At 65.1% G+C, this 57441-nt stretch carries 50 protein-coding genes and 1 riboswitch (2 of these 51 running past the window's edge); of the genes, 19 read left to right on the top strand and 31 right to left on the bottom strand.

Annotated features, from left to right (window positions below; genetic code table 11):
• Both HIM68_RS12270 and HIM68_RS12265 read right to left on the bottom strand, forming a co-directional pair.
• Positions 1-1533: the 5' portion of an MFS transporter gene (locus tag HIM68_RS12270; RefSeq protein WP_172172545.1), read on the bottom strand. The gene continues 3 nt to the left of window position 1, outside the view; only the first 1533 of its 1536 coding nucleotides appear in the window; its start codon is at positions 1531-1533; the stop codon falls past the left edge of the window.
• Between the two features lie 399 nt (positions 1534-1932).
• Complete coding sequence (locus HIM68_RS12265) at positions 1933-2835, bottom strand: LysR family transcriptional regulator (RefSeq protein ID WP_139906688.1); 903 nt, start codon at positions 2833-2835, stop codon at positions 1933-1935.
• A gap of 89 nt (positions 2836-2924) precedes the next feature.
• Here HIM68_RS12265 and HIM68_RS12260 point away from each other — a divergent pair, with 89 nt between their 5' ends.
• The 8 genes from HIM68_RS12260 to HIM68_RS12225 all read left to right on the top strand — a co-directional run bounded on the left by HIM68_RS12260 (position 2925) and on the right by HIM68_RS12225 (position 14886).
• Entirely contained in the window at positions 2925-4748 is a 1824-nt protein-coding gene (locus HIM68_RS12260; RefSeq protein WP_253903929.1) for an acyl-CoA dehydrogenase family protein, read from the top strand.
• Complete coding sequence (locus HIM68_RS12255; protein ID WP_172172543.1) at positions 4745-5941, top strand: CoA transferase; 1197 nt, start codon at positions 4745-4747, stop codon at positions 5939-5941. Before HIM68_RS12260 ends, HIM68_RS12255 begins: the two co-directional genes overlap by 4 nt.
• 279 nt (positions 5942-6220) lie before the next feature.
• Complete coding sequence (hutU, locus tag HIM68_RS12250) at positions 6221-7942, top strand: urocanate hydratase (protein ID WP_139469446.1); 1722 nt, start codon at positions 6221-6223, stop codon at positions 7940-7942.
• 258 nt (positions 7943-8200) lie between these two features.
• On the top strand, positions 8201-9472 hold the full coding sequence (gene hutI, locus HIM68_RS12245) for an imidazolonepropionase (RefSeq protein WP_172172541.1): 1272 nt from the start codon (positions 8201-8203) through the stop codon (positions 9470-9472).
• Positions 9473-9587: 115 nt separating this feature from the next.
• Entirely contained in the window at positions 9588-11264 is a 1677-nt protein-coding gene (gene hutH / locus HIM68_RS12240) for a histidine ammonia-lyase (RefSeq protein ID WP_172172539.1), read from the top strand.
• Between the two features lie 152 nt (positions 11265-11416).
• Entirely contained in the window at positions 11417-12685 is a 1269-nt protein-coding gene (locus tag HIM68_RS12235) for an allantoate amidohydrolase (RefSeq protein ID WP_172172537.1), read from the top strand.
• Entirely contained in the window at positions 12682-14139 is a 1458-nt protein-coding gene (locus tag HIM68_RS12230) for an amidohydrolase family protein (protein WP_172172535.1), read from the top strand. Before HIM68_RS12235 ends, HIM68_RS12230 begins: the two co-directional genes overlap by 4 nt.
• 3 nt (positions 14140-14142) lie before the next feature.
• Positions 14143-14886: an IclR family transcriptional regulator gene (locus HIM68_RS12225; protein WP_139469441.1), complete on the top strand. Its 744-nt coding sequence runs from the start codon at positions 14143-14145 to the stop codon at positions 14884-14886.
• 143 nt (positions 14887-15029) lie between these two features.
• On the opposite strand, the gene HIM68_RS12220 is transcribed toward HIM68_RS12225, so the two are convergent.
• The 3 genes from HIM68_RS12220 to HIM68_RS12210 all read right to left on the bottom strand — a co-directional run bounded on the left by HIM68_RS12220 (position 15030) and on the right by HIM68_RS12210 (position 19029).
• Positions 15030-16802 carry a BCCT family transporter gene (locus HIM68_RS12220; RefSeq protein ID WP_253903928.1) on the bottom strand — a complete coding sequence of 591 codons (1773 nt, stop codon included), beginning with the start codon at positions 16800-16802 and terminating at the stop codon, positions 15030-15032.
• Positions 16803-17088: 286 nt separating this feature from the next.
• The gene (locus HIM68_RS12215; protein ID WP_139906695.1) at positions 17089-17469 is read right to left on the bottom strand and encodes a VOC family protein; all 381 of its coding nucleotides are present in this window, start codon (positions 17467-17469) and stop codon (positions 17089-17091) included.
• A gap of 387 nt (positions 17470-17856) precedes the next feature.
• Positions 17857-19029, bottom strand: a complete 1173-nt coding sequence (locus tag HIM68_RS12210) for a methyltransferase domain-containing protein (protein ID WP_172172533.1) — start codon at positions 19027-19029, stop codon at positions 17857-17859.
• A gap of 116 nt (positions 19030-19145) precedes the next feature.
• On the opposite strand from HIM68_RS12210, the gene HIM68_RS12205 reads away from it, so the two are divergent.
• From HIM68_RS12205 to HIM68_RS12195, 3 genes are all read left to right on the top strand, one after another.
• A complete protein-coding gene (locus HIM68_RS12205; RefSeq protein WP_172172531.1) occupies positions 19146-20729 on the top strand; it encodes an amidohydrolase family protein in 1584 nt (527 codons plus the stop codon).
• On the top strand, positions 20729-21439 hold the full coding sequence (locus HIM68_RS12200; protein ID WP_172172529.1) for a sulfite exporter TauE/SafE family protein: 711 nt from the start codon (positions 20729-20731) through the stop codon (positions 21437-21439). The genes HIM68_RS12205 and HIM68_RS12200 overlap by 1 nt, the downstream gene beginning before the upstream one ends.
• Positions 21440-21619: 180 nt before the next feature.
• Positions 21620-22831 (top strand): LacI family DNA-binding transcriptional regulator, encoded by a 1212-nt coding sequence (locus HIM68_RS12195; RefSeq protein WP_172172527.1) that lies wholly within the window; start codon positions 21620-21622, stop codon positions 22829-22831.
• Between the two features lie 58 nt (positions 22832-22889).
• Here the strand turns inward: HIM68_RS12195 and HIM68_RS12190 are convergent, their stop codons facing one another.
• The 5 genes from HIM68_RS12190 to HIM68_RS12170 form a co-directional block, all read right to left on the bottom strand.
• Positions 22890-24356 (bottom strand): uracil-xanthine permease family protein, encoded by a 1467-nt coding sequence (locus tag HIM68_RS12190; RefSeq protein WP_172172525.1) that lies wholly within the window; start codon positions 24354-24356, stop codon positions 22890-22892.
• 205 nt (positions 24357-24561) lie between these two features.
• Positions 24562-25074: a hypothetical protein gene (locus HIM68_RS12185; protein WP_172172523.1), complete on the bottom strand. Its 513-nt coding sequence runs from the start codon at positions 25072-25074 to the stop codon at positions 24562-24564.
• 166 nt (positions 25075-25240) lie between these two features.
• A complete protein-coding gene (locus HIM68_RS12180; protein WP_172172521.1) occupies positions 25241-26056 on the bottom strand; it encodes a class I SAM-dependent methyltransferase in 816 nt (271 codons plus the stop codon).
• A 188-nt stretch (positions 26057-26244) separates the two neighbouring features.
• On the bottom strand, positions 26245-26604 hold the full coding sequence (locus HIM68_RS12175; protein WP_172172519.1) for a DoxX family protein: 360 nt from the start codon (positions 26602-26604) through the stop codon (positions 26245-26247).
• Between the two features lie 10 nt (positions 26605-26614).
• Complete coding sequence (locus HIM68_RS12170; protein WP_172172517.1) at positions 26615-27328, bottom strand: TetR/AcrR family transcriptional regulator; 714 nt, start codon at positions 27326-27328, stop codon at positions 26615-26617.
• Between the two features lie 85 nt (positions 27329-27413).
• Between HIM68_RS12170 and HIM68_RS12165 the strand changes: the two genes are divergently transcribed.
• On the top strand, positions 27414-28685 hold the full coding sequence (locus tag HIM68_RS12165) for an Nramp family divalent metal transporter (protein ID WP_253903927.1): 1272 nt from the start codon (positions 27414-27416) through the stop codon (positions 28683-28685).
• On the opposite strand, the gene HIM68_RS12160 is transcribed toward HIM68_RS12165, so the two are convergent.
• From HIM68_RS12160 to HIM68_RS12120, 9 genes are all read right to left on the bottom strand, one after another.
• The gene (locus HIM68_RS12160) at positions 28654-29598 is read right to left on the bottom strand and encodes a metal ABC transporter permease (RefSeq protein WP_172172513.1); all 945 of its coding nucleotides are present in this window, start codon (positions 29596-29598) and stop codon (positions 28654-28656) included. The genes HIM68_RS12165 and HIM68_RS12160 overlap by 32 nt on opposite strands.
• Entirely contained in the window at positions 29595-30434 is an 840-nt protein-coding gene (locus HIM68_RS12155) for a metal ABC transporter ATP-binding protein (protein WP_172172815.1), read from the bottom strand. The genes HIM68_RS12160 and HIM68_RS12155 overlap by 4 nt, the downstream gene beginning before the upstream one ends.
• Positions 30435-30454: 20 nt before the next feature.
• Entirely contained in the window at positions 30455-31378 is a 924-nt protein-coding gene (locus HIM68_RS12150) for a metal ABC transporter substrate-binding protein (protein ID WP_172172813.1), read from the bottom strand.
• A gap of 304 nt (positions 31379-31682) precedes the next feature.
• Positions 31683-32741, bottom strand: a complete 1059-nt coding sequence (locus tag HIM68_RS12145; protein WP_172172511.1) for a hypothetical protein — start codon at positions 32739-32741, stop codon at positions 31683-31685.
• 33 nt (positions 32742-32774) lie between these two features.
• Positions 32775-34367, bottom strand: coding sequence for a lipase maturation factor family protein (locus tag HIM68_RS12140; protein WP_172172509.1), 1593 nt, complete (start codon positions 34365-34367; stop codon positions 32775-32777).
• 3 nt (positions 34368-34370) lie between these two features.
• Complete coding sequence (locus tag HIM68_RS12135) at positions 34371-35315, bottom strand: hypothetical protein (RefSeq protein WP_172172507.1); 945 nt, start codon at positions 35313-35315, stop codon at positions 34371-34373.
• Positions 35316-35412: 97 nt separating this feature from the next.
• Positions 35413-36459, bottom strand: coding sequence for a hypothetical protein (locus tag HIM68_RS12130; RefSeq protein ID WP_172172505.1), 1047 nt, complete (start codon positions 36457-36459; stop codon positions 35413-35415).
• Between the two features lie 145 nt (positions 36460-36604).
• Positions 36605-38863 carry a choline BCCT transporter BetT gene (betT, locus tag HIM68_RS12125; protein ID WP_172172503.1) on the bottom strand — a complete coding sequence of 753 codons (2259 nt, stop codon included), beginning with the start codon at positions 38861-38863 and terminating at the stop codon, positions 36605-36607.
• A gap of 180 nt (positions 38864-39043) precedes the next feature.
• Positions 39044-39589, bottom strand: coding sequence for a hypothetical protein (locus HIM68_RS12120; protein ID WP_172172501.1), 546 nt, complete (start codon positions 39587-39589; stop codon positions 39044-39046).
• A 132-nt stretch (positions 39590-39721) separates the two neighbouring features.
• Between HIM68_RS12120 and HIM68_RS12115 the strand changes: the two genes are divergently transcribed.
• Positions 39722-40393, top strand: coding sequence for a metal-dependent transcriptional regulator (locus HIM68_RS12115; RefSeq protein ID WP_172172499.1), 672 nt, complete (start codon positions 39722-39724; stop codon positions 40391-40393).
• Between the two features lie 66 nt (positions 40394-40459).
• Here HIM68_RS12115 and HIM68_RS12110 read toward each other — a convergent pair whose 3' ends face one another.
• The 7 genes from HIM68_RS12110 to HIM68_RS12080 all read right to left on the bottom strand — a co-directional run bounded on the left by HIM68_RS12110 (position 40460) and on the right by HIM68_RS12080 (position 47715).
• Positions 40460-40954, bottom strand: coding sequence for a hypothetical protein (locus tag HIM68_RS12110; protein ID WP_172172497.1), 495 nt, complete (start codon positions 40952-40954; stop codon positions 40460-40462).
• A 43-nt stretch (positions 40955-40997) separates the two neighbouring features.
• Positions 40998-41108, bottom strand: a riboswitch (SAM riboswitch).
• 73 nt (positions 41109-41181) lie between these two features.
• The gene (locus HIM68_RS12105; protein WP_172172495.1) at positions 41182-41391 is read right to left on the bottom strand and encodes a hypothetical protein; all 210 of its coding nucleotides are present in this window, start codon (positions 41389-41391) and stop codon (positions 41182-41184) included.
• Positions 41392-41593: 202 nt separating this feature from the next.
• Positions 41594-42694, bottom strand: a complete 1101-nt coding sequence (erm, locus tag HIM68_RS12100; protein ID WP_172172493.1) for a 23S ribosomal RNA methyltransferase Erm — start codon at positions 42692-42694, stop codon at positions 41594-41596.
• Positions 42695-43162: 468 nt separating this feature from the next.
• Positions 43163-44665, bottom strand: a complete 1503-nt coding sequence (locus tag HIM68_RS12095; protein WP_172172491.1) for an inorganic phosphate transporter — start codon at positions 44663-44665, stop codon at positions 43163-43165.
• A 380-nt stretch (positions 44666-45045) separates the two neighbouring features.
• Positions 45046-45645 carry an HdeD family acid-resistance protein gene (locus HIM68_RS12090; RefSeq protein WP_172172489.1) on the bottom strand — a complete coding sequence of 200 codons (600 nt, stop codon included), beginning with the start codon at positions 45643-45645 and terminating at the stop codon, positions 45046-45048.
• A gap of 99 nt (positions 45646-45744) precedes the next feature.
• Positions 45745-46791, bottom strand: coding sequence for a slipin family protein (locus HIM68_RS12085; RefSeq protein ID WP_172172487.1), 1047 nt, complete (start codon positions 46789-46791; stop codon positions 45745-45747).
• A 96-nt stretch (positions 46792-46887) separates the two neighbouring features.
• Positions 46888-47715: an IclR family transcriptional regulator gene (locus tag HIM68_RS12080; protein WP_172172485.1), complete on the bottom strand. Its 828-nt coding sequence runs from the start codon at positions 47713-47715 to the stop codon at positions 46888-46890.
• Between the two features lie 140 nt (positions 47716-47855).
• On the opposite strand from HIM68_RS12080, the gene HIM68_RS12075 reads away from it, so the two are divergent.
• From HIM68_RS12075 to HIM68_RS12060, 4 genes are all read left to right on the top strand, one after another.
• On the top strand, positions 47856-49211 hold the full coding sequence (locus tag HIM68_RS12075; RefSeq protein WP_172172483.1) for an MFS transporter: 1356 nt from the start codon (positions 47856-47858) through the stop codon (positions 49209-49211).
• A gap of 97 nt (positions 49212-49308) precedes the next feature.
• Entirely contained in the window at positions 49309-50199 is an 891-nt protein-coding gene (locus tag HIM68_RS12070; RefSeq protein WP_139906716.1) for a DUF6282 family protein, read from the top strand.
• 11 nt (positions 50200-50210) lie between these two features.
• The gene (locus tag HIM68_RS12065) at positions 50211-51098 is read left to right on the top strand and encodes a hypothetical protein (RefSeq protein ID WP_172172481.1); all 888 of its coding nucleotides are present in this window, start codon (positions 50211-50213) and stop codon (positions 51096-51098) included.
• Entirely contained in the window at positions 51095-51838 is a 744-nt protein-coding gene (locus tag HIM68_RS12060; RefSeq protein WP_172172479.1) for an HpcH/HpaI aldolase/citrate lyase family protein, read from the top strand. Before HIM68_RS12065 ends, HIM68_RS12060 begins: the two co-directional genes overlap by 4 nt.
• Before the next feature lie 11 nt (positions 51839-51849).
• Here the strand turns inward: HIM68_RS12060 and HIM68_RS12055 are convergent, their stop codons facing one another.
• Both HIM68_RS12055 and HIM68_RS12050 read right to left on the bottom strand, forming a co-directional pair.
• On the bottom strand, positions 51850-52632 hold the full coding sequence (locus HIM68_RS12055; protein WP_172172477.1) for a glutamate racemase: 783 nt from the start codon (positions 52630-52632) through the stop codon (positions 51850-51852).
• Positions 52629-53276, bottom strand: coding sequence for an HAD domain-containing protein (locus tag HIM68_RS12050; protein WP_172172475.1), 648 nt, complete (start codon positions 53274-53276; stop codon positions 52629-52631). Before HIM68_RS12050 ends, HIM68_RS12055 begins: the two co-directional genes overlap by 4 nt.
• Before the next feature lie 134 nt (positions 53277-53410).
• On the opposite strand from HIM68_RS12050, the gene HIM68_RS19365 reads away from it, so the two are divergent.
• Complete coding sequence (locus tag HIM68_RS19365) at positions 53411-54160, top strand: helix-turn-helix domain-containing protein (protein ID WP_172172473.1); 750 nt, start codon at positions 53411-53413, stop codon at positions 54158-54160.
• A gap of 103 nt (positions 54161-54263) precedes the next feature.
• On the opposite strand, the gene HIM68_RS12040 is transcribed toward HIM68_RS19365, so the two are convergent.
• On the bottom strand, positions 54264-54671 hold the full coding sequence (locus HIM68_RS12040; protein WP_172172471.1) for a VOC family protein: 408 nt from the start codon (positions 54669-54671) through the stop codon (positions 54264-54266).
• Between the two features lie 90 nt (positions 54672-54761).
• Positions 54762-55157: a thioesterase family protein gene (locus tag HIM68_RS12035; RefSeq protein WP_062860664.1), complete on the bottom strand. Its 396-nt coding sequence runs from the start codon at positions 55155-55157 to the stop codon at positions 54762-54764.
• Between the two features lie 174 nt (positions 55158-55331).
• On the opposite strand from HIM68_RS12035, the gene HIM68_RS12030 reads away from it, so the two are divergent.
• Positions 55332-55694, top strand: a complete 363-nt coding sequence (locus HIM68_RS12030) for a response regulator transcription factor (protein WP_172172469.1) — start codon at positions 55332-55334, stop codon at positions 55692-55694.
• 61 nt (positions 55695-55755) lie between these two features.
• On the opposite strand, the gene HIM68_RS12025 is transcribed toward HIM68_RS12030, so the two are convergent.
• Positions 55756-57441: the 3' portion of a glycosyltransferase gene (locus HIM68_RS12025; protein WP_367647521.1), read on the bottom strand. The gene runs 171 nt beyond the window's last position; 1686 of the gene's 1857 nt are visible here — the last part of the coding sequence; its start codon lies off the right edge, out of view — the gene reads right to left on this strand; its stop codon occupies positions 55756-55758.

Below are 57441 nucleotides of genomic sequence, written 5' to 3'. Positions count from 1 at the left end.
GGGAGTGACGGGAGCGCGCGCCGGTGCGGGTTCGGAACCCGCTCCTGTGGCGTCGGCCGCCGACACGGAATGGCTCGTGCCGACCGCGTCCGCGGAGTCGGCGGCCGGAGCGGAACCGGCGGCCGGCTTGGAACCGGTCGCACCAGGCGCGCCCGTCGGGTCGGCGTCGCGCTCGGCCTTCTCGGCGGCGAGAGCTGCGGCGAACTCCTCCTCGTCGGCGGCCTCGGCCCTCGAGTTCTCGCTGGCCGTCCAGCCGGTCTTGTTGAGCAGGATGAGCGTGCAGACGAGGGAGACGAGCGCATAGCCGGCGCTGAGGATCGCCACCGGAACGATGGATCCCGAGCTCGTGTACATCCACTGTGCGGCCGCAGCGGTGCCGCCTCCGACGGTCATCGAACACAGCTGGTAGGCCAGCGAGATGCCCGTGTACCGGACCCGCGTGGGGAACGCCCGGGCGATGATGCCGCCGATGCCGGCGTAGAACAGCGAGTGCGGAACAGTCGCAGCGGCCATGGCTGCCAGCGCGATGCCGGGATGGCCCAATTCGATCGCGAAGAACATGAGCGGCATGAGGACGAACTCCGGCAGGATGATCCAGAAGATCGCCTTGCGCATGTCCTTGACCCGGTCGAGGATGATCGCGCCGAAGGGCTGGACGATGAACTGCACGACGAGCGCGAGCGTGACGACGGCGAGGAACGTCGACGAGCTGTACGCCCAAGAGTGAGAGGTGTCCGTGGCCCAGGCCGTGGCGAACGTCGTCTTGAGGTAGGTGACCTGGATGAGCGGCAGCGCACCAGCGCCGAGGAGGATGAGCACCCAGTGCTTCCTGATCGCCTCGAAGGCGGGAACCTTGGCGACGGCGTCCTTCTTCTTCACGACCTTCATGTTCTCCGGCTCTTCGAGCTTGAGGCGGATGACGAGGCCGATGACGATGAGGAAGATCGAGGCGAGGAACGCGATCCTCCAGCCGTAGAGGAGGAACTGCGGAGTCGGCAGCAGCGCGAGGAGGAAGAACATGCCCGAGGAGATGAGATTTCCTGCCGGTGATCCCTGCTGGGCGAAGGCCGAGTAGAGGACTCCCTTGCCCTTCGGGGCGTTCTCGCTGGCGATGAGCACGGATCCGCCCCATTCGCCGCCGACCGCGATGCCCTGCAGGATGCGCAGGCAGGTGAGGATGATCGGAGCGGCGATGCCGATGGTCGCATATCCGGGCAGCAGTCCGACGAGGAACGATGCCGCGCCCATCAGCACGAGGGTGACGACGAGGGTCTTCTTCCGGCCGTACTTGTCACCGAAGTGACCGAAGATGATGCCGCCGAGCGGACGAGCGAGGAAGCCCGCCCACAGCGTGACGAAGGAGAGCAGAGTGCCGACGCCGGCAGGCAGGGTGTCGGGGAAGAAGACATGCCCGAAGACCAGCGCCGAGGCGGTTCCGTAGATGTAGAAGTCGTACCACTCGATGGTGGTTCCGATGAATGATGCGATTCCGGCTTTGCGAGCGCGTTTCGCGGTGTTGACCGAATCAGACATGCGATTCCTCTCAGGTGGAGCGTCATTGCGCCGACCGATGCCAGGCGTCGCTGACGTGGCATGGGTGCTCGTTCACCGTAAGTTGCCCTAGTGGGCCGCGCAAACACTTTTTGGTTATGTCGTCATAACCTAGAGTGATGCTATAGCTGAGTTCCCTTATGTTCTGCGGCTTACCGGGCCGTAAGACGCGAGGAGAGAATTTCTGCTGATACTGGCACAGGTAGTCGAGTAACGGATTGTTGCGCGATGTGTATCAGAGTGCGGCCATGCCGTCGCCGAGGCGGCTGTGCCCACGCGTGAAGCGAAGCGGATGCGCTCGCTCGCCGTTGCGGTGCAGGGCGGGGTGGGGCCGCCCGGTTCCAGCCGGGCCGGAGTGTCCGTGCGGCGGGGCTCGGTTCCTCAGTCGGCGACCGGGTCGGCGAGTGATTCCGAGGCGATGACGAGGTCGAGGGCGAGGTCGCCGATGAGTGTCGACTGATCCTCCCGGCGGACGGTGATCCATGCCTGCGGGGCATTCGGCCGAGTGCCGACCCGAGTGAAGATCAGTCGCTCATCGCCGTGGTAGCTGCGGGCCACCGGTGAGGGGACAAGCGAGACGCCGAGTCCGTGGGCGACCATCTCGACGGCGGCCGACCAGCTGGCTGTCCGATGGTGGATCTGCGGTTCGAAGCCGTGCGTGCGGCAGATGCCGACGACGGTATCGTGGTAGATCGGGGACGCGCTCTTGCGGAAGATGACGAACGGGGAATCGACCGCCTCGGCGATGGTGGTGATCGGTGAGCCGGCCGGAGCACACAGCCAGAACGATTCCCGGGCAGCCGGAGTGCAGACGACGCCGGGATGTTGGAGGGGCATGTGTCCGCAGGCGATGTCGATGTCGTGGCCGAGCAGCATGTCCGACTGCGCCGCCGAGGTGGCCTCCTCGGTGGTGACAAGGATGTCCGGGTGCGCTGCGGAGAAGTCCGTGATCGTCTGCGGCAGGCCGCGATGGAGGAAGGTGGCCACTGTGCCGATCGAGATCGACGTCGGCGCCCCCGTGTTCACGGCCGCCGCATATTCGTTGAAACGGTGGGCGGCTCCGACGGCGGACTTCGCATAGGGCAGCAGCGCCTCTCCGGCGGCGGTCAGCTTCGTCACGGGACTGCGGTGGAACAGCGGTTTGCCGACGAAGTCCTCGAGTCTCTTGAGTTCGGCGCTCAGCGCCGGCTGTGAGATGTTCACCGCGTCGGCGGCGAGCTGGAACTTGCCGTGCTCTGCCAAGGCGATGAAGTACTGGAGGCGCTTGAGACTCGGTTCAGCCATAACCGAAGATTATCAGGGATAAGAGAAATGTCTTTGTCAGCCCCAGGTTCTCGGGCATACGGTCGAAGAAACCATCAAAGGAGATTATCTTGCGTGAGACTGCTTCGTCGCCCGATACGACCATGACCCCCGTGCCGGACAGCTACGGCATCGACCGCTTCGCCGACGACCGGTCGCTGAAGGACCTCCTGCCGCTCTACCTAGACGAGAAGCTGCTCGCGCACCTCCGGCCAGTGTTCGAGGACCTCGGGCCCCGCCTCGGCGGAGAGCTCGACGACCTCGCTCACGATGCCGACGTCAACCCTCCGGTGCTCAAGCACCGCACCCGCAACGGCGCCGATCAGCAGTCGATCGAGATCCATCCGGCCTACCGGCGCCTGCAGGAAGTCGCCTTCGGCGAACTCGGACTGGCCGCAATGAGCCACCGGCCCGGTGTCCTCGATTGGGACGAACCGATGCCGCCGATCGTCAAATACCTCCTCGTCTACCTGTTCACGCAGGCGGAATTCGGGCTGCTGTGCCCGGTGAACATGACCGACTCGCTCACCCGCACCCTGCGCAAGTACGGTTCACCCGAACTCGTCGAGCGCTTCATCGGCGGACTGACGAGCACCGATGTCGACACCCTGACCCAGGGCGCGATGTTCATGACCGAACAGGACGCCGGCTCCGACGTCGGTCGTGCGACGACCACGGCCGTCGACAACGGCGACGGCACCTGGGCGCTGACCGGTGAGAAGTGGTTCTGCTCGAACGCCGACGCCGAACTCGCCATGGTCCTCGCTCGCCCCGAGGGTGCACAGCCCGGAATCAAAGGCATCGGACTCTTCCTCTTACCGCGCACTCTTGAGGACGGTTCGCCGAACTCCATGCGCATCGTACGCCTCAAGGACAAGCTCGGCACCCGGTCGATGCCCAGCGGCGAGATGAGCCTGCAGGGAGCGACGGCCTACCTCGTCGGCGATATCGGACGCGGATTCGTGCAGATGGCCGATATGGTCAACTCCTCTCGCCTGTCCAACGCCGTGCGCGCGGCCGGCCTCATGCGGCGGGCCTTCGGCGAGTCGAAGTTCATCTGCCGCAATCGCGAAGCCTTCGGTTCGACGTTGAGCAAGCTGCCCCTGCAGCGTCGCCAGCTCGCGAAGATCATGACGACCACGGAACAGGCGCTGTCGATCTCCCTGCACACGGCGGACGTCTTCGCCCGGGCCGATGCCGGTGATTCCGAAGCCGCCTCGGTGCTGCGCATCCTCACCCCGCTCATCAAGTTCCGCGCCACCCGCGACGCCCGCAAGGTCACCGCGGACGCGATGGAGATCCGCGGCGGAGTCGGCTACATCGAGGAATACGGCGACGCCCGCGTCTTCCGCGATTCCCAGCTCGGATCGATCTGGGAGGGCACCTCGAACATCGTCGCCCTCGACGTCATCCGCGCCGCCCACCGGGCGGGCACACTCAAACCGCTGTTCCTGCACCTGGAGACGCTCATCGCCGAGGCGGCCGACCTCTCGGCCGCGTTCCGCAGCCAGATCCAATCGCTGAGCTCGACGCTGCTGCACGCGCTCGAGTCCACGCCCGAAGGTGTTGAGCAGGCACGGGTGCGTCAGCTCGCGACCGCGACCTACAACCTCGTGTGCGCGTCCATCATGGCCTCGGAAGGCGCGCGGATCGGAGACAGCCGCGGCGACTGGTCGCGCATCGTCATCGCCGCACTGGTACTGCGCCACAAGCTGATGCCGCAGAACCCGCTCGTCCCGGTCGTCGAAGACGATGCCGTACTGGACGCCCTCATCGACGGTGCCGGCATGGGCCGGGACGAAGCGTTCGCGGCTGTCGAGGAGATCCTCGGCGAGGGTGGAGCAGCTCAGTCCGCCGAGGATGGAACTGCGCGTTCCGGAGGGAGCGGGCAGTGAGCGCGGGAGCACTCTCCGGGATCACGGTCGTCGATCTCTCGCGCATCCTCGGCGGGCCCTATTGCACGCAGATCCTGGCCGATCACGGTGCCGAGGTCATCAAGGTCGAACCGCCGGCCGGCGACGATACGCGCAGCTGGGGGCCGCCGTTCGTGGCGCCCGAGGTGTCGAGCTACTTCGCCGGGATCAACCGGAACAAGCGGATGATCACCCTCGACCTGCGCACCGAGGAGGGACAGGAGGCGCTGCACGGGCTGCTGGCCGGGGCCGATGTGCTCGTCGAGAATTTCAAGACCGGGACCCTGGCGAAGTGGGGGCTTGACCCGGTGTCGGAGATTCCGGACCGCTACCCGCACCTCGTGCACGCGTCCATCACCGGTTTCGGCGATGACGGTCCGCTGGGCGGACGGCCCGGATACGACGCGATCATCCAGGCAATGTCGGGTCTGATGTCGGTCAACGGGGACGAGTCGACCGGGCCGATGCGCATCGGCATGCCCGCCGTCGACATGGTCACCGGGCTGAACGCGGCCATCGGCGTGCTCATGGCGCTGCAGGAACGGGTGACCAGCGGGCGCGGTCAGCGGGTCGAGACGACGCTGTTCGACTGCGGGATCTCCGTCATGCATCCGCACCTGCCGAACTTCTTCGGCGGTGGAGCCGTGCCGAAGCTGTCGGGCAACGACCATCCGAACATCGCCCCGTATTCGGCGTTCGCGACCGGGGCCGGGCAGGTATTCATCACCGCCGGAAACGACGGACAGTTCGCCAAGCTCGTCGACCACCTCGGTGCTCCGGGGCTCGCCGAGGACCCGCGGTTCGTCGACAATGCCGCGCGTCTGGGAAACAGGGATGCGCTGCGGGTCGAACTCGAAGCTCTCATGGTTTCGACCTCGGCGGAGAAGCTGTCCGAGGAGCTCATGAGCATCGGCGTGCCCGCCGGTCCGATCCTCGACGCCGCCGAGGTGGTCGAGCATCCGCATACCGCGCACCGGGAGATGGTCGTGGAGATGGGCGACGGCTACCGCGGAGTGGCCTCGCCGATCAAGCTCGCCCGGACTCCGGCCAGCTACCGGATCTCGCCGGTGCAGCCGGTTGCGGAGGTCGCCGGCGGGGACGATGGCGAAGGGCAGTATGGCGCGGAGGTCGACGGTCGGGTGTACGCGGCTGTCGAGGAGTCGGCGAGGATCTGAACGAAACTGCCGGGGCTGCCTCGGTGGGAAATCTGTGTGGGTGGCGCGTGGAACCGACCAGTGCTGCGCGAGTCTCGGGGAGCGGCGAACCCGGCATCGATTCATCTATGTCCGAAATGTCGGACGGAACTTGATGCGGGCCACTTCCGCATTCTGCTCCAGTCGTCAGAATGGATGGTGTAGTCAGAGCCGACAGCGCAGGGGAGCCCACACCTCGGCGCGACGGCGAAGCGGCAGCCAAGCATCCGCCTCGTCGGACACAGCGACAAGGAGAATCCCATGACCACCAAGCCGTCGTTCACTCAGCACGACCCGTCCCGCGTCATCCGTGCCGACCGCGGAACCGAGATCACCGCGAAGTCCTGGCAGACCGAAGCACCCAAGCGCATGCTCATGAACAACCTCGACCCCGAGGTCGCCGAACGTCCCGAGGACCTCGTCGTCTACGGCGGCACCGGTCGCGCCGCCCGCTCCTGGGAAGCCTACGATGCGATCGTGCGCACCCTCGACGACCTCGAGGACGACGAGACCCTGCTCATCCAGTCGGGCAAGCCCGTCGGTGTCATGCGCACCCACGAATGGGCCCCGCGCGTGCTCATTGCCAACTCCAACCTCGTCGGAGACTGGGCCAACTGGGAGCACTTCCGCGAGCTCGAAGCCGAAGGCCTCATGATGTACGGCCAGATGACCGCCGGGTCCTGGATCTACATCGCCACCCAGGGCATCCTCCAGGGCACCTACGAGACCTTCGGCGCCATCGCCCGCAAGCGCTTCGACGGCACCCTCGCCGGAACCCTGACCATCACCGCCGGCTGCGGCGGAATGGGCGGAGCCCAGCCGCTGTCCGTGACCCTCAACGGCGGCGCCTGCCTCATCATCGACGTCGACAAGACCCGCCTCGATCGCCGCAAGGGCAAGCGCTACCTCGACGAGGTCGAAACCGACCTCGACACCGCACTGGCCAAGGTCATCGAAGCGAAGAAGAACAAGCAGGCCCTGTCCGTCGGACTCGTCGGCAACGCCGCCGAGATCCTCCCGCTCATCCTCGATCGCCCCGAGGCTGCTGAAGTCGACATCGTCACCGACCAGACCTCGGCTCACGACCCGCTGTCCTACCTGCCGGTGGGCGTGAGCGTCGACGACTGGCACGAAGAGGCCGAGCAGGATGCGGAGAAGTTCACCATTCGCGCCGAGGAGTCCATGGCCAAGCATGTGAAGGCCATGGTCGAATTCCAGGACCGCGGCGCCGAGGTCTTCGATTACGGCAACTCGATCCGCGACGAAGCCCGCAAGGCCGGCTATGACCGTGCCTTCGAATTCCCCGGTTTCGTCCCCGCCTATATCCGCCCCCTCTTCTGCGAAGGCCTCGGACCCTTCCGCTGGGTCGCGCTGTCCGGCGACCCGAAGGACATCGAGGTCACCGATCAGGCGCTCAAGGAGCTCTTCCCCGAGAATGAACACCTCCACACCTGGCTCGACGCCGCCAATGAATACGTCGAGTTCGAAGGCTTGCCGGCACGCATCTGCTGGCTCGGCTACAAGGAACGCCACCAGGCCGGTCTGCTGTTCAACCAGCTCGTCGCGGAAGGCAAGATCTCGGCCCCGATCGTCATCGGCCGTGACCACCTCGACTCCGGTTCCGTCGCCAGCCCCTACCGCGAAACCGAATCCATGCTCGACGGTACGGACGCCGTTGCCGACTGGCCGCTGCTCAACGCCCTGGTCAACACCTCCTCGGGTGCGACCTGGGTGTCGATCCACCACGGCGGCGGCGTCGGCATCGGCCGCTCCATCCACGCCGGACAGGTCTCCGTGGCCGACGGCACCGAGCTGGCCGCTCAGAAACTGGCACGCTTGCTCACGAACGACCCGGGCATGGGCGTCATCCGCCACGTCGACGCCGGTTACGATCGCGCCTCCGAGGTGGCCGAAGAGCGCGGTCAGCGCGTGCCGATGATCCCCGAGCTCGACAAGCGCGACGAGGAATCCGCCGCACAGTAAGCAGTAAGCGACGTTGCGTCGACGGCGCGGTCGCTGAATAGCTCAGAAAAAGGTGAGTAGCCCGGTTTCAAACTTGGGCTACTCACCTTTTTCTGGGCCGCGGGGAGTTCCCGACCGAGCCGGCGGGCGGGTTCACCAGACCCCCATCACTCGGCCGTCCGAAATATCGGACAAATATCTGCGGGAGAGGTTCTGCCCCGCCACCGAGCGGTCCATACTGAGAGGGAATCATTCTCGATCGGAAAGGCCCGACTCGCCATGCAGCTCATCACCGGCATCAGCGAACTCGTCGTCAACGACCTCGACACCCTCGGCGAGCTGGGCATCATCACCGATGCCGCGCTGCTCATCGACGACGGTCGGATCATCTGGTCGGGACCGTCCGCTGAGGCGGACACGGCGGTGTCGAGCCGCCTCGGTGAGAGCGTCGGAAAAGGCCTGAACGACGATGACATCGCAAACGGGGAAGTCACCTCGGCGAATGACCTCGGCGGACTCGAGACGATCGACCTCGGTGGCAAAGCCGTCATTCCCGGCTTCGTCGACAGCCACAACCACCTCATCTTCGCCGGTGATCGGTCCGAGGAATTCGCGGCCCGGATGGCCGGACAGAAGTACTCGGCCGGGGGCATCGCCACCACCGTGGCCGCCACCCGCGCAGCGACGGAATCCGAACTCGAGGCCAACCTCGTCCACTTGCTCGAGCAGGCGAAGCGGCAGGGAACGACGACGTTCGAGATCAAGTCCGGCTACGGGCTGACCGTGCCCGACGAGATCCAGGCCCTCGACATCATCAACCGGCACACCGAAGAATCGACCCTCATCGCCGCGCACGTCGTCCCGCCGGAGTTCAAAGACGAGCCGGAACGCTACGTCGACCTCGTTATCGACGAGATCATCCCGGCGGCCGAAGGTAAGGCGAAGTGGATCGACGTGTTCTGCGAAACCGGTGCCTTCACCGAGGTCCAGACCCGGCGGATCATCGAAGCCGGCAAGGCCGTCGGGATGAAACCGCGGCTGCACGCCAATCAGCTCACCGAGGGCGGGGCGCTCAAACTCGGCGCGGAACTCGGTTGCGTGTCCGTCGACCATGCGACGTTCGCCTCCGATGAGGACCTCGCCGTCCTCGCCGAGGCGGGCACCGTCGTCACCCTGCTGCCGAGCATCGAATTCTCCACCCGCCAGCCCTACCCCGACGCCCGCCGCTACGTCGACGCGGGAGTATCGCTGGCGATCGCCAGCGACTGCAATCCCGGGTCAGGGTTCTCCAACAGCATGCCGTTCGTCATCGCCATCGGCGTCCGGGACATGCACTTCACCGTCGAACAAGCGGTGTGGGCAGCGACAGCCGGCGGGGCCAACGCCCTGCAACGCACCGACGTCGGCCACCTCGGAGTGGGGGCCCGCGCCGACCTGGCCATCCTCGACGCACCCAGCTACCGCCACCTGGCCTACCGGCCCGGTGTGCAGCTGGTCGAACGCGTCTACTCCGGCGGTGAGCTCATCGTCGACAATCGACCCCGCGACTGAACCACCTACCCATCAGCACGGTGCGTCGACGGCGAGGAACCACCTCGGCGTCGACGTATGAGAACTTCACCCACGACTCAGACATCACACTGACGCACTCACAGAAAGGCACACGATGACCACATTCATCGATCTCGACCCCGATACGCTGACCTTCGCCGAGGTGGTCGACGTCGCCCGTCGCGGAGCGTTGGTCTCCCTGTCCGATGCCACCCTGGCCCGGGTGAACAAGTACCGCGAGGCCATCGACGCCCTCGCTCAGGCGGAGAAGCCCGTCTACGGAGTCTCGACCGGATTCGGTGCGCTCGCCCAGCGTCACATCCCCGCGGAACTGCGCACCCAACTGCAGAAATCCCTCATCCGCTCCCACGCCGCCGGCGTCGGCGAACCCGTCGAACGCGAGGTCGTGCGCGCCCTCATGCTGCTGCGCGCCCGCACCCTGGCCACCGGTCGGGCCGGCGTCCGCGCCGAAGTCCTCCAGACCTACGTCGACCTGCTCAACGCCGGAATCACCCCGGTCGTCCATGAGTACGGCTCACTCGGCTGCTCCGGTGACCTCGCACCACTGTCGGCATGCGCCCTCGTCGTCATGGGTGAAGGCGTGGCCGAGGGGCCAGACGGAGTGGCCGGGCCCGCCGATGAGATTCTCGCGAAGGCCGGAATCACCCCGGTCACCCTGGCCGAGAAGGAAGGCCTCGCGCTGGTCAACGGCACCGACGGCATGCTCGGCATGCTCATCATGGCCCTGACCGACCTGGAGAACCTGCTCACCGCCGTCGATGTGTCCGCGGCCATGAGCATCGAAGGACTCTTCGGCACCGACGCCGTCTTCGCCCCTGAACTCCATTACGCGCTGCGCCCGCACGACGGTCAGGCCGCCTCGGCTGCGAACATGCTCGCCTCGCTCGCCGATTCCGGCATCACTGCCAGCCACCGCGACTCCACCCACCTCGTCCAGGACGCGTACTCGATGCGCTGCGCCCCGCAGGTCAACGGCGCCGCCCGCGACGCCGTCGCCTTCGCCACCCAGGTGGCCGAACGCGAACTGCGGGCCGCCATCGACAACCCCGTCGTGCTCACCAATGGAATGGTGTCCTCGAACGGCAACTTCCACGGTGCACCGCTGGCCCATGCCTTGGACTTCCTGGCCATCGTCGCCGCCGACGTCGCCTCGATGTCCGAACGCCGCACCGACCGGATGATGGATGTCGCCCGCAACCAGAACCTCACCCCGTTCCTCGCCGATGACGCCGGTGTCGACTCCGGCCTGATGATCGCCCACTACACGCAGGCGGCCATGGTCTCCGAGGCCAAACGCGGCGCGACTCCGGCCTCGGTCGACTCAATCCCGTCCTCGGCGATGCAGGAAGATCATGTGTCCATGGGCTGGTCGGCCGCACGCAAGCTGCGCAAGGTCGTCGACAACCTCGCCTCCGTCGTCGGCATCGAACTCTATGCCGCATCCCGTGCCTGCGATATGCGCGACGCCGCACCGGCACCGGTGACCGGAGCCGTGATCGCGGCGATCCGTGAGACGGTGCCGGGGCCCGGACCCGACCGGTTCCTCTCGCCCGAACTCGCCGAGACCATTGCGAAGGTCAAGGACGGCTCGCTCGTCGCCGCCGCCGAGTCGGTCGCACCGCTGACCCACACCGTCACCGCTGCTGCCGGAACCTGGCAACCGGAAGACGGCGGACCGGCCGTCAACGATCCCGAGTTCACTGCGCTGGGCAACCTCGAAGCCGCCGCCGAGGCTTCGGGCACCTCCGCAGCCACCACCCACCAGGACTGACGCCGGGCCGGGGCGGAACCTGCGTGTGGTCCGTCCCGCCCCGCGGCTCGTCCGCACCGGACCCGACCGTCGGGCCTCTGATGCCAGGGCCGGCCGACCACGGCTCCGACACATCACCGGACCCGACCGATTTCGAACGGAGTGAACTGACAATGAGCGATGTCGTCTCGCTGCTGAGCCAGATCGAGGACAACGGCCGCGACACCCGCGGGCCGGGCTACCAGCGGCCCGGATTCTCGGCCACCGAACGGGAGCTGCGTGAGTGGTTCCTCGCCGAGGCGGACCGCCGCGGCCTCGACACGGAGATCGACGCCAACGGAATCACGTGGGCATGGGCCACCCCGCAGGGTGCGAACGCCGTCGTCACCGGTTCCCACCTCGACTCCGTGCCCGGCGGCGGCGAGTTCGACGGCCCCCTCGGCGTCGCCTCGGCGCTGGCGGCCTTCGACGTGCTCAAGGCTTCCGGCGCACTCGACCAGTCCACCCGGCCCTTCGCTCTGGCAGTGTTCCCCGAAGAGGAAGGCTCACGCTTCGGTGTCGCCTGCCTCGGCTCGCGGCTGCTCACCGGCGCCATCGACGTTGACCGCGCGCTCGGCCTCAAGGACGCCGCCGGTGACACCTTCGCCGACGTCGCCCGTGGCTATGGCCTCGACCCGGATCGGATCGGGCGTGACCAGTCTCGGCTGGCCGGAATCGGTTCCTTCATCGAACTCCATGTCGAACAGGGCGTCGGTCTGATCAACACCGATCAGGCCGTCGCCATCGGCTCCTCGATCATCGGTCACGGGCGCTGGCACTTCGCCTTCTCCGGTCAGGGCAACCACGCCGGCACGACTCCGATGAGTCATCGCGCCGACCCGGTGGTCGCGGCCTCCCGCGTGATCGGGGATATCCCGACCCTAGCGGCCGCCACTGACGCGAGCGCCGTGGCGACCGTGGGCCGTACCCTCATCCACCCGGGCGGGACGAACGTCATCGCCTCGTCCATGAGCTTCTGGCTCGACATCCGCCACTCTGACGATGCCGTCGTCAAACAGGTGCTCGAAGCGATCAGCCGACGTGCGAAGGACCACGGCGCCGATTCCGGTGTCGAGGTGACCATCTCGCAGGAGTCCTACTCGCCGACGACCCACTTCACCGCCGACCTCAACTCGCGCCTGACCTCGGTGCTGCCGGACGCTCCGCTGCTGCCCTCGGGCGCCGGACACGATGCCGGAATCCTCGCACCCCATGTGCCGGCGGCGATGCTCTACGTCCGCAACCCGACCGGCGTCTCGCACGCTCCCGAAGAGGCCTGCGAGGTCGACGACCAGAGGGCCGGAGTCGACGCGCTCGTCAACGTGCTCGCCCGCGAACTCGGCATCGAACACGCCATTGCTGACGGCAGTGCCGGAGGTCCGACGAACGGAGGTGCACGATGAGCACCCGTTACTGGTGCGAATCCGCCTGGGTCGACGGAGCCGTCGCCCACGGGGTGCTGCTGAGTGCCGATGACACCGGAACGCTCACCGCGGTCGAGACCGGAATCGACGCCGCCCCCTCCGACGCCGAGGCGGTGCACGGGTTTGTCCTGCCCGGTGGAGTCAACGCGCACTCGCATGCCTTCCACCGGATGCTGCGCGGACGCACCCACGGCGACGGCGGCACCTTCTGGACCTGGCGCGAAGTCATGTACTCCGTCGCCGCGAAACTCGACCCCCAGTCGTACGAGACCGTGGCACGCTCTGTCTTCGCAGAGATGCTCGCCGGCGGCTACACCTCGGTGGGGGAGTTCCACTACGTCCACCACGCTCAGGACGGAACGCCCTACGGCGCCGATCGTCCCCGCGGGGACGCGGCGGATCCGGTCGCCGAGGCGGACGAACACACCGAACGTCCCCGCGGGGACGCGAGCGACGCGAATGACGATGCCGAACTCCGTGCCCACGCGATGGAACGAGCGCTGGCACGGGCGGCCGCCTCGGCGGGGATCCGCATCCGACTGCTCGACACCTGCTACCTCACCGGCGCCATCGACTCCGAACTCTCGGCCGAACAGGCCCGTTTCGGCGACGGCACGATCGACGGGTACATGGACCGGCACACCGGCCTGATCGACACCTTTGCCGACGAATTCCCCGTCAAGGCTCCAGGTGAGAGCTTCGTTCACGTGGGTGCGGCGATCCATTCGATCCGCGCGGTCCCAGCCGCAAACCTGCCTCGCTTCGCCGAACTGTCCGGCCCCGTGCACGTGCACCTGTCCGAGCAGCCGGCCGAAAATGACGCCTCACAAGCGGCTTACGGAGCCAGCCCGACCGAGGTGCTCGCCCGCTCGGGCGTCGTCGACGACCGGCTCTCGGCCGTCCACGCCACTCACCTGAGCGAGGAGGACATCGCGATCCTCGGCGGGTCCCGATCGACGATCGTCATGTGCCCCTGCACCGAGGCGGACCTCGCCGACGGCATCGGACCGGCCCGTGAACTCGCCGACGCCGGAGCGGTGATCTCCCTCGGCTCCGACCAACACGTCGTCCTCGACGCCCTGCGCGAGACCCAGGGGCTCGAGGCGGGGGAGCGGCTGCGGTCGGGTCAGCGTGGACGGTTCTCCCCGGCCGAACTCATCACGGCACTCACCGAAGGCGGGGCGCGCAGCCTCGACCTTCCCGTCGGCGCGCTCGAGGTCGGGAAGGCGTGCGACTTCGTGGCTCTGCGCACCGACAGCATGCGCACCATGGGATCACTGGACGAGCAGATCATCCTCACGGCCACCTCGGCGGACGTGCATCTGACCGTCAGCGGCGGCCAAGTCCGCGTGCGCGACGGAGTGCACACCGAACTCGGCGAAATCGCCGAGCTCTACTCTCGGGCCTTCGCGGTCTTGGAGATGGAGGGCTGAGTCGTGGCTGAGGTTCCGGCACTGCGGCGGGCGATCGCGATCCTGCGGCATATGGCCTCGTCGAATCGGTCGATCACGGCCGGTGCCCTGGTCAGGTCGCTGGAGATTCCGCGGTCGAGTGCGTATGACATCCTCGCCGTGCTCGAGGAGCTCGGGCTCGTGGCGCGCACCGAATCCGGGTATGTGCTCGGAGCCGGTGTGCACGAGCTCGGGGCGTCCTACCTGCGGACGAATCCCCTGCAGCGGTTGGCGCAGCCGATCGTCCGTCAGCTCGCCGAGGATACCGCTACGACCGCGCAGCTGGCGGTCATCCGCGGCTGGGAGACGGAGTACGTGCTCAAGGAGCAGTCGCTCAAATCCGTCGCGGTCATCACCGCCACCGGTGTGCGCATGCCGAGCTACCTCACGGCGACCGGCCGGGCGATCCTCGCCCAGCTGCCGAAGTCCGAGGTGCTGGCGATGCTGCAGTCCGAAACCGAGTTCGTCACGCGCACAGGCAAGGGCCCGACCTCGGTGAAGGCGCTCAACGCCGTGCTCGCCCAGGAACGACGGACCGGCAGCGCGATCGAACACGGCGAAGTCACGCCGGGGATCTCGACGCTCGCGGCACCGGTGTTCGATGTGCTGGGTCGCCCGATCGCGGCAATCGGCCTCTCCTTCGTCACCGAGACCCTGCCCGAGGACACCGGTCCTGTGGTCGACCGGGTCAAGGCTGCCGCCGCCGAGGTGACCGCCAAGCTGCGGTGACGGTGCTCAGTTCTGGTCACGCCACCTCCTTGGGCTGCCGGAGCTGACAATCCTCGCCGACCGCTCGCGTTGCCGTCGCTGTACTGAGTTATGCGGTGAGCGGTGGACGGTAACGTGAGCGGTCGGTGTGATCGGATCGAGCGTCAGAGTCCGAGCACTCGTCGCTCGCGCGCGACCTCCTCGACGATCTGGTGATCGCTGCGCAGTTCCTTTATCAGGGCGATGCCGAGGACGACCACGATGACGGTGAACGGCACCGCCGAGAGCATCGCCGCCTGCTGCAGGGCCTGCAGTCCGCCCACGAGGAGCAGGACCACCGCGCAGCCGCCGGTGAGGAACCCCCAGGTCGCGATCACCGGACGCCGGGGCGCGAAGGATCCCTGTGAGGACAGCGAGCTGAGGACGAAGGTGTTCGAGTCCGCGGAGGAGACGAAGAACAGGATGACCATGACGATCGTGAAGACCGAAGCGAGCATGGACAGCGGCAGCTGGTCGAGGAGGCTGAAGAAAGCGGTGTCGAGGTTGTTCTGAGTGGCCTCACCGATCCTGGCCCCATCGATGTCGAACTTGATCGCCGAACCGCCCATGACGGTGAACCAGATGAAGAACACGGCGCTGGGCACGAGCAGGACGCCGGCGACGAACTCCCGGATGGTGCGGCCCTTCGAGATCTTGGCCAGGAAGATGCCGACGAAGGCGCTCCAGGACAGCCACCACGCCATCATGAAATAAGTCCAGCCGAGCATCCATTCGCTGTCCTCGGCACTGGTCGGGGTCATGAAGTTGAGCTCGACGAAGTCTCCGGCGAAGGCGCCGATGGAGCGGACGAACAGGTTGGAGACGAAACCGCTGGGTCCGGTGATGAAGACGAAGAGCCCGAGCAGGGTCGCCATGGTCAGCGTGATCTGGGAGATGTACTTGATGCCGCGGCTCACTCCGGTCAGTGCCGAACCGGTGAAGAGGAGGGTGAGCACGGTGATGACGATGATCTGGCCGATGATGGTGGAGTCGATGCCGAGGACGGTGTTGAGGCCCTCGCCGATCTGCGAGGCACCGAGTCCCAGGGACGTCGTCGTGCCGAAGAGTGTGGCGATGATGGTGAGGATGTCGATGAAGCTGCCGACCCAGCCGTCGACGAAGCGGCCGAGGACGGGGCGCAGCATCGTGGACACGAGTGCTGGCCGGCCCTTTCGGTGGGTGGAATAGCCGATGGCCAGTCCGAAGACGCCGAAGATCGCCCAGGCTTGGAAGCCCCAGTCGAGGTAGGAGAACTGCATCGCGCGAATCGCCGCGTCCATGGTCTCCGGTTCCGCCAGTCCGTGGGGCGGGGTCATGAAGTGGGACATCGGCTCGGCTACCCCGTAGCTGACCAGGCCGATCCCCATCACGGCAGCGAGGATCATCGCCAGCCAGGTGATCGTGCGGTATTCGGGGCGGGAATCGGATGAGCCGAGGCGGAGGCGACCGAAGCGGCTGGCTGCGAACCACACGAGCATCGCGATCGCGGCGAAGGGAACGACGAGATAGATCCAGCCGAATCCGGTGGACACCGTCGTCATCGCCCGCGTCATGATGTCCGACAGGGCATCGGGGGCGATCGTTGCCCACACCATGAAGGCGATGACGGCGATGACCGAGCATATGAAGACTGTCCCGACCCGGTTGGAATGTGGGGCCGCGACGGGTGCGGTCTGTGTGGTGCCCGGAGCAGGCTCGGACTCTGTCCCTGCCTCGGGTCCGGCTCCGGCGGCAGGGCCGGCCCCGGGGGCAGGGGGAGGGTCGTCCGACCCGCCCGAGGAGGTGGACGCCGTGGAGCGGTCGGAACCGCCTGCAGTGTTGCTGGCGGGTTCGGGGGAGGGTGAGTTCAGCATCGTCATCGTGGTCTCCGCGCTCGTGGCCGCCTCGGCGGCAGGCATGAGCGATCGTCGGGTCGGTCGGGATCGGCAGATTACACAACAGGCCCCGCGAACTGGGTCGTTCGTGGGGCCGTGCGACTGACGAGTCTATGCGCTCGTCGCCGAATCACCGCATGTGTGAGGGCAGAAACGGCAGAGTGTGAGTCTTCTCGCGGTGGAGCATTGACGCTGCTGGGTCACGGCGACCGCTCATGTTGCCGTCGCTGGACCGAGTCATGCGGCGAGCGGTGGGTGCTGACTCGAGCGGTGGGTGCTGACTCGAGCGGTCGGTGAGTGTCAGGGGCAGTCAGAGGTAGGGGCGAGTGATGAGCTCGAGATACATTCCCGACGGGTCGAGGAAATACACTCCGCGACCCCCGTGTTCGGTGTTCGTCTCCTGCGGGCGAGTGCGCTGTGGGTCTGCCCAGAAATCGAGGCCGCGCTGTTTGAGCAGGTCAACGGCTCGGTCGAAATGGTCGTCAGTGCAGAGGAAGGCCATGTGCACGGGCAGAATGTCATATCCCGGTGGGGGAGTGGCGAATTGGAGCATGACTCCGTCGGAGAGCATGATGTTGGCGAACGGTCCCCAGGATTCGGTGTGTTCGGCCTCGAGGATATCGACATAGAACTGCGCCGAGGCGACCGGATCCGCTGCGGCGATGATGGTGTGGTTGAAGGTTGCTGACATGATGAAGTCCTTTTCGAATGAGTGGTGGTTCGCTGATCGCCCGAGATTGTTTTCGGGCAGGGAGAACTGACAATTGTGAAAATGGCTTCGTCATGGGGAGGGCCGCGAGCAGAGCGCTCGCGACCTCTGCGGCTCAACTGTCGACCGGGTTACCGATCCGTGAGCGGCTGTTCGCCTGTCCGGTCATCGCCACCGAGCATACAACCCCAGGGGTCGAAGCGGAACAGTTTTCGCGAACGTCCGACGTCGCCGACCGCTCGAGTTACCGTCGCTGTACCGAGTTATGCGGCGTGCGCTGGGCGGTATGTCGAGCGGTGGGCGAGTGCAGGCCGAGTCAAGGCGAGCGGTCGGCGGTAGCCCGAGCGATCGGCGCGGGCACGTGGTTGTTCACCGCCGCTGGAGGAGGACCGCGGCCTCGAGGTGCTTCGTGTGCGGGAACATGTCGAAGATCCGGGCCTGAGCCACCTCGTAGGCGGGCATCCGCGCGAGATCCTTCGCCAGGGACACGGGATTGCAGCTCGAGTAGACGATGTGCTCGACACCGGAGTTCTCCAACGCTGCCGACAGTCGTGCACCGATCCCCCGCCGAGGCGGATTGACGATCACGCAGTCCGGCCGTTCGTCCGTGCTCAGGTTCTCCTTGGCGAACCCCGTGGCATCGCCGGCGAGGAACCGAGCTTCGATGCCGAGTTCGGCGGCGCTGACCTTCGCCGACTCGATCGCCTGTTCGCTGACCTCGACCCCGGTGACCCGTCGCGCAGGGGAAGCGCAGTAGAGCGCGAACCCTCCGACGCCGCAGTACAGATCCCACAGGCTCGAAGCCTCGACAGCGTCCACCCACTCGGCCACTTGGTTGTAGAGCCCGATGGCGACAGCGGTATTCGTCTGGAAGAAAGACTGCGGCCGCAGATGGAGATCGACCCGATCGAGGTTCATCCGCAGCGATTCGCCGCGCAGCATCTCTTCGCGGCTGCCCTCGAGCACGGCCTTGTGCTCGGGCAGCAGATTCACCGACACCACGGACGCATTGGGGATGACTTCGAAGAGCCGACCCTTCCGCGATCGCAGCACGTCCAGCCCGTGCTGAGTGCGGACGACGAAACGAATCATCAGCTCACCCGAAGGTGCCGCCGTGACATGGACGAACTTCAACTCCCCGCGGCGAGCAGCAACATCATAAGGCTCGAGTCCGGTAGCATCGAGGAAGTCCGCAAGCACCGGGATCACCGCCCGGATCGCCGGGGCCTGAATCCCACAGTCACGCAGATCGACACCGTGGAACTCCTGATCGAGGATGCCCAAGGTGACATTCCCGGCTGACCCACCGACGGCGAGCTTCGCCCGATTCCTGAAGTCCCGTAATCCACCGGCGAAGGTCGGCAGCCACACCCGCGGAGCAGCCTCGGCGAGGACTTTGCGGCACCAAGCTTCCTTGTCGGCGATCTGCTGCCCGTAGTGTGTTTCGATGAGCGCGCAGGAACGGCACTCCCCGCGCTCGAAATACCCGCAGTGCAGGTGCCCATGATCCGCCGAGGCGGGGGTGAGCGGCAAGGTCGTCATCCCCACATTCTAATCGGCGATGGGCCCCGGAAAATCGTTGACCCAGCCCGCCCGACAACCGTAGACTGAACCTAGCCAAATCGATTTGGCTCTGCCCTCGAAGCCCGAAGGACCCGATGACTCAGCTGCGCAGCCTCCACCAAGCCCCGACACTGCTCGTCCCGGAGAAGGTCCTCCTTCCCGAAGGCGCGCAGACCGGCCACGCGGTGCTCGTCGACGACGGCCGGATCCTCGCTGTCGGCCCCCTCGCCGAGGTGGACGCCCAGGCCCGATCGCTGCTGACCGACGCGAACGCCGCCGACCCGATTCCGAGCGCCGACCGGGCGCCCGCCGAACCTGTCCGCATCGACCTGCCCGGACGCCTGCTCATGCCCGGCTTCATCGACGCCCACCACCACCTCACCCAGACCTTCGGAAAATCCCTCGTCTTCGGCGAACCCTCCGAGATCTTCCAGCGCGTCTGGGTGCCCATGGAGTCGAACATGGACGCCGAAGCCATCGACGTCGCCACCCGCCTGGCCGCCTGGGAATCCCTGCGCGGCGGCTTCACCACCGTCACCGACGCCGGCACCCGTTCGAGCGTCGACGTCTCCGCGATCTCCGATATCACCGCCGAGATCGGCCTGCGCTGCGTGCTCGGGGTCATCTGCAACGACCTCGGTGGAGGAGTGCGTACCTCGACCGTCGCCGAGGTGGTCGCCGCCGCAGAACGCCACCTGAGCAGGTGGGACGCCGAGTCCCTCGTCCACCCGTCCCTGGCCGTGTCCATCCCCGAGGTCGCCTCCGACGAGGCGCTCGTGGCGATCACACGCCTTGCCCGGGAGGCCGGTGTGCCGTTCCAAACCCACCTCAACGAGCACATCGTCGCCGTCGAGCGCTCCCTCATTTCCGGTGGTGAGCGTCCGCTCGAAAGACTGGCCCGCCTCGGTGCGCTCGGTCCCGAGCTGCTCGCCGCACACGCCACTCTCCTGACCCCGCGGGAGATCCGACTGCTCCGCGACTCCGGCGGCGCAATCGCCTACAACCCGGTCGCCAGCTCCTGGAAGGGCAATGCCGTGGCGCCCGCACTGCTCATGCACGAACTCGGAATGCGCATCGGACTCGGCACTGACGGCACCCGCTCGGATGCCTTCCGCCTCCTTGACGCCGCCGAGACCGCGCAGCGGCTCACCGGCGGAATGGACGTCATCGACTCGTCAGCCGGCGGCGGCTGGACCTGGCTCGAACAGGGCCTGCGCGGCGGTGCCGACGCCGTCGGACTCGGCGGGCAGATCGGGGAGATCTCACCCGGTGCCCGTGCCGACCTGCTCGTGCTCAATATCGACACTCCGGAGTTCGTGCCTTCCTGGGATGTGCCGTGGGAACTCGTCCGACTGGCCAACCGTGACCAGATCGAAGCGGTCATCGTCGACGGCAAACTGCGCCTCGAGGGCGGTTGGCCCGTCGACTGGGACGGCCGCGAATTCCTCGAGCGTGCGAAAGACGTCTCCCGACGGGTGGTGGAGAACTCCCCGATCACCCGCATCGACCCGAACGCGGCCGACCACCGGGCACGGTGGATGGCCGAGCACGGGACCGCCCCGGCCAACACGCCGTGGAACGGTGGGACCGCCTCGGTGAACGCACCGTGGAACGGCAGCCCCACCTCGGCGAACGCACCGCGGAACAGCGGCCCCACCTCGGCGAGGGATGACTTCTGATGTCGATGCTCGCCTTTGCGATCATCGCCGCGGTCGTCCTCGTCTCTGCGTTCGTGCAGGGGTCGACGGGGATGGGGTTCGCGATGATCCTCGCGCCCGTCGTGACGTTCATCGACCCGAGCCTCATCCCGGTGATGTTGCTCGTGCTGATGATTCCGCTCAATCTCTACATCGCCGCGCGCGAGCGTGAGCACATCGACTGGACCGGCGTGAAATGGATCAGCGTCGGACGGTTCGCGGGCACATTCGCGGGTCTGTGGATCCTCGTCATCGTCAACCTGCACCAGCTCGCGCTGCTCATCGGCTGGTCGACGCTCATCGCCGCGGTCGTCGCGCTGCTGGCACCGAAGTTCACGCCGAACAAGCCGGTGCTCGCGACGGTCGGGCTCGTCACCGGAGTCACGGAGACCTCGACGGGCATCGGCGGCCCGCCCTACGCGCTGGCCTATCAGCACAGTCCCGGCCCGGAGCTGCGCTCGACGGTGGCGGTGTGCTTCCTCGTCGGAGAGATCATCTCCCTCATCGTGCTCGCCTTCAGCGGGCAGGTCTCGGCGGACACGATGGTCACGACCGCGTGGATGCTGCCGTTCCTCGCGGTCGGTTCGTTCCTCTCCCGATATGTCCACCACCGCCTCGACGGGCCGGTGCTGCGCTATATCGTCCTCGGCTTTGCGATCGTCTCCGGCATCATCGTCATCGTTCAGGCGTGAGGGCGGCGAGTGCCAGGTGCGGCGAGGAGTGGACGCAAACGGAATCTTGGGCTGCAAACCTAGGTCGCAATCGGATACCTTCAAGCGCGAGAATTGTCCGGTTGCGACCTATTTTCGGGCAGCGAACCTCCTGTGCAGCTGTGCCCTCGTCGGCGCCACGCAGTGAAGTAGGCTGATTCCATGTCTGACTTCCCGCGCGCGCACCGCGTCACGATCGCCGATGTGGCGCGTGAGGCCGGAGTGTCGCGGACGACTGTCTCCCATGCGCTCAGCGGTCAGGGCAAGGTCAACGCCGCCACCCGGGCCAAGGTCAAAGAGGTCGCCGAGCGGCTGAACTATCGGCCCAGCGCCCGTGCCCGCAGTCTGCGCTCGGGCAAGTCGCAGACCCTCGCCCTGTTGTCCTCGATGCCCGCGGCAGTATCCGCCGGGCCGTCTCAGCTGGGCTTCTTCACCGAACTGGCCATGGGATGTGCGCGGACCGCTCTGCTCGAAGGCTACGTCTTCGTCCTCGCTCCACCCACCGAGGCGGCTGACCCCGTCGATCTGCTCGACATCGATGGTGCGATCCTCCTGGAGCCCACCGCCGATGATCCCCTCGCCGAGGCGCTGCGTGACCGTGCCATCCCCTACGTCACGATCGACGGACCGAGTTCGGGAGCTGGCGACGACGCCCTGACCTCTGACGAGGCAGGTCCGGCGCGTGCATCGACAGCTTCGACCGGAGCCGCCAGCAAGTGGAGCATCGACCTCCACCACCGGGCGACTGCTCAGCTGTTGCTCAATCATCTCCTCGGCGAGGGAGCCACACAGCCGGCGCTGCTGGTCAGCCGCAGCCTGCGCGGAGCACAGATCGCGGCCCGCGAGGTCTATGCCGAGACCGCAGCCGCCCGCGGTTTCACGCAGCTGATCGCCGAGGCGGATGAGACCTCCGGAGAAGACGGAGCCTTCGCCGCCGCCGAGGAGCTGTTGGCCGCGCACCCGGACATCGATGCGGTGCTCGCGCCCATCGACACCTTCGCCACCGGCGCGGTGAGGGCCGCTCAGGAATTCGGCCGAACGGTCGGAGAGGACCTGCTCATCGCCACCCGCTATGACGGTCTGCGTGCACGCACGAGCCATCCGCCGCTGACCGCGGTCGACCTCGGGCTCGAGGCGATCTCGGGCGCGGCGGTCGAGATGCTCGTCACCGTTCTCGACGGTGATCATTCATCGAATGCGACCGTTGTCCTGGACGGCAGCACGGAATCCGTCGCCCGGGACGGAGGCGACGCGAAACCCGCCGCGACGAACGAATCAGGGTCGGCGGCCTCGGCGGGTTCATCCGGTCCTGTTCTCGTCGTCAGGGAATCGACGGCCGGCCATCCGCCGGACCGGAGCAAGGACGGAGCCTGACTCTCGGGCCAGTGGTACGGTGCCGCGTCGAACCTCAGATCCGGCCACCGGCCGAACCTCAGATCCGGTAGTCGGCAGGTCTCTGGTCGAGCTTGCTCGGGTCGGCGATCGGAGTCCGGGCCTTCGGGTGACGGTTGCGCTTGCCGGTGTGGTGGAAGAGCAGGTTGAGCAGCACCGAGACGAACGCGGCCATGGCGACACCGCTTCCCAGCAGGGACGATGCCGTCTGCGGCAGCTTCGAGTACATTCCGGGAAGGAGCACCGGCATGAGGCCCGCGGCCAGGCCGACGGTCGCGGTGATGAGGTTGCCCGTCTGATTGAAGTCGATCTTCGCGAGCATCTGGATGCCGAGGACGGCGATGATGGCGAAGACGACCACAGCGGTACCGCCGACGACGGCCGAAGGTACACCGTTGAGTATGCGGGCGACGGGACTGAGTCCGATGAGGATGAGGAGGATTCCGGCGATCGCGGTGACGTAGCGGCTGCGCACACCGGAGGCGCGCACGATTCCGACGTTCTCGCCGCTCGTGACCATCGCAGGGGTGCCGAAGAGGCCGCCGAGGATGGTGATGATGCCGTCGGAGCGGATGAGGCGGGGGACCGCGCGGTGCGGTTCGACCTTCCTGCCGACGATCTCGCCGTTGATGATCGTCTGTCCGGTCGCCTCGGCCATCGATGCGAGCGCCCACAGCAGCATGGGGATCGCGGCGATGAGATCGAACTTCGGCGAACCGAAAGGGAAGAGAGTCGGCACGGCGAACAGCGGTCCGTCGGTCTGACCGGAGAAGTCGGTCGCGCCCATGAACGCGCCGACGATGGTGCCGCCGACGAGCCCGACGGCCACAGAGAGTTTGCCGAGCATTCCGCGGAAGAACCGGAAGCACACGATGGTGATGAGGATGGTGATGAGGCCGAGCAGCAGGTTCTGCGGGTCGCCGAAGTCCGGTGAGTCCGGTTCGCCGACCATGAGTTTGCCGGTGACCTGAACGAGGTTGATGCCGATGACGATGACCATGATGCCGATGACCAGCGGCGGGAAGAACTTGAGCACCTTGACGAACAGCGTCACCGCGAGGATGTAGAAGACTCCCGTGAGCAGCACTGCTCCGACCGCGGTCTCGACATCGGTGCCCTGCGCGATCGTGATGAACAGGATCGTCGCGGCCCCGCCCGGGAGCATGACGAACGGCAGTCGCACGCCGATCTTCCACACACCCACCGACTGCAGGATCGACCCGAGACCGGAGAAGACGAAGACCGCCGACAGCACCGCCGAGGTGGTCTGCGCGTCCAGCCCCAGTGCGGTGGCGATGAGGAATACCGACGAGATCGGGGTCGCCACCATGACGAGCACGTGCTGGATGGCGAACGGAATGAGATTGCGGATCGGCCGCAGCTGATCGACGGGGTGGACGGCCTTGCCGGAAGTGGTAGCGTCCGCGGATGGCGTTGTGTCGGCGGCGGCGTCGGCGTCGTTGCCGACTGTGCTGCCGGTGTGGTCCGGATCGGGTGTTGCGGGCATGGCACTGCTCCTCGATGCACATCGTGATCGGCCTGAAATACAGCGGCCAAATCGATTTGTTCAATCGTGCATCGAGGGAGGGGCGGTGTCAATAAGCGGTTCGGAATTCGGACAGATCGCCGAAAAACGGGCTGAGTGTCGAGAAACGCATGTACGCACCCGTTTCTCGACACTCAGCCCGTTTTTCGACGGAGTCGGGGGAGGCTCAGGCGGCGAGGAAGCTGAGGACGACGAAGGTGCCGAAAGAGACGAACGGGGCGATCGCTGCGATTGCGATGGCGATGACGCCGGGTGTTCGGCCCCGCCCGGTGACCGCGGCCGTGATGCCCAGGATGATGGCTGTGACTCCCGCGCAGGTGCACAGGCCCTGGACGCCGACGAGCACGGTCGCCAGGGTCTGATACCAGTCCGGGGTGTCCGTGAAATAGTAGCCGGATGCTGCCTCCGAAGGCCCGACGGTGGCGCTCAGGATCACCGAGGCGGCCAGGCTGAGGACCATGGCGACGATCGAGAGCGCCACGGCCACCTTGCCCAGCGTCGGCGACTTCGCCGAGGCGGCACCGTCCATTCGGGCCGCAGCGGAGCCATAAGCATCGGCAAGATCGTCGGGATGCGGGGAGGCATAGATGGGTTGGGCAGGAGGAGTCGGGACTCGAGGCTGCTGTGCCGCGAGCTCATCATCGGTGGGCTGAGGGTACGAGAAGTCCGTCGAAGTCATGCTTCGACGCTATCGACAAGGACCGGCTGCGCCCCATCCTGCTATCCCAAGAGCGAGGTCGGGAAAACCTCCCTGCGGGCCGAGCCCGGCCAGTAGCCGCGAATTCAGGTCACAAACGGATACTTTCGGGCGCGAGGAACCTCCGTTTGTGACCCAGATTCGGGGTTCAGGGCTTGCGGGCGACGATGAGGAACCGCTTCTGTGTGACCGAAATCGGCTCACTCGACTCGGCTAAGCGTCTGAGGACATCGAGGTTGGACCTGACGGTGAACCCGGGGACATCCCACGGAATATAGGCGAGGTACTCGATGACCGCCTCGACGTCGGTGAAGCGCATCGTGCCCTGCCACTTGCGGGCCGCCTCGATCGCCAGTCCCTCACTCTCGACGTCGCTGATGCGCGGTTCGAGCTGCTGGCGCAGATCGCCCACCCCGCCGCCGAAGAGATCGCGGAACTCCTGAGCCTCCGTGCCGTCGACCTGCTGGGTGAGGAACAGTCCGCCCGGGGAGAGCACGCGGGCCACCTCGGCGAGGTCATAGCTTTCGTGGCGGTTCATCACAAGGTCGAACTCACCGTCGTCCCACGGCATCTCCGGGTGGTGATCGCTGTCGTACCGGGTGACCTCGACGCCGTAGTCCTCCAGCATCGAGGCAGCCAAGGGGACGTTGGGCTCCCACCCCTCGGTCGCGGAGATCGTCGGCGAGGGTTCGCCGGGAGGCCGGGCCTCCTCGAGGCGATCGATGAGTTCGCTGAGGCGCTCGCCGCCTCCCGTGCCCATGTCGAGGCAGCTGCTCGACTCGGCCATTGCGTCGAGGCAGATCTGGTCGAAGTCCCACGGCGGATCATCGGCGACGAGGCGTCCGGCCAGCGGGGAGAAGTTCCAGCCTGTCATCGAGGCTGTCTCGTGGATCCAGGCCCATCGTTCGTGGCGTTCGTGGGGAGTCTCGTCGCGCGTGCGACTGCTGTCGGCATATTCGGGCATGTCCACACTCCTCTGCCGGGTGGCTCGGCACCAACACCGAGCAGTTCTGCAACTCTGCCGGACGGCTCGGCACCGCGATGGCGCCGGTGCCGTACTTCGACTCTAGGCCAAAACAGGATCGAGGTGCGGGATGTGGCGAAGAATTCTCCGGACTGAGACATGGACTACGGCGTGCAGTAAGCGGGCGCTTATACGACGAAACAGAAGATGAGCACGGCGAGGCTGACGACGAGCATGCCCAGGCAATTCAGCCAGAAATCCCGGCCGATATAGCCGGCCCGCAGATGAGCGGCCGCGGCGCAGAGGAAGTAGACGACGAGGCCCGCCGTGGCCGCCGCGCCGAATCCGGGAATCCAGATCCCTGCCACCAGGCCAGCTGCGGCGAGGAACTTCACCACCGCGAGTACCCACCACCACTCCCGCGGGAAGCCGACGCCATCGAGGCAGGCGGCGATCGCCTGCGGCGGTCGAAAGGTGAGCAGGCCGTCGCCGAAGACGATGACCGCGAGGACGACGACCGGCCAGATCGGATCGGGCAGCAGGATCATCGTGAACCCCTCACAGCGAACTCCGAACGCGAGTGTGGAAGACGATGCTGGCCAGCATCGCCTCGACGGCGTCGTCGAGACTCATCGTCGTCGCCGCCCACCGGAAGAGGATGCCCAGGTATGAGTCGTAGAGTGCTGCGGCGCTGGCCCGCGCATGGTCCTCGTTGATCCCGATCGAGACCAGCGATTCGCTCAGGCGGCTCTGCAGATCCGCGGCGAGGGTGTTGAATACCTCGGGTTCGCCCTTGACCCGCATCATCGCCGCAGCGTAGTCCCGTGACAGGTCCTCGTGTTCGGCGAAGAACTCGAGGAAGGGCAAGAAGAGTTCGAGCAGATGACGCTGCACCGCCGAGGATGGTCGGGACGGGCCCGTGTCCCTGGGGCTTGCCCCAGCGCAGGCCCTCATCCCGACCGAACCTGCGGCCGTCGAGCTCCCTCGCTCCGAGAGACTCCCGCGCTCCGACAGGCTCGCTCGCCGAGGCGGTGACGTGTAGGTCCCGTCCTGCAGCTGACCGATCCACCGATCGAAGCACCGGACGAGGATGGCGTCCTTGTCGCCGACCGCCATCACTCGGCCCACCGACACCTCCGCGGCCTTGGCGATCGCCCGGATGGTCGTGGCCTTGAAGCCGTGCTCGAGGAGCAGCTCGGCTGCGGCACTGACTATCCGATCCTCGGTCTGTCGGCGCTTGCCGGACCTCAGCTGAACGTGTTCACTGGCCATGCTCGAACCTTAGGTCCTTCCGTGTTCACTTTCCAGGCCCTGTGTCGTGTTGCTCTCAACAGGAAAGTTTATGTACCTTAACTTTATGAACGTCGAACCCTCTGCATCGGTGCGCACCCGTGAGCGTGGGCGGAAGAAGCACGGCCGGAAGAAGATCTCCACCGCAGTCCTCCTCGGCCCGGCCTTCGTCGCCGCCATCGCGTATGTCGATCCGGGCAACGTCGCGGCCAACCTCACCGCCGGCGCGGAGTACGGATACCTTCTCGTCTGGGTGCTCGTGGCCGCGAACCTCATCGCCGTTCTCGTCCAATACCTGTCCTCGAAGCTCGGACTCGTCTCCGGGCAGTCGTTGCCGAGCCTCCTCGGTGATCGCCTTCGGAAGAGGTCCCGCCTCGCATACTGGGGGCAGGCCGAGGTCGTCGCCATCGCCACCGATCTCGCCGAAGTCATCGGCGGCGCGATCGCACTGAAGATCCTCTTCGACTTGCCGCTCCTGCTCGGCGGACTCATCGTCGGGGTGGTGTCGCTGTTCCTGCTGTCGATCCAATCCACTCGCGGTCAGCGTCCCTTCGAATTCGTCATCATCGGATTCCTGGTCATCATCGCCATCGGCTTTCTAGCAGGCCTGTTCGTCGGGGATGTGAATTGGGGGCAAGCCGCAAGTGGAATCGTGCCACGGCTCGAAGGCACGAACTCCGTGGTGCTGGCCGCGAGCATGCTCGGCGCTACCGTCATGCCCCACGCGATCTACCTCCATTCGGCGTTGTCGGTCGATCGTCATCGTGACAATGCGACCGCCTCGACCGGGCAGCTGCTACGCGCCAGCCGCTGGGATGTCGTGCTCTCCCTCGTCGTCGCCGGATCCGTGAACATCGCGATGCTGCTGCTGGCCGCCGCAGCGCTGCGCGGCCAGACCGGCACCGACACCATCGAAGGTGCCCACGCGGTCGTCGCGGCCAACCTCGGCGAGGTCGTCGGCCTCTTCTTCGGCATCGGACTCCTCGCCTCGGGGCTGGCCTCGAGCGCCGTCGGATCCTATGCGGGCGCCTCGATCATGCAGGGCCTGCTGCGGGTGAACATCCCGATCGTGTGGCAGCGCGCGTTCACGATGATCCCCGCGCTCATCGTTCTCGCCATCGGCGTCGACCCGACCTGGGCGCTCGTGCTCAGCCAGGTCGTGCTCAGCCTCGGCATCCCGTTTGCGATGATCCCCCTGGTCAGGCTCACGAGCAGCCGCCGCGTCATGGGCGAATTCGCGAACGCACGCTGGATCACGCTCATCGCCGTGGCCGCCTCGGCGCTCATCATCGTCCTCAACGTCGTCCTCATCGTTCTGCTCGCGCTCGGCGTCGACTGACCTTCGCCGAGGCGGAGCGGCCGGCTTGGGTCGATGCGGATCGGACTCGTGTATTCGCGCGCTTACGGCGCATCGCTGCCAAGCGACGACCGATGAGTCCATGTCGAGGAGCGAAGAGATAGACGAGAGCGAAGACCGCGCCCTGCGAAAGCACCACCATCCCTCCGGAAGCGGTGTCGAGGTAGTAGCTCGAATAGAGACCGATCACCGCGCACAGAATCGAGATCGCAGGCGCGATGAGCAGCATCCGCTGAAACCTGTCCGTGAGCAGGTATGCGGTCGCACCGGGCACGATGAGCATCGCCACGACGAGCACGACCCCGACCGCCTGCAGTGCGACCACGGAGGTCAGGGCGAGCAGCCCGAGCAGGGTGGCGCCGAGGAAGCGCGGATTGATCCCCAGCGCATGTGCATGAGTCGGGTCGAAGGCATAGAGCGTGAAATCGCGGTTCTTGGCTGCGAGCACAAGCAGGGCGATCACCCCGAGGATGGCCACCTGGACCAGTTCGGAACGCGAGACGCCAAGGAGGTTGCCGAAGATGATGTGGTTGAAGTCGACGTGCGAAGGGGTGACGGAGATGAGGACGAGGCCCAGGGCGAAGAGCGAGGTGAAGACGATGCCGATCGCCGCATCCTCCTTGATCTGGCTGGTATCGCGGACGGCTCCGATGAGTCCGACTGCGAGGAATCCGAAGACCACCGCACCGAGGGCGAACGGCGCGCCGACGACATAGGCGAGAACGACTCCGGGCAGTACTGCATGCGAAACGGCATCGCCCATGAGCGACCAGCCGATGAGCACCAGCCAACAGGAGAGAACGGCGCACACAACCGAGGCGATGAGGGTCGTCGCCAAGGCGCGGAGCATGAAGTCGAAACCGAAGGGCTCGAGCAGGAAGTCGATGAGAGTCATGCCGTCTCTCCTTCGATGCGGTCGGCTCGGCCCGAGTTGGGACGCTCACTGTCCCGGGGTGTCTCGCTCGCACCGGACGGGTCGAGGCCGAACGCCCGGGCGAGATTCTCCGGTCGGAGCACCTCGGCGGGAGAGCCGTGGAGGAGGACGCGGCGCATCAGGAGGATCGCCTCGTCGGCGAGTGCGGGCAGCGCATTGAGGTCGTGAGTGGACACGAGCACCGTCGCCCCCGCCTCGGCGAGTTCCTTCAGCAGGCCGGTGATTGTCGCCTCGCTGCGTTTGTCGACGCCGGCGAAAGGCTCATCGAGGAGCAGGATCGTCGCCCCCTGCGCGAGTCCGCGGGCGACGAAGGCCCGTTTCTTCTGCCCGCCCGAGAGCTGACCGATCTGCCGGTCGGCGAACTCGGTGAGTTCGACGCGGTCCAGAGCGCTCTCGACGGCCTCGCGATCGGCTCTTCGGCTCATCCGGAGCGGGCCCATGCGGCCATAGCGACCCATCATCACCACATCGCGGACCGAGAGTGGGAAGTCCCAGTCGACGTCCTCGCTCTGAGGGACATAGCCGAGTGCTCCGGCCCTGCGGGCCCGCCGTGTCGGGCCGCCGTCGATGCTCACCCGCCCGGAGTCGGGGTCGACGATGCCCATGATCGTTTTGAACAGGGTCGACTTGCCCGAGCCGTTCATCCCGATCAGCCCGCAGATGCGTCCCCGCTCGAGCGTCAGGGAGGCGCGATCGAGAGCGAGCGTGTCCCCGTAGTGGACGGTCACCTCGTCGACGGTGATCGCCGGCGGTGCATCGCCGGCCGGCCCGACCGTGGAGCTCGTCTGTTCGGTCACGGAAGCGGGAGCTACGGAACTCACGATTCGCTCCCGGTCAGGGCCTCGGCGATGACCTGCGCGTCGTGGCGGATGAGGTCGAGGTAAGTGGGCACGGGGCCATCGGCCTCGGACAGCGAATCGACGTAGAGCGTGCCGCCGAATTCGGCCTCGGTGGCTTCGACGACCCGATCCATCGGCGCCTGGGAGACCGTGGATTCGCAGAAGACTGCGGGCACATCGTTGTCCTCGACGAAATCGATCGCCGAGGTGATCTGGCCCGGTGTCGCCTGCGATTCGGCATTGACCGGCCAGATGTACTTCTCCCTCAGTCCGGCATCGCGTGCGAGGTAGGAGAACGCTCCTTCGCAGGTGACCAGCGCCCGTTGGGACTTCGACAGCGTGGAGAGGTCCTCGACGAGGTCGTCCTGCACCGTCTGCAGCTGTTCGCTGTAGTACTTCGCGTTGGCAGTGAAGTCATCGGCATGGTCCGGGTCGAGGTCGGCGAAGGCGCGGGCCATGTTCTCGGCGTAGATCTGGACGTTGAGCGGGCTCATCCAGGCGTGCGGGTTGGGTTTGCCGGCGTAGGCGTCCTCGGTGATCGAGAGCTCGTCGACCCCCTCGCTGACGACGGTGTGAGGGACGTCGACCTCGTCGACGAACTGAGAGAACCACTGCTCGAGGTTGAGCCCGTTGTCGAGTACGAGATCGGCCTTCGCAGCCTTGCGGATGTCGCCGGGAGTGGGTTCGTAGCCGTGGATCTCGGCCCCGGCCTTCGTGATCGACTCGACCTCGAGGTGCTCGCCCGCGACATTGTCCGCAATATCGGCGAGCACCGTGAAGGTCGTGAGCACGACCGGTTTGTCGCCGGCGTCCTCGGCCGTCGCGGCGCTGCCGCAGGCGGCCAGACCGAGGGGAAGGGCCGCGGCCAGGGCGGCAGTGAGTCCGCGACGAGAGCGAGAAATCGGGTGCCCGGTGGGGGCGTTTCCGGGTGCAGATGCGGCGTCGGCGGCGGTGGTGGAATTGCTGTGCTCAGACACGAGGGGCTCCTTGTCGTCGGGGGTCCCGAATAAAAGTTAAGGTACGTTAACTTTATGCCCTGAGCTGAGGAAAGCCAAGTCGTTGGGCACTGCCGGAACGGCGGTCCATTCCGCTGACGGAGGAGTGTGGAGGGTGGTGTTGCGATGGACCTTCGCCGAGGCGGCTCGCAGTTCCGAGGTCACCGACGTGTCCTTGTGGAACGGAGAATCACCTCGCCGAGGCGGCTCGTCAGTCGGGGAGGATCCCCGACCGGGCGAGGACGGTGAGCCTGCGCGCGAACTCGGCGGCCTCCTCGGGGTCGGTGCCGTGCAGGCGGAAAGCCGGTCGATCCCGGAACTGCACAACGGCGGTTGCATACCCGTGATCGACTCGAGTGCTCGCCCCGACCAACTGATTCGGTGCCGCCTCGTCGATGATCTCCGTATTTCCTGAGGTGGTCGGGCGGGTGTGGATCAGGCGGGAAGGTGTGACGAGGAGGTATTCGGCACCGCGCGGATTGCTGTTGCCGAGCTTCAGCCACACGGGCTCATCCCGGTCGAGGGCGTCATAAGGCGGCGGGGTCGGCCCACGGCGGCGGGCTCGCGCGGAGAGCTTCTCCTCGCCGGCGCTGCTGAGGGTCATCCGGCGGGCTCCGAGCAGAATGATGACGGAGACCGCTGCCAGCGGCACGGTGATTGCCGCGGCGATGACCGTGTTCGCGAAAGAGAGCCAGGCGAACAGTGCCCCTGCCCCCATGCCGAGGATGACGTTGCCGGCCACGAGCCAGAGCGCCAGGCCGGTGCGGCTGCGCACCGCCACCGTGATTCCAGCCATCGCCAGACCGAAGTTCGTCGAGGCGATGGCTGCGGCGCACAGAACGAAGAACGGCAGGGGCGAGCTCGTGAAGTCACCCCATACGGTTCCAGGAGCACCGGCTACGGATGCGAAAGAGTGCCACAGGAGCGCAGCCAGACTGAAGCACAGCCCGAACAGCGGTCCGATGCTCGTGACAGCGATGAGCGGGTCGCGGGTGAAGAGCGTGAGCGATCCGCGTGGGACTCCGTTCAGTTCGGATTCGAGTCCTTCGCCGCGGTCGGATCCTGTGAAGAAGATGATCGCCACGAAGGTGATGAGTCCGATGAAAGCGAAGGTCAGCGGTCCGGCCGCCGCAGCATCGATGACGACGTCCGATGAGCTGGATGCGTGTGCCAGGCCGGTGTTGACGACGAAGAACACCACAGTCGCAACGGCGCTGAGGGCGAGTGCACCGGTCAGCCCGTGGGACAGTGCCCGCTTGTGGGTACTCATGGATGGTCAGTTCTTCAGTGGGCGCATCGTCGGTCAGCTCTGTCGCAAGTCTATCGGCCGGACGAGGATGCGCGGGTCCGAGCGCACCCACCACGGTTTCGGTTCTCCGGCAGCGGTGGCCGCCTGCCGTTCGGTGCGGGTGGCATAGCGGTAGGTGAAGACGCGGACACGGATGAGGTCCGGGGCAGCACCGTCGAAGGGGTCGAGGCCCATCAGTCTGCGGATCTGCGGATCTCCAGAGCCGATCGCGCGCAGCAGTGCGGTGAACCACGTCTGCCGATAGTCGCCGAGCGCGGCGAACCACATAAGCCAATCCAGCCTGAGGTGATAGGGCGCGACGACCGGCCCGCGACGAAGAACGTCACCAGGTTTGCCCTTGAACCGATACTCGCGCCAACCGTTGTCGATAGCAGCCGCGCCGTCAGTGTCGCCACCCGCATCCGCGCCGCGATCGGCGCTGCCATCCTCGGGTGCGATCCACCCTTCGATGATGATCTCGTTCCGGGTCTCGGTCATCGACCCGAAAGCACCATAGGCATTGCCGAGCCCGAGCCGATTGAAGCTCGCATTCATCAGCTGATTCGGTGAGAAGAGATTGCGCAGAGCTGGCACGTTCAACCAGGCCTGCCACGCGACGAATACGAGGACGATGATCAGCCACCAGACCGGCAGCGTCTCGACCGGATCGGGGACAGCGACGAAGTCGGCCGCCTCGGTGGTGGGATCGGTGAACACACCGACATTCCATCCCCAGTCTGGGAACGGGCCGCCGACGATCCACCGGAAGAAGGTGTCGCTGATTCCGGAGCAGGCGAGCAGGATCGTCGCCCAATTCAGCCACGCATAGTTGCCGCTGATGACGAGCGCGAGTTGGGTGATGATGATCGCGACAGCGGCGAACGATGCGATCGGCTGGGGCAGGAACAGAAGCCACGGCGCGGCGAGCTGGACGATATGGCTGCCCAAGGTCTCAGCCTTGTGCCACCAGCCGGGCATGAGGTGGGCGCGGCGGGAGAGCGGGTTCGGCATCGGCTGGGTCTGATGGTGATAGTCCATCGCGGTGAGGTCCCGCCACGAGGAGTCCCCGCGCATTTTGATCATGCCCGCCCCGAATTCGACGCGGATGACGAACCAGCGCAGCAGCAGGATCATCGGCAGAGTCGGGGCCACCTCGTGAGAGCCGAGGAACCCGATGAGGAACCCGGCTTCGAGCAGCAGCGATTCCCAACCGAAGCCGTAGAAGCGCTGCCCGATCGAGACGATCGAGAAGTACAGCGCCCACATCGCGAGGAACACCGGGATGGGCACCCATGCGGGCCCGGCTTGGGGCAGACCGATGATCGCCGAGGCGGCCAGGACCATTCCGATCACGCAGACGAGGCGCAGCCGTCGGTCCGAATACGCAAACCGCTTCCAGCGGAAGAGGCTCGGCGCCTGTCGGGCCGAGGTCAGAGCGATGAACCGCGGGGCAGGAGTGAGTCCGCGTTCGCCGAGCAGGGCCGGGAACTGGTTGAACGCGGAGGCGAAGGCGATGAGGAAGAGGACACCGAAGCCGCGCTGGATGATCTCGCGGGAGATTGTGTGGTCGCCGGCGGTGAGGAGGGCGACCACCTGGCTGAGGTCCATGGCTTAAGTATCCTCCTCCTGCGGAAGACGGCCGGTCGTGGCCAGAGAGGTCAGTGCCTCGGCGAACTTGTCTGCCTCGCTCGGGTCCCCGCCGACGAGTTCCATGTCCGGGCGGTCCCGGAAGTGCGCCGAGGTGGTGTGCCCGGCCGGGCGGAATGCTGTGCTGGCGCCGCGCAGCTGTCCTGGATGGGCCTGGTCGAGGATGCGGATCTGCCCCGGTCGTGTGGGTCCGGTTCCGGTGCTGGCGGGTGCGGCCAGGAGGAGCCGCTGGTTCGTGGCGGCGAGGATCGGTTCGGCAGGGTTCTCACGGTCGGCGAAGTGGAGCATGAGGTGCTCGCCCGGGGCGAGGGCCATCAGCAGAGACTGCAGACGAGCTTCGTGGGCAGCATCGATCCGGGTGGTGACGCGTGCTCGGGCGACGGCGAACAGGCGGGCCGGGATCAGGGCGGCTGTGGTGACGATGAGGCAGATCGCCGTCATCGTCAGCGCCACCGGAGTTGACAGGGTGAGAATGTTCGAGGCCATGACGCCGATGGTGATCGCCAGAATCACGATGAGCACCGAGACGACGAGGAAGACCGCCCAAAGTGTGCGGTGGAAGGCATCGGCGATCGCGCCGAGCGCGAGGCTGAGGTTGGCGGTGGCCCACAGCCCGAACAGCAGAGCGAAGGCCGGCAGCGGGGATGTGGTGAGGTCGCCCCAGACGGTGCCGGGATTGCCGGTGTCCATCGCGAAGGCGTGCCAGATGAAGGCGGCAACGGCGGAGAAGAAGAACAGAACCAGTATCCCGATGCCCGGTGCCTGGTCCGGGTTGATTCCCCGGAACCGGTGATTGCTGATCGGGTTGATACCGGCATTGGCGAGGAAGAAGGCAATCGAGGCGAAAACGGCGAACCCGATCCCGAACACGAGAGTAGTACTGCCCCTGGAGCGACTGTCCCTAGTCATGCCTCCATCCTCGCAGGAACTCTGCGAGCCGTGGGTGCTGTGATGTTCCGGATCCGTTGCGTCGGAGTCACGGGAGAATGTGGAGTGCCGCGTCGGATCAGCGAGGAAGGCGACCCGTCCGCGCGAGGACGGTGACCGCCTCGGCGAAACGGCCGGATGCCTCCGCGGTTCCTCCTGTGACGCTCATCGGCTGTCGACCATTGAACAGCACCGTCGTGATCACCTGGTTGGTGCGAAGCTCCGATGCGCCCCCACTCAACTGACCGGGTTCGGCCTGCTCGAGAACGAACGTGCGCCCAGGTGCGATGATCGAGGCACGGAAGATCCGTCGGTCGGTCAGCACCAACATCTGCGGGTCGGCGGTGCCGCCGTTTGCACGGGAACTCGGGGTCTCACCGAGGTAGCTGGTGAGGATCCGCTCTCCCGGCTGGAGGGCGTCCTCGGGCGGTTGAACGGACCGGCCGGGACTTCGCCGACTGCTGGCAGATGGCCGTTCACCGGAGTCGAAACGGTCGACTCGTCTGATCGCCCACCACCTGAGCGGGATGAGAAGAGCAGTCGAGACGATGAGGCAGACCACGCCGAGCAGAAACGCGATGACTGTTGGAAGTGTGGCGAGACCGAAGAAGCCGAAGAGACCGGCCGTCAGACACCCCAGGCCGAGCCCGCAGGTGAGAATCGTGAGAGAGCCCGGCCGGTGATCTCGATTGAACGCTTCGGCAAGAGACGACCAGGCGAAGGACATGTTCGTTGTCGCCCAGCAGAGGAACACGGTCGACAGAGCGGACAGCGGGTTGCCGGTGAGGTCTCCCCAGACGGTTCCCGACAAGCCGGGGTCCGCAGCATAGGTATGACCGATGAACAGTGCGACCAATGCGCAGACCGCCCAGATCGGACCGACGAGGAGGACCCGAGACAGCGGAGCGTGGACGAACCGGGTGATCGACTTTGGTTGCCATGGAGTGTGCGGGTCTGCCTCGGCGTGGTCGGGATGATCGTCTCCGCTGATGATGGCCAGCGTCGCGTGCGCGACAGCATGTGCTGCGAGGAGGATGCCGAAGAACACGGACGGCGCCAAGTACGGGTCGCCGCCGAAGTCGCCGAGGTCGGCATCGATGATGTGCCGGTAGTGGTCCTGACACATCTGAGCGGTTCCCGGTCAGATTCCCCGTCCCGACGCAGAAGGAGCGGTGACCGTATCGGTCACCGCTCCTTCTATCGCTGTGCTAACCCCGTCACCGAGGCGGCTGTGCACGGGCGGGCACGGCCGCCTCGGCGAGGGGTTTCACTCAGTGCTTCGGTTCCTCGATGTTCTCGACATCGTCGGCTTCAGTGGGCACCGCCGGAATCGAATCCGTGGTCGGCGGTGTCGGTGGAGTGACGACCGACTGGAACGAGTGCTCGTGCGAGTAGGCGAGGAACGACAGATGGTTCTCGTACCGGTCGAGCACGTCATCGATGATCTGCTGTGAGCTCAGACCCATGAGGTCGTATCCTTCCGAACCGGTCTGCGTGAAGACCTCGATACGGAAGTACTTGTCGTCACCTCGTGGGGCGTTGCGGGCACCGAATGACGGCACATTCGCCTCGATGGCTGCGGCCTCGTAGTGGAAGTCGCGCTGCTCGCCCATGTCGACATTGAGCGTGTTCGTCGTGATCTCGGTGTCTTCGTCGAGGGTCTGGATGTGTTCGACGGTGTAGCCGAGTTCGCGGAACTCCTTGGACACGGCTTCCAGGGACGGTCCGACCACCTCGGCGACGAAGCGTTCGACGGACTTCTTCGTCGGGTAGGAGCGAAGGGTCGCCAGTCGCTGACGCCAGGTCTTCTCCGGAGCACGTCCACCGTGGGCGGCCGTGGTGCGGCGACGACGGGTCCGGCCTTCGCGTTCGGCGCGCTCCATGCGCAGCACCTTCGAGAACGAGGCCATGACGAGGTAGGCAATGATCGTCACCGGCAGGGCGAAGATCAGCGTTGCGTACTCCATCGTCGTCACGCCGCCGGCGACGAGCATGGCGATTGTGAGCACTGCCGTGACCAGGGCCCAGAAGATGCGCAGCCACTTGGCTCCGTCCTCTTCCGGATTCGGAATCGAGGAGGAGAAGTTCGACATCACCATGGCACCGGAGTTCGCACTCGTGAGGTAGAAGAGCAGTCCGGACAGAGTGGCCAGGCCGATGAGGAACGTCGCTCCCGGGAACATCTCGAGTAGGTCGTACCAGCCCTGTTCCGGGGAGGCGATGGCCGTCTTCGCGAACTCGTCGTTGCCGTTGAAGACCTCGGACAGGGCCGAGTTGCCGAAGATCGTGACGATGATGAAGTCGCAGATCACGGGGGCAGTGATCGCAGCGATGACGAACTCACGCAGCGTGCGGCCGCGGGAGATGCGGGCGAGGAACAGCCCGACGAAAGGACCCCAGGCGAGCCAGAAGGCCCAGAAGAACAGGGTCCAGCCGCCCATCCATTCGGAGCCGCCGTCGACATAGGCGAACGTCGACAGCGTGCGTTCGGGCAGGGTGAAGATGAAGCGGCCGATGTTCTCGACCATGGCGTTGAGCAGGAAGGCGGTCTTGCCGGTGACGAGGATGTAGAGCATCATCGCCGCACACGACCAGAGGTTGAGCTCGGAGACGAGGCGGATGCCCTTGTCCACGCCAGAGGTGCAGGCGGCGACGGTCATGACGACGGCCACGATGACGAGCGCGATCTGCAGGGCCAGCCCGGTTTCGAGGCCGAAGAGAGTGGCGAACCCGACGTTGAGCAGGACGACGCCGATGCCCATCGAGGTGGCCACGCCGAAGACGGTGCCGACAAGGGCGAAGATGTCGATGACATCACCGGTGGTTCCGCGCACGCGCTTGCCCAGCAGCGGGTAGAGGACCGCACGGATCGACAGGGGCATGCCCCAGCGGTAGGCGAAGTAGCCCATCGCCATGCCGAGCAGCGAATACATCGACCAGCCGGCGATGCCGTAGTGGAACATCGTCCACACGACGGCGTCCTGAGCGGCTGCCGCCGATTCGGGGGAGGCGTTGACCGGGTGGAGGTACTGGGTGATCGGTCCGGTCACCGAGTAGAAGAGCATGTCGATGCCGACGCCTGCGGCGAAGAGCATCGCGACCCAAGTGAAGAGGTTGTACTGCGGGCGGGAGTGGTCCGGGCCGAGCCTGACGCCGCCTTCCTTGGACAGTGCCACCCAGAGGACGAAGCCGATGACGACGGTGACGGTGACGACATAGAACCAACCGAGGTTCTCTGCGATCCAGTCCACAGCCGTCTTCATGGTCGACTGAGCCGAGTCGGGCATCATCATCGCCCACACGGAGAACGCGAGGATGATGAGAGAGGCGACGATGAAGACTCGCCAGTTGACCCGGGAGCCGCGTTCGTCGGAGAGCTCCTCCGGGCCCTTGCTCATCTCCGTGCTGTCGATCGGAGCGCGCTTCTCGGGGTCGACGTCCCTGCTGATTCTCGTAGCTCGGTCGGTACCGCCGAATCGCTCACGCTCGACGACTGGGCGCTTCAACTTCTCTTCGTTCGGATCCTGCACGCATCGACCTCCGGTAGACAAAAGTGGACTGGGCCCGAAAATGGGCCCGATCTATTCTACGGTTGGAGGATTTTCACAAAGACAGCACCCCCTCTTTTCAGGAAGTTGACTAAGCTGCCGGGTTGTCCAGCCGGGCCCGGCACGGGAGCCGGATCGAACGGGCCCGAAGGGTGGAAGGGATCATGCCCGGGAGCGAGCGGCCACCTCGGTGAGAGTGTCGACGAATCGCTGCGCCTCGGTGGGGATGGTCTCCTCCAGCCGCATCGACGATCCGACGTGCAGCTCTACGGTCACGGTCGCGCGTCCGCGGAAATCCTCTGCTTGAACGGCGCTGACCTGCCGAGCGGCCGCCTCCGAAAGCTGGGCGATGGAGCCCTGAGCATCGGTGCGCACCCGCATGATCCGTTGGTCGGTGAGGATGAGCAGATCGGTGTCGAACGGCGGCAGGCTCCGCAGCCGCACGTATTCGATCTCGCCGGGGCGGAACAGGCCGGTTGCGTTGATTCCCTCTGATCGTGTTCGCGGGTTGTCCGGGGTCGTCGGCCCTCGCCGTGCTGTTGGTCGGGATGCCGGCTTGCGGGCCTTCGCCCAGCGGCGGAGCGCACGGAACGGGGACCAGCCGTCTGTGAGGGAGGGGCCGTCGGGGATGGCGGGCCGAACCGACCCTGTTTGGTCGGCGTTGTCGGTTGGGTGAACCGAGTCGGAGGGGATGGGCTGGGAGGTCATGATTGAGATTTTGTCAGGGCCGCCTCGGCGATGGGGTGGGTCGGTGGTAATCGTTTGGGAACATCTGTGTCCGATCTCCCACTTCGGGTGAAGTGTCGACGCGCGGTGACGCGTCCATGGGATACTGGGGGCATGCGTGCAGGTGAAGTCTCCGAGGTCAGCCAGGACTACCTCAAGGCCATCTGGTCGGCTCAGGAATGGGGCGGCGACCCGATGACGGCCACCGAACTTGCGAACCGATTCGGCACGACGAAGGCCAATGTCACCGAGGTGCTCAAGCGTCTCGACGAACTCGGTCTCATCACCCGCGTCCCATATAAGCCACCGGTGCTCACCGAGCAGGGCAAGGCGATCGCCCTGTCGATGGTGCGCAGGCACCGGCTCATCGAGACGTTTCTTGTGAAGTCGCTCGGCTATGGCTGGGACGAGGTTCATGACGAGGCCGAGATCCTCGAGCATGCAGCCTCCGATCGGCTCATCGACCGCATCGACGCGTTCCTCGGCCACCCGACGTCCGACCCGCACGGCGATCCCATTCCGGGTGCCGACGGTGCCGTCGATTCCCATATTCCGACCCTGCTCGCCGAGGCGGCAGCCGGATCCTATGCGGTGCTGAGGGTCTCCGATGCTGATCCTGTTGTTCTCGGGAAGCTCGCCGAGGCGGGGGTGCTGCCCGATGTCGCGCTCGACGTCGTCGATCACACCGATGAAGTCGTGACCGTGGATATCGGAGGGAAGCAGGAGACGATCGACTCCGCGCTCGCCGCGGCCGTGTATCTGCGCGTGGCTTCCTCGGCGAGCTGACCGAGTCGGATCTGTTGATCCGACCGGCAGTGGTGTTTGGGTTCGGTGAGGTCAAAGACCCTCTGCTCAGTTGTTGCTTCGCGGGCGTGGGAAATTCGGTTCAGCACGCAGCAGGATCAGCGTCGTGGCTGCGTGAGCGTCGAAACCTTCGGCGAGGAAGAGCTTCGGCCAGTCGCACCAGAGTTCTGATTCATACGGGGTGCCGGGCAGGTAGGTTCCGTGCCCGTTCTGCCGATGTCCCGGGTGGGACCGGAATGCCGTTCTGGGAATGGATTGCAGCGTGTCGAACAGGGTCTGATAGAGCACCGGTGTGAAGCCATCACTGCGAGCCGCATCGGCAGTGCTCACCCAGCCGGGTCCGGCAATCGGAATGCCCCGTTTGATCGCCGAACTCATCTGAGCTTTGATGCCGGCGCGTTGCGGGTCAGGGGAGTGGTGGAGTAGAACTTTCGACCAGTGCAGGGCAACCTCGGGTTCGAAGCCCGGCCACTGTTCGGCGGCCCTGCGGCGGTTCTCGGAGTGGTTGTGGGAGTCGGCGGAGTCGTTGAAGTCTGCGGACATGGCAAACCGTCCTTCTCGGGCGCGCCTGCGCAGCGCTGACCCGGATCGAAGCTTGCCCGAGCGGTCGGCGCGGGCCCGTTCTTCCCCTGGGGCACCCGGTCGATGACGGGTTGCCGTGTGGCCGGCCAGGTACCGATGGCCACAGCTCGCGAACGTGATTTCAGTGTAGATGGAGGGTCTGACACGACCTTTGCGTTGGTGACCTCCGTGGCCGGCGGAGGAGGAATCTAGACGAGTCCTTCTTCATCGGCGTCGGCGGCCGATGACCAGAATCGGGGGTCGTGGTCCTCGACGGTTTCCCCACAGTCGACACAGGTGCGGAATTCGATGGTTCCGTCGGAATTGAGTCGACCCGGTGTCAGGCTGCTGCTCTCTTCGCAACCAGGACACCACCCATTGATGAAGCGTCTGATGTGCGTGCCGTGTTCATTGTCCATTCCGGCTGACCTCTCGACCGAATGCGCAGTGCGTGGACCTGCTGTTTTCAGTCTACGAGCGCCGGCAGTCGGCGAAGATGAACTTCCGGAGAAGACGGAGGAGTCGCCGGTGTCGTGGTCCGTCGGCGCATCGGCATGGAGGAGCACGGGCCGGACAACGCTCCGGTCCGACGGGGAAACGTCGGACCGGAGCATCGGGGACTCACCTGCGCGGCAGGTTCCACCTCGGCTGGGGCTGCTGCGGTTTCTGATGCTGATTCATGAAACCGCGTTCGGCCTGCAGATGACCCTTGTCATGGCTCTTCGCCTTCGGATCGGTGCCCGGGATGGAAGCCTGTAGCTTCTCGGTCGCCGGTTTGGCGCCGACGATGGGCATCTCCCCGGTGATCAACGGTGTCTGCGGGGCCGCCTCGGTGATGGGGTTCTGTTTGGGTGCTTTGCTGTTTCGCATGGTCTTTCCCTTCTTCGCATCCTTGTGATCTGTTTCGGTGACCAGTTCGGTGAACAGTCCGGTCCACTGGTCGGGGGTGAGATCTTTGGGCAAGATGTCTCCTCTGATGTCGTTGCGGTCCATGGTCGATTGCAGAGTGCGATGATCGGTGATGCTCATCTTCGAGAGGATTCCTTTCATTCCTCGCCCGCGACCGGTGAAGACCGAACGGACGAACTGTTGATATTCGGATCGAGCATTGTCTGGAATCGATCCGGTGGGACAGCGATCGATGGTGAGGATGCCGCCATCGACGCTGGGCTTCGGGGTGAACGCGTCGGCGGGGACGCGGGTGACGAGGCGGAAGTCGAACCATGGGGTCCATTGCGCGGTCATCATGGTCGATCCGCCGATGCCGGCGCGTTTGCGGGCCACTTCCCATTGGGTGAGCAGGATCGCCCGCTGCCAGCGCCCGGAACGCAGCAGTTTGCGGAGGATGGGGGTGGTGAGGTGGAACGGCAGATTGCCGACGACGACCGGCCGGTCGAGCCGGGTGGTCAGGATGTCGGCGTGCCGGACCTCGGCCCGCGGGTACGTGTCTTCAAGGTGATCCAACCTCGTTTCGTCGAGTTCGACGAGTGTGAGCTTTCGACCGAGCCGGTAGAGCTCGGAAGTGACTGCCCCATCCCCGGGACCGATCTCCATGATCGGTCCGGAGGTGGAACGAGCCAGGCTCGCAATCGTGTCGATGGTGGTGGGTGAACGCAGAAAGTTCTGGCCGAGTTCATGCCGCCCGCCGTGCTGTGACCGCGGGGCCGAGAGCGAATGGGACTGACTGCGTGTCGAACGGTGTCGTGACGTGTGGGGTCGCAATGGGATGTGCTCCAAAAGGAAGATGGAGGCACCCGAGGCAGCGCAATGATGGTGAGTCTGATCGATTCGTATAGACCCGGTCGATCATGATGATCGAAGTGGTCAGTGAATCGGAAAGGGATCAGCCGATTGTCGCATCGCCCGGATGCCGATGGCTCTCCGGGAGGACAACGCGCTTGCAGAGCAGATCAGGGTGACTGTCGTCGGTCAGCCGATCGCAGAAGAATTCGTCAGGCGCGCTGTCAGGCGCTGCGGTGACGAATAAAGAAGCAAGGCGCAGTCATTGCGCTGCTGTTCAATGTTCCCATGCGGAACAAGATAGCACAGGGAGCTTTGCCGAGACCAGGGTTCGGACAAAATCGCCCTGCCGACTTCGTGTGGAAGTCGGCAGGGCGGACGTGCGGATGCGTTCGAAGCCGTGTGTCGAACGGAGTCCGGCGAACGCGTGTGAGCGTTCGTGCCAGTGGGTCAGCCCATCATGGTGCGCAGGGCGATGACGCCGACCGAACCGATGACCGCTGCGGCCGGAAGGGTGATGATCCAGGCCAATGCGATCGGCTTCATGAGCTTCCAGTTCGCCGAACGGTTGACCAGGCCGACGCCGATGATCGCACCGATGAGGATGTGCGTCGACGACACCGGCAGGCCGCTCACCGAGGCGGCCATGACGATTCCCGCGGCAGCGAGTTCGGCGGCGAATCCGGAGGCCGGGTGGATCTCGGTGAGGTTCGTGCCGACCGTTGCGATGACCTTGCGGCCGATGAACCAGAGACCGACGATGAGGGCGATGCCGCAGGTGAGCATGGCTGCGAACGGCACGCTCGCCTCGCCGCTGATGCTGTCGGTGCGGAGCACATCGAGGACGGCGGCGAAGGGGCCGACGGCGTTGGCGATGTCGTTCGAACCGTGGCTGAAGGCGAATGCTGAGGCGGTGAACACCTGCATCCAGGAGAACAGGATGTACGTCGCACGGGGCACAGTCTGCTTGCGCAGGGTCTTGGCGAAGACGAACACTGCCAGCCACACGGCCGCGCCGATCATCGCCATGATGAGCAGGCCGCCGACCGTGGTCACGCTCATGTCGAGGTTCTTCAGTCCCTTGAACAGCAGCATTGCGGTGATGATGACAGCGCCGACGGCGGCGATGAGGGGAACCCACCGCTGCAGGGCCGAGTGCGTGCCGATCGATCCTCCCTCGACGGGGGCATCCTCGGCGGCGGCGTCGATCTGCGCGTCGACGGGTCCCTCGGCTGCGGAGACCGGGGCGAGCATATGCGGCTTCAGCGTGTGCGACAGCGACTTGCCGAGCACGTATTTCTTGATCAGCCCGTAGATGACGAACGCGGCGAGTCCGCCGAGGGCAGGAGACAGCACCCAGGAGATCGCGATCTGGCCGACCTCGGACCACTGCACCATGGTGAATCCGCCGGTGCCGGTGACGAATCCGATCGTCAGTGATGCACCGATGATGCCGCCGATGATGGCATGCGTCGTCGACACCGGCCAGCCCATCCGCGTCGCTACCAGCAGCCACACTGCCGCGCCGAGGAGGGCCGCCATCATGATGAACGCGAAGTCCATCGGGTCGATCGCCACCCCGCTGAGGTCGACGATTCCGCTCTTGATCGTGTCGGTGACATCACCGCCGGCCAGAAGCGCGCCGCTGACCTCGAAGACCGCGGCGATGAGCAGTGCCTGCTTCATCGTCAGGGTGCCGGCGCCGACGGAGGTGCCGAAGGCGTTGGCGACATCGTTGCCGCCGATGTTGAAGGCCATGAAGGCGCCGAAGATGACCGTGGTGATGAGCACCATGCGGGGTGCGTCCCGGCCCACGAAGTCGAGCGACCACAGGGTGAAGGCGATGAGGGTGATCGCCATCAGGCCGCCGAAGGCCAGATGCCAGAGGCGGTCGTTGCTGCGGCCGACGGCAGGTGGCGGAGTGTGGCGCTCCGGTGCCAGAACCTGGGTCATTCGTTCTCCTCGCGAATTTCAGTCGATGTGGCAGTGTCTGTCTGCCTCCATGATTCGCAGGGCGGATGACCGCCAGGTTACGGAGAAGATGAATGCACGGTTAACTCCGATTCCGAGCGGTGCGAAATGCTCATGCACACTCGGTACTTTTCGCCTTCCGTTCACGCAATGTTCCAGGTCAGATGCTATTTGGGCGGATCGTTGCGGGAGGCGGGCGCTTGGGTGTGGCGGAGACGGAAAGTCATGTTGTGACAATGACCACTTCGGGCCGACTTTGGTATGTGAATTGGTGAACAGCGGGTACGTGACAGAGCCCGGACCCGCAGATGTGCGGATCCGGGCTCTGTCGAAAGGGGAAAAGCTCGCCGAGGCGGCTGGAGTCAGTCGATGATCTCCCCGCGGATGACATCGCCGCCACCGTCGTCGTCAGGACGATTGCGATGCGGATCGGACTTCATCTGCCTGTCGACCTTGCGCAGTCGACGGCCCAGAGCGATGAGGGCGATGCCGACGAGGATGATGAACCCGGCGAGGGTGAAGATCAGCGCGGTCACTCCGGCGCCCGGGGCGAAGAGGAAGAAGCCGCCGAGGATGATGCCGAGGACGCCGATGACGGTGAGTGCCCACCAGGTCCTGACTCCCATCCGGCGGATGAAGAAGGACATGGTGAGAGCGAGGAAGCTGAAGAAGATGATGGCGAATCCGGTCAGCACGGTGACCATGGACGCGAACAGCATCGGGGTGAAGAAGATGAGCGCACCGAGGAGGATGAGCAGGACCGCGCGTGTGACCATGCTGCCGGTGCGGCCTCCCTGCGGTGCGAAGACGAGGGAGGAGATGGCGATGACGGCGAGCCAGCAGGCGAAGATCCGCACAACCACCTCGGCGGAGGTGCCTGGCCAGACCATCATCAGCGCACCCATCACGAGGGCGATGACGCCGTTGACGATGAGTGTTCTTCCAGTGCGCTTGAGGTCCATGCCCACAGCCTAGTCCTCCGGTTTGGACAGACGCTGAAGACGGCGCCGGGGGCGGTCGGTGGGCGGATCCAGGGCGGTCACAGGCCGGGGTGCGACGGTTCAGGCGTGCCCGAGGTGCTCCTCCTGATCGGCGGAGTCGGATCGTGCGGCCGAATCCGAGGTGGTCCGCTCCTGCTCCGGCATGTCCGAGGTGACACGCTCCTGCTCGGGCATCAGCCCGGTGAGCTTGAGCGATTCGGACATGGCTTGAACGATGGCGTCGAGGTCAGCCGGGGCACTCGACGTCGTGTCCGATCCGGACCGGTCGGCCGCCTCGGCGGGGGTGTCCGTGGTGGGTGTGACTCCTGCTTCCGTGGTCGACTTCGCGCCCGCCCCGGTGGTGGGAGGAGCAGTCGGGGTGTTGTTCTCGAGGAAGCGCAGGAGCTCGACGGGGAAGGGCAGGACCAAGGTCGAATTCCGTTCGGCGGCCACCTCGACGATGGTCTGGAGCAGACGCAGCTGCAGGGCGGACGGGGTGTGGGCCATGGCCTCGGAGGCCTTGGCGAGCTTGTTCGAGGCCTGCAGCTCACCATCGGCGATGATGACGCGGGATCGGCGTTCGCGTTCTGCTTCGGCCTGGCGCGACATGGAGCGTTTCATCGTCTCCGGCAGGGCCACGTCCTTGATCTCGACGCGGTCGATGTGGACGCCCCAGTCGACGGCGGGGCTGTCGATCATAATCGCCAGGCCCTGGTTGAGGCGCTCGCGGTTGGTGAGCAGATCGTCGAGTTCGCTCTGGCCGATGATCGAACGCAGCGAGGTCTGCGCGACTTGGCCGACGGCGAGCTGGTAGTCCTCGACGTCGACGACGGCCTTGCGCGGGTCGACGACCTTGAAATAGATGACGGCGTCGACGCGGACGGTGACGTTGTCGCGGGTGATGCCCTCCTGCGCGGGGATCGGCATGGTCACGATCTGGAGGTTGACCTTCTCGAGTTTGTCGACGAAGGGGACGATCGCGGTCATTCCGGGCGGACGGGGCTCGGCGTTGACTCTGCCGAGGCGGTAGACCACCCCGCGCTCGTACTGCTTGACGATCTTCAGGCTGTTACCCAGCGTGATTGCTCCGAGTGCGACAAGTGCGGCGAGGATACTGAGCGCCAACATGTCGAATCGCCTCCTTTGACGATTGACTGTCTGGTCTATTCTACGCCGTTATGGCGCGGAAAGACCCGGCTCGGAGGGAACGCGGAGGAGGCGGAGTCAGCCAGCTGAATGCGAAGACTTGAGTTGCCCCAGGTCATTGGAAATTGACTCTGCGCATTGCCGAAGAGTTCTTGCGGCGTTGCTTTCGCGATCTGCTGGAAGCAGGATCGGTGTTCCGACGACGGCGACCGTGGCGCGCAATGTTGTACCGGACCAGATGGGGGCGGCGACAGCGACGTACCCTGAATCGTTGAGCGCTCGCAGACCCAGTCCGGAGTCGCGAGCTTGTTCAATCAGTGATTCGAGCTCAGTTCGATGCGACTGGGGGAGCATATTGATGACTCTGTTCGCGGCGATCTGATCGGCTCCGAACGCGACCCAAACTTGAGCATGTGCGGAGAATAAATCGAGCTGTGTGCCGAGCGGAACAGTCAGAAGCACTTCGTTCGAGCGATTCTCCTCTACGTGGACGACCACGGGGCCGTTCGCTCCGTAGACACTCAGGGCGCTGGTGAGAGTTGTCTGGCGGACGAGTTCCGCCATTTTCGGGGGAGCGACCGACATCAGCTGCTTCTTCCCGAGATGAAAGGACGACAACTGCGAGAGCAGCGGACCGCTCGTATAAGTCGACCCATCTCGTTCGAGAATCCCAGCTTGCTCCATCGACGACAGGTATCGATGAGCGGTAGTCCGATTGAGTTTCGTTAATTCTGCGGTGGACTGAGCGGTTAGATGTTCGCGATGCGGACCCAGTAAAGCAAGTATCTGCGCTGTGCGGCCAACCGCTTGGATGTCGGTAGGGCCGCCGGCCTGCGGGTCTGCTCCGGGAAGAGCTGTGTGGGTGTGCGCTGAGGAGAGAGAAGTCCCCTTTTCGTAATTCGTCATAGTGTTCATTATTCGCACATTATTCTGCCAGTCAAGGGCAAAATGATTCGATCCTCGCTATTGACGTGTGCATTGTGAACTGGCTAATCTCAATGTGAACATTTTGATCAACGCGATGGAGCGTGGAGGACACAATGGTTATGGCTGAACATCCAGCAGCGACATATGACCCGCGAGCGGACAGACACGATGCCACTGCATGGAAGCAGTCGCGCAACGGTCTGGTGCCAGCTGTGGTGATTGGCACCACGCTGGAATGGTACGACGTGATGATCTATGCCCAAGCGGCAGCGATTATCTTCCCCACAATCTTCTTTCCTGAGGTGGGAGCAGCAATTGGCACGATTGCCGCTTTCGCCACATACGGAGTCGGTTACCTCGCCCGTCCGCTCGGAGCTGTGGTTTTCGGGCACATCGGTGACCGCTTTGGGCGGAAGGCCGCATTGGTGAGCACACTTCTGCTCATGGGCGGCGCAACCACGATGATCGGCATACTCCCGACTTTCGCTTCCGCAGGCTTGCTTGCGCCGACCCTCCTTATGGTGCTGCGCCTACTTCAGGGGCTGGGCGCGGGAGCAGAATATGCCGGCGCGTTCGTGATGATCGGTGAAATGGCTCCCGCAAATCGACGCGGGTACTGGTCATCAATACCCGGGATCGGGATTTACGCAGGAGTGGTACTGTCCGCGCTTGTCGCCACTGTCGTATTTTCCGCACCCGCCGAATGGGTGGAGAGCTTCGGGTGGCGTGTTCCATTCCTGGTCAGCATTGCGCTTGTCTTCGTCGGACTCTTCTTCCGTATGCGCATTTCGGAATCGCCTGTCTTTGAGAAGCTCGAGCATGAGAGGACCGCTCGTTCTCTCCCGTTTGCTGAAGTGTTTCGGAAAACTCCTAAGCGTCTGATCCTCGGAGTACTTCTGACCGCGCCTATCGGATGGAACGGATACGTCAGCTTGACGTACTCGATCAGCTACGCAAAAGAAATCGGCTACAGCAGCGAAACCGCAATTCTCGGCACGCTGGTCGCCTCGGCCCTGGCAATCGTCCTAGTTCCGATCACCGGTTGGCTCACGGATAAGGCCGGCCGAAAGCCGATCTACATCATCGTCTCGATTCTCGGAATTGTCACGGCTTTCCCCTTCTTCTGGCTGCTTGATTCGGGATCGGTGTTATTCCTCTACTGCGGCCACATCCTCATGGTCTTCGGTGTCTACATTGTCACCGGCGCACAAGCTGCCTATCTCACCGAGCTGTTCCCCGCTGAATTCCGCTATACCGGAGTGGCGCTTTCCCGCGAGATCTCGACTGCCTTGTTGGCTGCGCCTGCGCCGGCTGCCGCTGCTGCACTTTACCTGTGGTCAGGTGGGCCATTGTGGACGGCAGGAATCATGGTTGCTTGCAGTGCCGCTTGCCTCATCGCAGTGTGGGTGCTCCCCGAAACCAAGGGAATCAATATGAACTACACCGCCGATGATCTCGGCCGTGCCAGAGCGTGAAGCTCCCAGCTACTGCACGAACTGAACGGTCGGCCGCGATGAGCCACCGACCGACTTCACCGCGACAATGCGGTGAACTATCGAAGGGAATGTCAATATGACCAATCAGCGAGTCTTTGATCTGCTCGACGGCTTGATCGACCCACACTGCCATCCCGCTCCGTCGGCGATGCCGCGCGAGTTCGATGCCGCAACCGGAGCTCGAGACGGATGGGACAGGCTGCGGATGCGGGCGATGGTTTTCAAATGCCACCACCACAATACGCAGATGGACGTAATCGCACAGAGAAGTCTGCTCGAGGACGTGCCGACGGAGGTCATCGGTGCCGTTGCTCTCAACTCGAGCATCGGCGGACTCAACCTTGCGCAAGTTCAAATGTGTCTCGGCTTGGGCGGCAAGGTCGTCTATCTGCCGACAGTCTCGTCGGGGCGGCACATAGACAACCATGCTGAGTCCCAAGGATTTCCGACGACAATGGTCGAAGTCACGACACATCGCATCGAGGTCGTTGATTCTGATGGAAACGTGGTGCCAGAGCTGTTGCCGATCTTCGACCTCATCGCTGAAAAAGACGCAGTTCTCAACGGCGGGCACTTGCATCCGGACTACATCGAGGCCTGCTTTGCCGAAGCACGCAAGCGCGGCGTCAGGAAATTTGTCGTTTCCCACCCCGACTTCGTTATCGGAGCTGAACCGGAACAGTGCAGAAAGTTCATCGACATGGGTGCCAAGGTCGAACACGAACTTCACATGTACGACCCGGGAGCAAAGATGCGATGGCCTCTCGAGCAGCTGCTCGAATGGATCACGGTCCTCGGTGCGGAGAACACTCTCCTGGGATCTGATCTCGGCCAGAAGGGATTCCCTTGGCCAGTCGACGGGTTCATCCGAGTAGCAGAAGGACTACTTGACCTGGGATTGCCGGAGGACGACCTCCGGGCGATCGTCCACACCAACCCGCGCACGCTGTTTGGCATCGACGACTGAGGAGAACCACTATGTACGACACATCCGATCCCCGTTCTCGCCTGACGCAAAAAGCAGCTTCGCCGCTGGGAGGCGAAAATATCGCTGCTCCGGAGACGCACCTGTTCCGAGACTCGAACACAGCTGACATATCGATTTCCGGAGTCAAGATCTGGGCAGCTCGCGGACAGAACTTCCTCGTCGAATACATTGAGATGGACGCTGGAGCCGAGCTTGAACTCGATCGAGAGCGTGGATGCGTCCTCATCGTCGACGACGGTCCGGCCCAGATCGACGTTGCGATTAAGCAGACCAGCGTTCGCCTCGGAGAGCGCGGAATTATTGTTGTTCCACGTGGTCGAGCGGCAGTGTCGGCGAATGAACAAAGCACTATCGTGGCGGTCTCAGACATCATGACCGATGAAGCACCGGCAGCAGCCAACGCTGAGTCCTACGCTCAGCCGCATCCGCGGGTCACTCGCCTTTCAGAAGATAGCCCAGCCCCGAGGGAGCTCAAAGCCTATCCGCTCTCCGAATATCCTCCCGAAGAAGGTCGCTTCGGCACGATCTTCAGGACACATACTCTGATGATCAACTTCCTCGATGATCAAGTCGGGCCGCGCGATCCGGAAAAATTGTCGCCGCACCACCACGATGACTTCGAACAAGGTTCGCTCACACTCACAGGAACGTGGAAGCACCACATCCGAACACCTTGGACGACGAAGCAGAGCCAATGGCGGGACGATGTGCATGTGACCGTTGACGGCCCGTCTCTGACGATCATTCCGCCGCCGACAGTGCACACCAGTCGTGCAGTCGGGGAAGGGCTGAACCTCATGATCGACCTCTTCAGTCCGCCGCGCGATGACTTCGCCGACAATGGCTGGGTTGTCAATGCTGAGGACTTTCCTCGATGAATACGCTGAAGAGCCGCCTCGGTGCCGAAGTCGAGGTGGGAACGTTTCTTAAGTTCCCCGTCATCGAATCTGTCGAGCTTATGTCAATCGCTGGCTTCGACTTGGTCGTCATCGACCTTGAACATTCGCCGATGTCAATCGAATCCGCGGCGCGACTTTTGGCAATGGCAAAGGCACTCAAGATCGAATCGCTGGTTCGGATCCCCTCTCACGGCTACGAGTGGGTTCAGCGAAGTCTTGACGCTGGTGCTCGGGGAGTTCTGGTGCCACATGTCGACAATGCCGAGCAGGCGGAACAACTCGTAGCCGCAGCGCATTTTCCGCCTCGGGGTCATCGCGGTTTCGGTCCGACGACTCGTGCCGGGGGTTGGGCAGTCGATCCGGAAACTGACTACCGGTTGGAAGCAAACACAGCTGCGTTGGTCGTGCAGATCGAATCAGGGGAGGGCGTCGCCGATGTCGAAGGAATACTGGCCGCGGGAGTCGACTCGGTGTTTGTCGGGCCCGCGGATCTGTCAGTTGCACTTGGTGTGGAACCCGGTAGTCCTGAACTCGCACGAGCCAGCCGCACCGTGCTGGACGCCGCGAAGGCTCATGGAATTCCGTGTGGAATAGCAGCGGGCTCGGGCGAGCGGGCTCGACAGCTCGTCGATGAGGGTTACGACTATGCCGTCGTCGGAAACGACGCCACAATGCTCGGTTCCAGCGCGAGTGCGATGGTGGCCGCTTTCCGCCGCTGAGTAACCGTAGCTCAGGCCTCTCGGGCGAGCAGTCGTTTGCCGGCCGGGTAGGCATCCAAGGCCTGGGGGAGGCTGACGCGTCGGCCGGACGCGAAGGTCGCGAGCACGCGTCCGGTGCCGGGCTGATCCTCGCCGACTCCGGCGGGTTCGAGGCCGATGCGGCGCAACGTCTGTTTGGCCACCGGCATGGGGGAGTCGAAGACGGTGAGGGCTCCGGCTCGGGCGGCCATGATGCGGTCGGCGACGAGTCCGTAGTGGGTGCAGCCGAGCACCACGGTCTCCATTCCCGGTCCCATCCGGGTGAAGGCATCCTCGATGGCGGTGTCGATCTTGTCCAGATCGGCGGCGTTGATGGCCTCGGCCAGTCCGGGACAGGCGATCTTGGCCACGTGCAGGTCCGCGGCGAAGGAGTCGATGAGGTTCTGCTGATACTCACTGCCCGTGGTCGCCGGTGTCGCCCAGATCGCGAAGTCCTGGCCGGTGCCGGCGGCCATCTTCACCGCAGGCACGGTGCCGATGACGGGGATGGCCGGTTCGTAGCGGGCGCGGACGGCCTCGAGGGCCTGCACCGAGGCGGTGTTGCAGGCGATGACGATGGCGTCGGGTTCCCATTCGGCGAGCACTCCGGCCGAATGCAGGGCCCGCTGTTCGAGGGCCTCGGTGCTCAGGCTGCCGTACGGGGTGAAGTCCGGGTCCATGGCGAGGACGAGGTCAGCGTCGGGGGCGAGGTTGAACAGCGCGTCGGCGGTGCCGAGGAGTCCGAGTCCGGAATCGAGCAGGCCGATGCGCGTCATGAAGTTCCCTTCGGGTCGGATGTCGTCGGATCGCTGGTCTTTGGGCCGCCGAGCTTGGTGTCGATGGTCCTTGGAGCGTCGGTCTTGGGGTAGGCGAACTCCCGGATCTCCTTGAGATGGGCTTTCGTCAGGCCGTGGGCGAAGTCCGGGGCGATGAGTTTCAGGCGGTTGGGCGAGTAGTGCTTGAGGAAGTAATCGCGGGTGGCCGGCCACGCCAGGTCGTCGTCGATCCAGATCGCACGCCCGTGCTCGTGGGTGGCCAGCCAGTCCTCCATGGCACGGGCCTTCCACCACTGCTGCGGATCGTGAGCGAAGCGGTTGTGCGTCTCATCGGGCATTTCGATGACGTCGAAGGAGTTGCGCAGACCGAATTTCGGTTCGAGTTCGGACTTGCATCGCTGCGACCAGGTCGACAGCCAGACGACGTCGACCTCATGGGTCTCGACGATGCGGTCGAAGAATTCGACGACGGACGGCCGGTAGTGGAGTTCGTAGTGCCACGCGTGCAGCTTCTTTCGCCCCTCGGCCATGCCGCGCAGCTTGGGTACCGGGTAGGAGTTGAGGACGCCATCGACATCGAGGAAGACAGTGACATGGCGAGCCTGCCTGCGCGCCGATACCGGCGCCGAGGATGCTGCAGCCATCATTCCTTCCCGTGAGCTCAGTCGTGCGGCCCTCTGTTGGGGCCATTCGCGCGCTATTCTGGGGGCAGATCGCGCCGCCCGCACCAGATGAACACAGACGAGTTTACCGCCGAGAGCGTCAGGAGGCCGAGTCCGTGTACCGCGAAACCCGGATCCCGCGCCTGCGGGCGAGCCTGTGGGTCTCCGTTCCCGACAAGGCCGATTCCCTCACCAAGGCGGCTGACCCTGACCGGGGTAACCTCGCCTTCGGGCCGGACGCCGTGCATGCTCCAGCTCCCTCGCTCATCGTGCCCGACGGGTGTATGGACCTCATTGTCATCGATTCGCAGATCCATATCGCCGGTGCCGATTCCACGGCACGGATGTTCCACGGTTCGGCCACACCGACGGTGGGCCTGCGATTCGACTCCGGCGTGCTTGCGCAGCTGTTGACCACCTCGGCGGGGGAGCTGGCCGATCGGGTGACGCCCCTCGACGCTGTCATCGGCGGCAGGCATGCCGAGGTCGGGGATGCCGGTGAGGGCGGGGCCGCCTCGGTGACGGGGTCTGCCCGGGTGCTGCTCGACACGGCCGGCGGTCTGGCGGACCGAGCTCCGCTGGATCCGCGTCCGATGGCCCTGGCTCGGGCCTTGGATGTGCGCTCAAGTTCGCCGGCCCAGACCGTCACCGAGGCGGCCGCGGAGTTCGCGTATTCACCGCGCCAGCTGCGCCGGCTGAGCGCGGAATGGTTCGGTTACGGGCCCAAGCACCTGGCGAAGATCCTGCGCTGGCAGGCCGCGCGAGACCTCATCGATGCGGGGCGGTCGCGGACAGCGGCCGCGGCCGAGGTCGGGTATGCCGATGCCGCTCACCTGCGGCGGGACGAGCGCTCGCTCATCGGGTGAGGGCGCACCCGGCGTTCGTCCCGTAAGTTCGTCCCCACCCAGAACTACCCGACGGCGGCCCAGCAACCTCGCGCCAGGTTGCTGGGCCGCCGTCGGGTAGCAATTAGGAGTTGAGGGCGGCGAAGAGGTCGACCGTGTTGCCGTCGGGGTCGGAGACCACAGCGTAGCGCTGTCCCCAGAACGCGTCCCAGGGTTCGTGAACGATTCCTGCCACGGGATCGCTTCCCCCGTCGCCGCGCCCGGTGAGCTTGGCGAATGTCGCATCGACCGCCTCGGCGGTGGAGCAGTCGAAAGCCAAGGACATCTTGTTTCCGCCGGTCGGGCGGGTCCATTCGGGATCGATGCCGAGGACGACCGCCTCGGTGTCGAGGAGGATCCGCAGGGATCCGGAGGAGAACTCGGTGTGTGGGGCGTCCGGGCCGCCGTCGGCGAGTTCGAGACCGAGAGCGGAGTAGAAGGTGATGGCGGCGGGCATGTCTGCGGTGATGATGGAGATCGCGTCGAGTTTCATGACTTCAGACTATGCGGACGGTTGGTGGCGCGGCTTGAACGAATCGGCCATGGTTGCGCGGCCAGGTGTCAGCGTGAATCGGTTCGCTCCTCAGTCCTGAAGGTAGGGTTCGAAGACTGCGCGCAGCTCGGGCGTCAGCGGAGTGGGCTTCTGCGAGTCCCGATCGATGTGGACGAGCACACAGTCGTGGTCGAAGACCTGACGTCCGTCCTGGTCACCGCGGGTGTTGACGGTGAACGAGGAGTTGCCGAGCTTCTTCACCGTCACCGTCATCTTCAGTTCGGGGCCGTACATGACGGGCACGAGGTAGTCGATGGTCTGGCGGGCGACGAGCAGTCCGCCGCCGGTGATGTGTCCGGCCCGGATCTCGTGCATCCAGCGCACGCGGCATTCCTCGATGAGGGTGATCATCCGTGCGTTGTTGACGTGGCCGAGCAGGTCCTGATCCGACCAGCGCACTTCGGGTGAGAGTTCGAAAGTGGCCATGACTGCCTCCAGGAGCTGATTGGGAACGAGGTCTGAACGATCGTTCCATAGTTAATCAGGTGCTCGGTGGCAACGGAAATCTCGCGTCTGCCGTTACGGGGAAGACTAAGCTATGAAGCGAACGCAGGAGTCCAGGTGCGGCCGACTGAGCCGGCCGTAAGGGAATGGTTCGGTATGGAATCGAAGAACGCACTGGTCATCGAAGACGATGACGATATCCGCCGGCTGCTCGAGGTCGTGCTGGAGCAGAGCGGATACAGCGTCGAATCGGTGGCGACGGGCAAGCTCGGACTCGAACTCTTCGACGAAGCCGAACGCACACTCATCACCGTCGACCTCGGACTGCCCGATATCGACGGTCTTGAACTCCTGCGGCAGATCCGACCCCGCACCGTGGCGACGATCGCGGTGATCAGCGCCCGGGCGACGCAACGTGACAGCGACGCCAGCCTCGAAGCCGGAGCCGACGCGTTCCTCACAAAACCGTTCAAACCACGCGAGCTCCGCGAGTTCCTGCAGGCGATGGACGAAGAGTGAGTCGACCGCGCTGATCGCCCGGTTCAGTGGCTGGGTGCCGGTGGGCAGCGCAGCCCGGATCTCAGTGCTGACCGCGGGTCGGCAGATCGAGGAAACGGGAGCGGATCTCGACGATCGTGTCGTCGCCGACCCGGGACAATCGCGGCAGTGCAGCACGTGCGGCATCGAACTCGCGGCTCTCGACCAAGGTTGTGAAGTCTTCGGCAGCCACCTGCAGTCGGCGTGCTCCGACCATCGTCGACGACACCCGGATGCTGGCGATCGCATCGCTGGTGGCCAGCACGTCCTCGGCGGCCACGGCCTGCTGCAGATTCGCCAGACGGCGCGGCCAGATGAGGGCGAACCGGGACACGATCTCCTCGGCGTACTCGTCCCTGCCTTCGAGCTCCTCGGCGAGTTCGGTGAGGCTGTTCTGGTCGAGCAGCGGAACGACCTGCAGTGCCGCCGGGGTGAAGGTCGAGGTGACGAGCACGTCGTCGGCGTTGCGCTTCGTCTTCGCCCACGAATTCCGGCCGGTGACCATGCGGGCGATCGCGCGGGGATAGTAGAAGTAGGTGAAGTAGACGTAGACGAGGTACCCCAATCCCAGCAGCACCGAGGCGGTCCGACCGATGGGTTCGGGCCCCCACCGTCGGTAGAGCGGGCCCCACAGGGCATAAGGGAGAACGACGAAGACGAGCCCGGTGAGGACGATGATCCAGGTCGCGGCATCACTGACGAATCCGAAGAATCCTTGGGCGATCGCGACGGCTGTGACGATCGGGATGAGCAGGAGATTGAGCATCATCAACCACGGTTGGCTCATGAAATAGTGGATCTCGACGAACCCTGGGAACCTCAGGACGCGGCTCCTGCGCAGAGCAGGCAGATTAGATGCGCACTCCATGATTCCCTGTCCCCACCGCGTGCGTTGCGTGAGGAGTCTGCGGAAATGGGGCAGTGCCTCCTGGGACACATGGGCCTGCGGGAAGTAGCCGTTGCGGAATCCGCGGGTAAGGATATTGAGCCCGAGCTCGTAGTCCTCGCTGAGCTTGTTTCCCCACGGTTCTCCATGGTCGTCGGTGAGTGCGTCGAGGACGGTGAGGCGAGTGAACTGTCCGTTGCCGCCCATGCCGACGGTCCCAGTAGTCACCCGCAGCTGCTGCATCGCCGAGTTCGAGGTGCGGAACTCGATGTCCTGCATCCGGATGAGGAACCGGCCGAGGAGGTTGAGGAACCAATTGCGTCCTGGACGCGGCCGCTTGTCGCCGCGGTTCTTCATCCACACTTCGAGCTGCGCCGCGCCGAGGGTCTCGTCTCCGAAGCCAGCCGGGCCCGAGAGCACTGACAGGGCGTTGTCGGAGAGGAACCCGTCGGCGTCGAGGACTCCGATGACGGCGCGGGCACGGTCGGCGGAGTCTGCGCCGACGAATCCGGACACCGAGCGATAGGCCGCGTTGAGCGCCTTCCCCTTGCCCGTCCGTGCCTCGGGCAGAACTCGGGAGATGAGGTGGGTACGGTCGTCGACGTCCATGATGTCGGTGACGATGGCGGCGGTGGCGTCCTCGCTGGCGTCGTCGATGACCCAGATGTGCGCGGTGGGGAAGGACGTCCGTGCGGCCGAGACGGTCTCGGCGATGACGGACTCCTCATCGCGGCAGGGGATGAGGAAGTGCCAGGTGAAGTCCGTGGGGTCGCCGGGGTCGACGGTTTTCTGCCGGACATAGGAGATGAGCAGCAGGCTGACATAGGCCAGTGAGAGCGACGC

The organism is Brevibacterium sp. CT2-23B (assembly GCF_013168765.1).
GTDB lineage: Bacteria > Actinomycetota > Actinomycetes > Actinomycetales > Brevibacteriaceae > Brevibacterium > Brevibacterium sediminis.
This window is presented reverse-complemented; position numbering and strand designations above follow the sequence as displayed.

What these genes read in the sequence shown, in the direction of transcription:
- HIM68_RS12065 (WP_172172481.1), top strand. Translation starts at nt 50,211, where the DNA reads ATGTACGACACATCCGATCCCCGTTCTCGCCTGACGCAAAAAGCAGCT.
- HIM68_RS12140 (WP_172172509.1), bottom strand. Translation starts at nt 34,367, where the DNA reads ATGGACCTCAGCCAGGTGGTCGCCCTCCTCACCGCCGGCGACCACACA.
- HIM68_RS12160 (WP_172172513.1), bottom strand. Translation starts at nt 29,598, where the DNA reads ATGACTCTCATCGACTTCCTGCTCGAGCCCTTCGGTTTCGACTTCATG.
- HIM68_RS12210 (WP_172172533.1), bottom strand. Translation starts at nt 19,029, where the DNA reads ATGACGACCTTGCCGCTCACCCCCGCCTCGGCGGATCATGGGCACCTG.
- HIM68_RS12120 (WP_172172501.1), bottom strand. Translation starts at nt 39,589, where the DNA reads ATGACCTCCCAGCCCATCCCCTCCGACTCGGTTCACCCAACCGACAAC.
- HIM68_RS12050 (WP_172172475.1), bottom strand. Translation starts at nt 53,276, where the DNA reads ATGGCTGCAGCATCCTCGGCGCCGGTATCGGCGCGCAGGCAGGCTCGC.
- HIM68_RS12110 (WP_172172497.1), bottom strand. Translation starts at nt 40,954, where the DNA reads ATGTCCGCAGACTTCAACGACTCCGCCGACTCCCACAACCACTCCGAG.
- HIM68_RS12215 (WP_139906695.1), bottom strand. Translation starts at nt 17,469, where the DNA reads ATGTCAGCAACCTTCAACCACACCATCATCGCCGCAGCGGATCCGGTC.
- HIM68_RS12265 (WP_139906688.1), bottom strand. Translation starts at nt 2,835, where the DNA reads ATGGCTGAACCGAGTCTCAAGCGCCTCCAGTACTTCATCGCCTTGGCA.
- HIM68_RS12075 (WP_172172483.1), top strand. Translation starts at nt 47,856, where the DNA reads ATGGCTGAACATCCAGCAGCGACATATGACCCGCGAGCGGACAGACAC.
- HIM68_RS12040 (WP_172172471.1), bottom strand. Translation starts at nt 54,671, where the DNA reads ATGAAACTCGACGCGATCTCCATCATCACCGCAGACATGCCCGCCGCC.
- HIM68_RS12095 (WP_172172491.1), bottom strand. Translation starts at nt 44,665, where the DNA reads ATGACCCAGGTTCTGGCACCGGAGCGCCACACTCCGCCACCTGCCGTC.
- hutI (WP_172172541.1), top strand. Translation starts at nt 8,201, where the DNA reads ATGCAGCTCATCACCGGCATCAGCGAACTCGTCGTCAACGACCTCGAC.
- HIM68_RS12180 (WP_172172521.1), bottom strand. Translation starts at nt 26,056, where the DNA reads ATGCCCGAATATGCCGACAGCAGTCGCACGCGCGACGAGACTCCCCAC.
- HIM68_RS12185 (WP_172172523.1), bottom strand. Translation starts at nt 25,074, where the DNA reads ATGACTTCGACGGACTTCTCGTACCCTCAGCCCACCGATGATGAGCTC.
- HIM68_RS12205 (WP_172172531.1), top strand. Translation starts at nt 19,146, where the DNA reads ATGACTCAGCTGCGCAGCCTCCACCAAGCCCCGACACTGCTCGTCCCG.
- HIM68_RS12090 (WP_172172489.1), bottom strand. Translation starts at nt 45,645, where the DNA reads ATGGACCTCAAGCGCACTGGAAGAACACTCATCGTCAACGGCGTCATC.
- HIM68_RS12145 (WP_172172511.1), bottom strand. Translation starts at nt 32,741, where the DNA reads ATGAGTACCCACAAGCGGGCACTGTCCCACGGGCTGACCGGTGCACTC.
- HIM68_RS12035 (WP_062860664.1), bottom strand. Translation starts at nt 55,157, where the DNA reads ATGGCCACTTTCGAACTCTCACCCGAAGTGCGCTGGTCGGATCAGGAC.
- HIM68_RS12170 (WP_172172517.1), bottom strand. Translation starts at nt 27,328, where the DNA reads ATGGCCAGTGAACACGTTCAGCTGAGGTCCGGCAAGCGCCGACAGACC.
- HIM68_RS12055 (WP_172172477.1), bottom strand. Translation starts at nt 52,632, where the DNA reads ATGACGCGCATCGGCCTGCTCGATTCCGGACTCGGACTCCTCGGCACC.
- HIM68_RS12105 (WP_172172495.1), bottom strand. Translation starts at nt 41,391, where the DNA reads ATGGACAATGAACACGGCACGCACATCAGACGCTTCATCAATGGGTGG.
- HIM68_RS12235 (WP_172172537.1), top strand. Translation starts at nt 11,417, where the DNA reads ATGAGCGATGTCGTCTCGCTGCTGAGCCAGATCGAGGACAACGGCCGC.
- HIM68_RS12175 (WP_172172519.1), bottom strand. Translation starts at nt 26,604, where the DNA reads ATGATCCTGCTGCCCGATCCGATCTGGCCGGTCGTCGTCCTCGCGGTC.
- HIM68_RS12080 (WP_172172485.1), bottom strand. Translation starts at nt 47,715, where the DNA reads ATGACGAATTACGAAAAGGGGACTTCTCTCTCCTCAGCGCACACCCAC.
- HIM68_RS12070 (WP_139906716.1), top strand. Translation starts at nt 49,309, where the DNA reads ATGACCAATCAGCGAGTCTTTGATCTGCTCGACGGCTTGATCGACCCA.
- HIM68_RS12190 (WP_172172525.1), bottom strand. Translation starts at nt 24,356, where the DNA reads ATGCCCGCAACACCCGATCCGGACCACACCGGCAGCACAGTCGGCAAC.
- HIM68_RS12060 (WP_172172479.1), top strand. Translation starts at nt 51,095, where the DNA reads ATGAATACGCTGAAGAGCCGCCTCGGTGCCGAAGTCGAGGTGGGAACG.
- HIM68_RS12030 (WP_172172469.1), top strand. Translation starts at nt 55,332, where the DNA reads ATGGAATCGAAGAACGCACTGGTCATCGAAGACGATGACGATATCCGC.
- HIM68_RS12165 (WP_253903927.1), top strand. Translation starts at nt 27,414, where the DNA reads ATGAACGTCGAACCCTCTGCATCGGTGCGCACCCGTGAGCGTGGGCGG.
- HIM68_RS12130 (WP_172172505.1), bottom strand. Translation starts at nt 36,459, where the DNA reads ATGTGTCAGGACCACTACCGGCACATCATCGATGCCGACCTCGGCGAC.
- hutU (WP_139469446.1), top strand. Translation starts at nt 6,221, where the DNA reads ATGACCACCAAGCCGTCGTTCACTCAGCACGACCCGTCCCGCGTCATC.
- HIM68_RS12220 (WP_253903928.1), bottom strand. Translation starts at nt 16,802, where the DNA reads ATGCCTGCCGCCGAGGCGGCCACGAGCGCGGAGACCACGATGACGATG.
- HIM68_RS12085 (WP_172172487.1), bottom strand. Translation starts at nt 46,791, where the DNA reads ATGTTGGCGCTCAGTATCCTCGCCGCACTTGTCGCACTCGGAGCAATC.
- HIM68_RS12200 (WP_172172529.1), top strand. Translation starts at nt 20,729, where the DNA reads ATGTCGATGCTCGCCTTTGCGATCATCGCCGCGGTCGTCCTCGTCTCT.
- HIM68_RS12115 (WP_172172499.1), top strand. Translation starts at nt 39,722, where the DNA reads ATGCGTGCAGGTGAAGTCTCCGAGGTCAGCCAGGACTACCTCAAGGCC.
- HIM68_RS12195 (WP_172172527.1), top strand. Translation starts at nt 21,620, where the DNA reads ATGTCTGACTTCCCGCGCGCGCACCGCGTCACGATCGCCGATGTGGCG.
- hutH (WP_172172539.1), top strand. Translation starts at nt 9,588, where the DNA reads ATGACCACATTCATCGATCTCGACCCCGATACGCTGACCTTCGCCGAG.
- HIM68_RS12230 (WP_172172535.1), top strand. Translation starts at nt 12,682, where the DNA reads ATGAGCACCCGTTACTGGTGCGAATCCGCCTGGGTCGACGGAGCCGTC.
- HIM68_RS12135 (WP_172172507.1), bottom strand. Translation starts at nt 35,315, where the DNA reads ATGACTAGGGACAGTCGCTCCAGGGGCAGTACTACTCTCGTGTTCGGG.